Genomic DNA, 57671 nt, shown 5'->3' with positions numbered 1-57671 from the left:
CGGACCTCAACGACCGGGTGATCAACGCCTTGCGCCCCTCCCCGCTGGATCACTTCTCGGCCCAGGACATCCAGATTCCTGCGGGCACCGGTTATCACCCGAATGAGAACCCGACGCCGGAGGCGTTCAAGCCATTCGTGATCTACCAAGATGAATTGGTGACGGTGAGCGCCACGCTGGTGAAGCATCCGCCGATCGCGCCGGCCTTCGCTTTCCGCTTTGACACCGCCGAAGGCTCGGTCACCATCTCCGGAGACACCTCGCCTTGCCAGAACCTTGTCACCCTGGCCCGGGACACGGATCTGCTGCTGCATGAAGCCATCGATTTCGAGTGGGTACAGCGCACCTACGGCCCGATTGGAACGCTGGAATCCCAAGCCTCCATGGACCATCACCGACGGGCCCATACCTCGGCCGAACAAGCCATCGAGATCGCGGCCCAAGCCGGGGCACGCACCCTGGCCCTGCACCACCTGGTGCCGGGCACCACTCCGCTCTCCGTCTGGCATTCGCACGCCGGCAAGTTCTCCGGGACCTACCTGGTCCCCGACGACCTCGATAAAATATCCTTCTCCCGCATCCACAGTGAAATGGCGGCATCCCGATGAGCAATGCAGTGAAGCCACAAAACCAGCCGACAGGCGATGGCGAGCTCAAAGTTCCCTCGCTCAATTCCCCGCAGATGCGGCGCATCCTCGCCTCGAGCTTCATTGGAAGCGCGATCGAGTTCTACGACTTCATCCTCTACGCCACGGCCGCCTCGCTGGTCTTCAACAAGGTGTTCTTCATTGGGCTCACCCCAGGCGTGGCGCTCTTCGCCTCCTTCTCCACTCTCGCCGTCGGCTACCTGGCCCGCCCGCTGGGCGGAATCGTCTTCGGCCACTTCGGCGACAAGGTGGGCCGCAAGGGCGTGCTGATTACCTCGATGTTGATGATGGGCGGCGCCTCAACGCTGATCGGCCTGCTGCCTCCGGCCGCGCAAATCGGCATGATCGCGCCGATCGCGTTGATCACGCTGCGCATCGTCCAGGGCCTGGCCGTGGGCGGCGAATGGGGAGGCGCCATGCTGATGGCGCTGGAGCATGCTCCGAAGGAACGCCGCGGCTTCGCCGCGAGCTTCGCGAATATGGGCGGGCCGGCCGGCGCCGTGCTGGTGACCCTCGCCGTTTCCGCGGTCTCCATCCTGCCCGATGACCAGTTCCTGGCTTGGGGCTGGCGCATCCCGTTCCTGATCAGCATCGCGCTGGTAGGCATCGGCCTGATCATCCGGCTCAAGGTGGCCGAGTCCCCGCTCTTCCTCGCCTTGGAAGACAAAGCCGAAGAACGCAAGACCCCATTCCTGGAGGTCATCACCAAGTACCCCGGTTCGGTGATCCGCGGAACGCTGGTCGGCATGAGCTCCTACACGGTGCAGGGCCTGATGACCGTTTGGGCCGTCGCCTATGTGGTTGAAGAGGTTGGCATGGACCGCACGGCCGTGCTGAATGTGAAAGCCATCGGCGCTGCGTTGACCGTCGTCGGCATCTGGTTCGCCGCCCGCTACTCCGACAGGCTCGGGCGCCGCCCGGTCATGATGGTTGGCATAGCCGCCGGCGCGGTCATGGCCCTGCCGATCATGTGGATGCTGGAAATGGGCGAGCTGTGGCTCTTTGCCATCGCCCTGTTCATCGCCAACGGCATCATCCAGGCCACCATCTTCGGACCCTTCGGCGCGTTCACCGCCGAGCTGTTCCCCACCCGGATCCGCTACACCGGCGCCTCGCTGGTGTACCAGCTCTCCTCCACCGTGGGGGCAGGCTTCACCCCGATGATCGTCACCGGCTTGGTGCTGCTCGGTGGCGGAACGCTGTGGATCGCCGGTGCCGTCTGGGCGGGCGCATTCATTGTCGCCGGGCTCGCCATACGCGGAGTGAAAGAGGGCCGCGAGGCGGATCTCGAAGCAGAAAACCTGTAGTCCGCTGAACAGGATCCAGGGCTGGCCGGAGTCGCAAGGACTCTACCCAGCCCTGTTTTCTTTGTCGGCTCCAACTTCTTCACAGAAGTCGAGGAATGCGCGCAGCCGCAGGCTCGGACGGTCCGAGGCAGTATAGGCGACACAAATATCGCTCTCGCCGACCGGACCCTCAATTTCCAGGATTGCCAGCGGCAGTCCGTCATAGCTGAGATTGACCGGAGGCCGCTGCACCAGCACCGTGTAGCCCAACCCCCGGGCCACCAAACCGCGCACGGCCTCGAAGCTCTGCGAACTCCAACGCACCTTGGGATCCAGCCCGGACATCCGCAGATTCACCAGCTGGTTGTCGCGTACCGTCGGAATGTCCAGGGACACAAAATCGTCTCCCGCCAATTCCGACAGGGCCACACTGCCTCGCTTGGCCAGGCGGTGATTGCCTCCGACCAGGACATATGGCCGCCCCGACATGACGCGGCGCCACCCCACATGGGGCAGGAGATGCCGAGTGTGCGTGAGCACCGCATCCAGATGCCCTTGCAGCATCCGTTCCTGCAGCTCGGCGCCGTCTCCCTCGATGAGGGTCACCTGCAGGTCCGGGTGCACGTTGGTGAAGCGTTCGCAGATCACCGGAATCCAGAAGGCTGCCAGCGAGGAGTAGCAGCCGATGACCAGCGGCCCGGAAAGCTTGGTCTGGCGCTCCACGATCTGGTCCTGCACCTCTTCGGCATGGCGCACCAGCTGCTTGGCATCATGGAGGAAGTCCGTACCCACCGCGGTGAGGACCACGCCGCGCGCCCGGCGCCGCACCAGCAGCTGCGATCCAACCACCCGTTCAAGTTCATCCATCGCCTGCGACATGGCGGCCTGCGAAATGTGGCAGGCGCCAGCAGCCGCGGAGATGGACCCGGTTTCGGCGACGGCGACAAAATACTGTATTTGACGCAGGGTGTAGTTGATCACCCACACAGTCTAGCCAGCGGCATAAGACCCGCCGAAGCAGATTCCATAAAGCACGCTGCGCGCAGCCGTTCGAAACAACCTGCTCGGAGCCCCCTTGGAACGGACGCCTACGATGGAAATGCCCGTGATCTTCAGGCATGCCGGCCTATTGACGAGGGCATGGGTTGCCGCAACGCAGTACCTTCAGAAATACGCTGAGAGCCCTCTTCCGGAAGGGATCAGCACCGCGCCTCGAGATCCATCTGGTCTTCGGCAAGCATCGAGTTGTAGACGGTGACGTCCGCTACGGAATCAGGCAATCGCCGAGTCCGGGCGCTGCCTGTTATCGGAAGGCCGCCGCGGACCGCGAATCCCCAGAGCTTTATCTGCTGAGAGTTGTTGCCGGCGAGGTGAACCCAGGGGGTGCCGGAGAGCTGCTCGGTCATTGATGCGCTGCACGCTGCAGTCCCAGCACTCAAGATGAATGCTGGGCCTGCCTGGTCTTTGGATGCTACTTCGAGGCGCCGATGGCCCAAACACGCGGCAGTTCGGTGCCGTTGACCGCCAGATCGCCGATCAGCCGGGCCTTGAACACCCACGGATTGTGGTTTCCGGCGGTGCGGGCATTGCGCCAATGCCGGTCCAGGTTCTTCGAAACGCTGGTAGCCGAAGCGGCCAACGCGTCGAAGGCGTGGGTGATCGCGTTGAGCACCAGCGGGGTCAGCACCACCTGGGCCTGCGCGCTGGCCAGCTCGGCCGCGTCATTGGCCGCCTCGTCTTCCTCCAACGTCACTTCGCCCTCGTGCCGCGCCAACGCGGTTTCATAGGCTCCCTGCAGGGACTGCGACACGCGTTCCACGGTTCCGGCCGCCGCGAACGCAGTGGCGGATACCTCGCCGATGACCTGAAGCAGCTGCGGATCCTCGGCGGCCACGTTGGCGGCGCCATGGCTGAAGGTGCGCTTGCGGGCCTTCAGCTCGGCGGCGAAGTCACGTTCGGCGGCCTTGGCGGACCCGGCCAGCACAACCAGCAGCACCTGCTGGTAGAACGCGGTCTGGTATTTGAAGCGGGTGTCGAAGTCGATCAGGTCCTCTTCGGCGACGACCGCGTCGGTGAAGGTGGAGGTTCCGGTGCCGGTGGTGCGCTGTCCGAAGCCGTCCCAGTCATCGGCCAGCACCACGCCGGGCTGGTGCCGGTTGACCGCGGCGATCACGCGCTTGCCGGTATCGGTGCGCTCGGCGTAGGTATCCAGCCAGTCGGCGAAGATCGAGCCGGTGGAATAGTACTTGGTGCCGTTGACCAGGAACCCTCCCTCGCCATCCGGGGTGACCTTGGTGATCACCTCGCCCACCTTCACGGTGCCGATCTCGGTCCAGGAATTCCCCACCAACTCCCCGGCGGCAAAGCGGGCCAGCCACTTGTCGCGCCCCGGCCCCGGGGCGGCTACCAGGCGGTCTTCGACGAAAGCGAAGTGGGCGCGCAAGGCCTGGGCGATGCTGGAGTCCGCGGCGGCCAAGTCCACGAGCAATTCGAAGAGCTCGGCCAAGGTGGCCCCTGCCCCGCCGTGGGAGACCGGGACGCGCAATGCGCCGAAGCCGGCGGCGGCCAGCTCGGCCACCTGCTGGTGCGGCAGTTCTCCGCTGCGGTCGCGTTCGGCGGCGCCGGCGGCGATCTTTTCAAAGTGCGGGGCGAAGCGGGTTTTCAATTCAGCCAGGCGGTTGGCGGTGGCAAGTACGGTCATCAGTTCGGTCCAATCCGTGGGTGCGGTTGAGGTTTAGGTGTAGAGCGAGAGCGGCTGGGTTTCCCCGCGCAGGAAGTACGCGCCGACCTCGATTTTCTTGTAGTCCACCGGGTCGTGCAGCGAGTGGGTGCGCACATTGCGCCAGAACAGATCCAGGCCCACATCATTCTGCGTAGAGGAGGAACCGGTGACCTCGAAGATGCGGTTGGCGACCTCCACGCCGATCTCGGTGGAGACCACCTTGGCCTCGGCGATTTCCACCGCCAGCGCCGCGCGTTCAGGCTGGGTGACATTCCCCGCCTTGGCCAGCAGCGCATCGAATTTGCGGCCGAGCTTCTCGGCCAGGGCGGCCACCGCGGCGGTGCGCGCCTTCAGCTCGCCCACGGTGCGCTGGAAGACGACGTCCTGGGAGTAGGTCTCCGCCGCCGAGAGGAACCAGGCGTTCTTGCGGCCCAGCAGGATTTGCTTGCCGCGGGCCAACGCGCCCTCGGCGATGCCCAGGTAGAAGTTCGCGAAGGCCAGCTGGATCCCGGGGGTGAGCAGGGTGGAGACCGGCTCGTCGGTCACCGCCCCGAGCAGATCGGCGGCCTCGATGCGCACGTTGTGGTACTTCAGCGAGTTCGAGGCGCTCAAGCGCTGGCCCAGGTAGTCCCAGTCATCGACGATTTCCAGCCCTTCCCGGTTGCGCGGGAGGACGAAGGCCAACACTTCGCCGTGTCGCGGGCCTCCGGAGACCTCGGCGTTGACGACGATCACCTCGCCGACTCCGGAGCCGGTGGAGAAACGCTTGAAACCGTTCAGCCGGAAGCCATCGTCCTCCGCGGTGAGCGTCAGCTGCGGGTCCACCGGATTCACCGAATCGCCCCAGAGCCAGCCTCCGGCCACGGTCCGCTGCCACCACTCGGCCTGGGCTTCGGCCGGAGCGTAGAAGGCGATGCCGGACTGGTTGATGTAGTGGTAGGCCAGCAGCTGGGAGATGGACCCGTCGGCCGCGGCCAGGATGCGGATGGTTTCAAAAGCGGTGGCCCAGTGCGCTCCGGCTCCCCCGAATTCGGCCGGAACCAGCAGGTTCAGCAGCCCGGCCTCGCGCAGCAGCTGCACCTCGGCGAAGGGCTGCTCGTTTTTGCGGTCGCGCTCCAGCGCGTCCGCGGCCAGGGTGGCCGCGACCTGCTCGGCGATCTCGCGCCAGTGGGCGAGCTCGGCCTCGTCTGCGCTCCCGGTGTAGGGAACGCGGGGCAGTTGCGTGCTCAGTACGGTCATTTTCGTTCTCCCTTAGAGTCTTGCTCCGAAGGAAGCAGAAAGTTGCTTTCTGCTGATCCATCGAACCTGGCGTTAGCACTAGCTGCCGAATGCAGGCTTGCTGCGGCGTCGTCGAGCCAGGTCTCTCAGCCGCTCTGGATGGTTGGTACTTCGAGTGAAACACCGCGGCATGAGCGGATGGAAGGAGCACGTCATCCGACGGAATAGTCGGTCAGAAGTCGTCACAAAGCGAGATTTCCGGCGGACTTGGACCGCCCCGAAGGCGCTGGGACGCCGTCATACTTCTGGAGGTTACGTCATCGGCGATCGGAGAGCTTGATATCCGGATCCAGCATCAATCGACCGGGCACCTGTCAGGGGGATCTCGGTTTCTCAATTAGCCGACAGCGATAAGCGTCAGCGAATGCGGGGGTGGATCATGGATCCAGCGATCAGGCATCCCAGATGGCCGGATTGCCGGTCATTGTTCCCATGCCCGTAATCCTTGCCAGCAAGTCAATGGGGAAAGCTGGGCTGTGCTCGAAGTTGCAGCCTTGCCTATTGCGGCCATCCCGCCAGTTAAACCAATAACCGCGCCATCCACTGATGGCGCGGTTATTGGTTTATGCAGGCTTCTTGGATTTACTAGAGCAGGAATGCCCCGAGGATCCAGACGGTAGCAAATGCGGCGGTGCCCTGGATGGCGGTGGCCACGCTCAAGGTCTTGTAGGCCGTGATCACCGGGATGCGGCTGAGCTGGGAGACCACCCAGAAGTAGGAATCGTTGGCATGCGAGACGACCATCGCGCCGGCGCCAACTGCCAGGACACTGAGCACCATGCCCAGTTCGGAGTCCAGACCGAGGGATCCGAGCATCGGGGCGACCAGCGCCGAGGTGGTCACCATCGACACGGTGGATGAGCCCTGCGCCGACTTCAATGCCGCGGCGATCAGGAATGGCACAGCCAGTCCGAGACCCAAGCCGCTGAGCGAATCGGAGAGGATCGTGGTCAGCTCCGAGGCTGCCAGCACAGCACCAAAGGCTGCGCCGGCACCGGTAATCAGCAGGATGGGCGCCGCGGTGCGCACGGCTTCGTGCATCTGCTCGTTGAAGTCGGCAAGCTTCTTATTGCCGTTCAGCAGCAAGGTCGCGGCGAGCAAACCGAAGATCAGCGCGATCACCGGGGTGCCGATGAAGGACAGTGCTTCCAGTGCGGCGCCTTCGCCGAAGGGATGCGATGGAAGCTTGGCAATCGATGCCGCGCAGATCAAGACCAGCGGAACGAGGATCGGCAGGAAGGCCAAGCCAGGGCTTGGCAGCTTGCCGAAGCTTGCACGCAGCTGCTCGTAATCGAGCTCGGAGATGTCGTTCTCATCCTCGGATGGCAGCGGAGTCCACGTGGACTTGTTGAAGCGGCTGGCATAGAACAGCCCGGCCATGGCCGAGACCACTGCCACCGGCAGGCCGATGGCGATGATCAATCCGAGGTTGTCGGCGATGCCGATGGACTCGGCGGCTGCCAGCGGTCCTGGGGTCGGCGGGACCATGGTGTGGGTGGCATACAGGCCGGTCATCAAGGCAATGGAGGTGGCCAGCGTGGAAACACCGGTGCGCAGGGTGATGGCCTTGCGCAGGGAGTTGAGCACCACGTAGCCCGAGTCGCAGAAGACCGGTATGGAAACGATGTAGCCGATGAGCGACAGCGTCAGGTTGGGGAATCTGGTGCCCAGCACCTTGATCAGCGCATCGGCCATGGAGATCGCGGCCCCGGAACGCTCCAGGATGATGCCGATCATCGTGCCGAAGAGGATTACGAGGCCAATATTGCCCATGGTGCTGCCAAAGGCGGTGGTCACCGTGGAGGCGACCTCGGCGATGGGGATCTTGTAGGCGAAGGCCGCGAGGATGGCCGCGCCGATGAGGGCGAGGAAGGGGCTGATTTTCCAGCGTGCGGTGACCAGCACAATGGCCACCACGAGGATCAGCAGAACGAGGAGTTCATACACGGCGAGTTGGCTCCTTTGCCAATATCTGTGGCCCCCAGCCCGAACCTGCAATGGCGCAGGCGGTCGTTCTGGGTGCGAGTTCCGGCCCGTTGCTGCCGCCCGCTATTCCGCCAGGTCAAGCTGCTCAGGCTTTTCCTGCGAAGGTTGTTTCGGCCGGGAGGACCGGTTCAGCGGGCGCTCAACTTCGAGCATCTTGCCAATACTAGGGACTGCGGACTCAATCACCTATGGGCGCACGCCCATATTCTTATGCCGGAAATTCCTAGAATATGTGTTTCTGGTCTAGGGCGACCGCTGCGTAGATGGCATGCTGCAGCCGCACCGCCTGGCCGGTGTGGCGGATGTCCACCCCGGCGATCAGGGCTACGCGCTCCAGACGCTGCACTAGGGTATTGCGGTGTATGTGCAGTTCGGTTGCGGCCTGGGTCATCGATGCTGCGGCAGTGACGACCAGCAGCGTCTTCGCTTGCTCTTCGCTCAAGTCCCGGGCGGGCCGGGCAATATGGCTCAGGCTCTGCGCCGGTGTGCGCGCGATAGCGGTGGCGATTTCCGGGCTCCAGATCTCCCGGTTTCGTCGCTGGGGTATCAGCGCCGGGAGCGCCACGAGGGCACGGAGGGCTTCGGCTTCGGCCAGCAGGTGTCCGGCGCCTTCTGCCGGGGCGGAGGCAAGATAGCGCTCCGTTGCGCCTTGGTCTTCCTCGAAGGCCGGTTCGTTCGCCAGCCGGATCCGCCAGAACGCACCGGAGAGGTTGATCCAGGAAGTGCGCCGGCCCTCAACGGCCGGCACATCCAGCAATGGATCCTGCGCGCTGCGCGGGATCCATGCCTCCAGTTGCGTTGGTCCGCGCAAGCCGTGCGCTGCCAGGCTCCGGTCAATGGCTTCTGGCTCGGCCCATCCGGCCAGCAACGCGGAGATAATGTCCCGGGCTTCTGTTTCACGGCGGGTACTGCGCGAGTGCTCGCGTTCCTGGGTGAAGAGCAACTGCACGGTCAGTGCAATCAGATCGGCTAGCGGCTCGACCTCATGCGGGGCTCCGGTGACGCCGACGACCCCGCACAGCTGATTATCCAATGTGAGCGGAACGTTGACCCCGGGCTGGGTTCCGGCGCTGCCATCGGCCTGGCTGACGCGGATGATCTGGTTGCGGCGGATCGCCTCGGCGCTGCCCTCGTGATGCGTTCCGATGCGGGCCGCATCGGTGGAAGCAATGATCACCCCGTGGGAATTCATGATATTGACATGGCGGTTAATCGTCGGCGCGATGGTGTCGACGACCTTTTGCGCCAGTGCGCTGCCTAACCGGGGCTGCTCCTGTTCGCTCATGGTTTTATCCTAGCCGTCCGAGGCCTTGGGACCCTTTCCATACCCCAGCCGGACTGCTTGAAACCGCCAGATGGCATGTTCGCGTCCATGCCGGCTCCGGTATTCACGCGGAGATTGCCAGCCTGGATTTTCTTCGCAATCAGCAACGCCTCGGAGATGTCTCGGGTGAAAATGATCGAATTCAGTCCGTAGCCATTGCCGATGGCTTGGCGCAGTACGACCGCGCGGGAATCTTCATCACTGAATTTTGTGTCCGAGAGCTCCGGCCCAATGATCTCTTCTTTTGACACCGACATTTCGGCTTCACATTGTTCAGGACGGTTGGCGGAACGAAGAGCCCTCCGCGCTCACCGGTTCTCCGCAGGTAACCAGTTCGGCACCTTCTGCGAGGCCCGCGGCTATGTACCCGAGCACGCATACATTCAGCACGTCTCATTATCACCGGTGGCAGCTTCAGCATCCAGGTAGTCGATGAAGACCGCCGCTGGGCAAGGAAGCCCTCGCTTAGATCGAACCGGCGGGCACGTGCACCTCATCGGGTTGCCACAGGGCAAGCCACTAGGACTCAATGCCATGCTAGGCATGCCCATGCACCAACGCAGCCTGCACGGGATTTGAAAGGGCCCCTCGAACGCCCGCCAGGGCGCTCCGTACTAAGCGGAACTTCATCAACAAGGTCGGCTGAACTTAGATGATTTGACCGCGCAGGAGATTCCGCTGGAAAAGATCAATGAGGACTACTGGGCACAGGAGAGCGGAGCGATCGCCAGGGGCGTGATCCGCTTCGAAAGCGCAGCATTTCAGCGAACTAGCTCGCAAGCCGCTCGCGCGCCATTCTGCTGGATCGGGCACCGCTGGCGTCCGGCTCTTGGGCAAGCACGGAATTCCATAGTTCATCCAGCGAGAGTCCAAGGACCCCCGCGATGGCGGCAATAGTTGAGAATGCGGGGGTGGCCACTCGCCCGGACTCGATCTTGCGTAGCGTCTCCGGGGAAATTCCCGCGTCAAAGGCAATGTCAACCATGGTCCGCTCGGCTCTTGCCCGGCGCAAGAGGGCGCCGAGGCGCTCGCCGCGTTCGAGTTCTTCAAAAGTGAGGGGCAATCTAACCATAAAACCAATCATAGTACCGGTATAGTATGGACGGTATTGTTATTGGTTTTATGAAAGGCTTCGCATGATCGAGATCCTGAATTCCCACGAAGCTGCCCGGGCTAAGGTCACCGGAGCTCTCGTGGGGCAGATCCTGCAAACCCTGCGGGACCGCAGCGTGGTGGGCACCAACCTTTTGGACATCAACGCTTGGGCCCGCGAGATGATCCTCGGAGCAGGCGCAGAATCCTGCTATGTCGATTACGCACCAGCTTTTGGACGCGGACCATTCGGCCATTACATCTGCACCGCGGTCAACGATGCGGTGCTGCACGGATTACCCCACGACTACGCACTGGCCGACGGTGATTTACTGACCCTGGATCTTGCGATTTCCAAGGAAGGCATCGCCGCTGATGCTGCCATCAGCTTTATCGTGGGGCCGACCCAGGACACCGCAAGCACCCAGCTGATCCAAGCCACGGAACACGCGTTAGCTGCCGGAATTGATGCGGCCCGGCCAGGGGCCAAAATTGGCGATATTTCCTATGCCATCGGCACAGTCTTGCGCGAGGCCGGGTACTCGATCAATACCGAATACGGCGGCCACGGGATCGGCTCGACAATGCATCAGGAACCTCACATTTCGAACAACGGACGGCCCAACCGAGGCTATAAGCTGGTTCCCGGATTAATGCTCGCGCTGGAACCATGGGTTATGACAAACACCGCGAAGCTCATCACCGATCCCGATGGCTGGACCTTGCGAAGCGCAACGGGTTGCCGTACCGCGCATACCGAACACACGGTACTGATCACCGAGGGGGCGCCTCAAGTATTGACCCTGCCGCCCTCCTCCTAGGCCGGGCTTACTCGGCCTCGGCGCGCTCCTTGACGATTGCCTCGGCCACGCTGGCAACATCTGGCGCGAAAGCGTACAGCTTGCCTGCATCTTGGTGCACCCACCAACGTCCACAGAGCGCGGTGCTCTGCAATTCAGCGCCTGCCGGCCACCAGTCGGCTTCGAGGGTTCGGTAGGTCACGAAATCCTCTGGTGCCATGTCCTTGGTCCGCGAATCGGCGGCGTAGCCTTTTTCCAGTTCCTTGGCGCTGGGAACGCCGGTGTTAGCCAGCGGCTCGCATTTGCCGCTTGGAAGTTCACCTGAGTAGTCCATGGTGAAAATTCGCTCGTGCCCGGTGCTGCGTTGCTCCAGGCGGACGTCGGTTCCACCATTGGGAGCCCAGCTGGGAAGCAACCCGGAAGCTACGCCTTCTGCGGAAGTCTTTGCGGTTTTGGAGGCCGACTGCTCATATTTGTCTTCGGTTAGCTGACTGACGTCACATCCGGTCAGCAGCAAAGTGGTCGGAATGGCTAGTGCTATCAAGGGAACAAGGTTTTTCTTCATCACAACACAAGCCTATGAAAGCCTGTGGCGCCACGTCCTCAGCGGACGGGTGTAACTGTGCGTACTCCAAGTCCACCCCTGGCATGAGATCTCTGGACTCGGCGGTGGATAAGCCTCGGACCGAACCACGCCCCCAGTAGCGGAGGACCATGGAGGCCTGCCCCAGGCCGAGGAACCGAGTAGTCGTCGGTTCGCTCACTGCACGGCCCCCGCAAGTAGAGCCGCATCCTGAGTTCCCAGCGCATTGACGATCGGCGGCGTGCGCCACACCCATCCCCTGCATGCAGAGCTGCTGGATGCTGCAGGCACGTGGATCGCAGTTTCGGTGGATTTGTTTTCAACGCAACACTGCGCACCGACTACGGCCAAAGATCAAGGATGCCCTGGATCCTACAGCCATTCTCCCTCGGGCAAGCTAGGAATCTGGCCCGAACATTCCCGTCAGGAACGCGCTATTGTGCCGATGGCGCCGCATAAAGAATTGCGTCGAGTCGAGGCCAAGACTCCTCAGCCCGAGCCACTAACCCGTCTCTTCAATGCATAAATAAAAAATAATGTCCCGCCGAAGGCTTTGCCTTCGGCGGGACAAAATCAAAAAGTACTACATTGCGGGGCTTTAGCCGCCGAGCCCACCGAGAAGGCCGAGAATGATCTCCAAAAGAGTATCGACCAGATCCATGATTCCTCCAGAAAGTGCGATGTGAATAAAAGTCCACGTTATCAACGGGTGTTGATGTAAATAAAACTAACAGTGGACGAGTTTCCTGCGGTGAATATTCTCAATTATTACGAGTTTTATTCTTTGAATATCTAACTAACCTCAGGTAAACATCATAAATCAAATAAATTTCACCGTGTCAATAATACTTAAGTAGGAGCCCAAAAGACTCAGCTTCTCCCTAACCGATTCATGGAAGTGACTCTTGCGAACGTTCTAGTTAAGCCAGTTGATCCATTGGGTTAACAATAACTTTCATGTTCTTGCTCAGCCGATGGAACCTGGAATTCCAGTGAAGTTAAGTACCCAAACCTGCTCCGGCTACAGTTTCGTCATGAACGGGTGGCCTTCGGTGAAATGATCATCGCTCGACTCCATAAACTCGTTCTGATGCTGTGCATCTCGCTCGTCATTGACCATCGCTACGAGAACCTCTTCGTACGTCAAGAGCGCATCGTGCCGAGTTTTAAGTACATCATTCCCAGTTCTGTGCACAAAACTGGGAATGACTCCGCCCTCAGCTCAACCGCCATATTTCTCCGCTGGAGAACTACGCCCCGACGCCGGCCCGCAATCCCGCGAAAATTCCCACCTACGGAGATTCCGCTTTCACCAGCCTTTGATCCCCCGCCCAGGCCGGTTAAATGCTTCGATAACAGCGCATTCCCAGCTGCTGCGCCTGTTTATTCTCGACGTGGACGGCTAAGCCGTTGCGGCGACGCTCGTCTCTCTGGCCCAGAGATAGGCACCACTTAGGGGATGAGTTGATCCACGCGATAGCGGTCGAACAGCGCCACGAAAGCATCAAATGTTCGACGATACCCGGTAAAGCCAGCCACCCTGCTCTTCCCCATGTCGGCCACCACTTCTATGTTTCGCCCTAGGTCACCGTCGGTGTGCCACCACGAAGCCATGCGACCCAGCTTTTGTTCCGCCAACCCGTGCTTCAGCGCCAACTCGCTCCACTGCCTTTCCCGGCCGCTCATGGCCTGCTCGAGAGGCCGAGGCGCCTGTTGGTAGCCTTCCCATTCAACTCCAAAGTGCGCGGCGAGCTTCGGCCACATCCAGCGCCACCGAAAGACATCGCCATTGACGATATTAAAGGCCTCATTGGCAGCAGCAGGGGTCGTCGAAGCCCAGAGCATATGCTCTGCAAGCAGACCGGCGTCTGTCATGTCAGTCAGCCCGTTCCATTGCATTTCTGAGCCCGGGAAGACGAACGGTTCTCCCGTTTCCTTGCACAGCGTTGCTTGCGTGGCGAGCGTGAGCCCCATATTCATTGCGTTTCCCACAGCATGCCCAATGACGGTGTGCGCGCGGTGCACGGACCAGGTGAACCCCTGCTCGGCGGCCGCGGCGAACAACTCGTCTTCTTGCGCGTAGTAGAAGTTCCGAACGGGCAGCCGCGGTTCTTCTTCATGGAACGGAGTATCCGGCATCTCGCCGGCGGCGTAGGCTTCGAAAGGGCCAAGGTAGTGCTTTAGCCCCGTCATCAGAGCCACATGGGCAACCGGCTTGTCCCGCAGCGCGGCCAAGAGAACTCGCAACATGCCTGCGTTGACAGTGATGTTCTCTTCCTCAGAGTCCTGCCGCGACCAAGCGGTGAAGAAGACGTGCGTCGGATGTTCAGGAGCGAGAACGGCCGCCACTGATTCAGCCGAAGTCAGGTCCGCGGAAAGCCAGCGCACTCCGTCGCGATCAGCCCCCGGCCTGCGGGACAAGGCAATAACTGACCATCCTGCGGTGGCGAGGGTCTCCACAAGTGCAGATCCTGCGATGCCCGTCGCTCCAACCACGAGCGCTGTGCGTTGTTCACTCTGTACCGATTTGTCATTGATTGCCATACTGGTGCCAAGCTACGATGCAGGCTAGATATTCCCGGCTGTCCGCCCGGTCGCCTGCTCGGAGCAATTCAAAAGATTATTCATCCGCGCGCGCCCACCCTGAGCGACTCGCTTCTGAAGCTACGCCACTCCCCCAACTCGGCATCTCAGACTCGAAAGATTGGCCTCAAAAACAGCTGAATTTCACGGTTCCTGGCTCCATACACACCACGATTTCCGGGCCGACCCAGATTGTTCGCCCTAGACTTCCCCTCCTACGCAACCAGCTACGTCCTGAACTACGCGTTCAGGAAGCGGACGGTTCGTGCGGAGAACAGGGGAGCCTCGCCGCGCCGTTACACAACAGTTCACCAGCCCATCGCGCATCGCGATCCAGGGCCGAAGCAAGAATCTCTGCATGCTCCTGTTCAACATCGCGTTTCACGTCACGGGCGTCTGGTCCTGCGCAACGCCCATAGGGCTGGATCCGGACCGAGGCGTTTGTGTCGGGTCCGTCTGCAGCGGCACACCACGGCCACTCGCCCAATTTGGTGTGAAAATCTTGGTGTGAAGGATTCAACTCAGGTGTGTAATCATTCGGGTCTTCTGCCGAACTACGCGGGGAGCCATGCGGACAGTGGCAAATATTACGAGGAGCCGGTGCGCGTGATCATGAATGCCGGATTGCTCAGCGCCGATCCGGCAAGCGCCCGAATAGGCGCCTACTTTAATGCAGGTAAGTGCGCGCCACCTGATATGCGGTGCGCCGGATGAGCTCCAAAGCCTGCGATGAAAGCTCACCGAGATCGGCCGGGCCCTGTGCTATCGAATAGGCTGCGAGAATTCCCGACTCGGCGAGCAGCTCCTCGGCAAGGTCTACCGATCCGGCGATCACGATAATGTCTGCATCTCTGCGCGCAGCTTGCAGCACCCCGCTGACCACCTTGCCCTGCAGGGATTGCGAATCCAGGCGCCCCTCACCGGTAAAGACCAGCTGCGCGTCGGCAAGAATCTGGTGCGCGTTCAAAGCCTGCGCTACCAGTTCCCACCCGGGCACGAGCTCAACCTCGCAGTAAGATCCAAGGCAGAGCGCCAAGCCGCCGGCGGCTCCCATGCCGGGCTGCTCGCGCAGCTTTCGACCGGACGCGGTTTCCAAGGTGTCAGCGAGCCGAGCCAGTCCCGCATTCAGTGCTTCCACTTCCTGGGGCGAGGCGCCCTTTTGCGGTCCGAAAACCGCGGCGGCCCCGTTTTCTCCCAGCAACGGATTGGTGACATCGCAGGCGATCTGCCATTTGACTCGAGAAGCTCGCGAATCCAGACCGGAGATATCGATGCTCGCCAGGTCGTTCAGCGCACCACCGCCCGCAGCCAATTCTTTGCCCTGAGCATCGAGGAACTTCGCACCCAGAGCTGCGAGCAATCCAGCTCCGCCATCGGTGGTGGCCGAGCCACCAAGACAAAGAATGATTCGCTGCACTCCAAGCTCCAAGGCTTGAATGACAAGTGGGCCCAGCCCAAAAGTGGTGGCTTGAAGTGGTTGCCGCGGTACGTCACTGACCTGGGGCAATCCCGCGGCTTCCGCCGCCTCGATCACGGCGGTCGTTCCATCTGCAGACAACCCGAAACGCGAGTTGACGGTCCTGCCCAGCGCATCGGTTGTTTCAACGACCTTCGCTTCGGTTCCCCAAGCGTCGATCAACGCATCGAGGGTTCCCTCGCCGCCATCGGCAAAGGGAACGGCGGTGATCGATACCGTACGGGCCACAGAGGTAGCAGCCGCATTCACCCCTGCGGCGATCGCGTCCGCGACTTCGCTGGCCCGGGCGCTGCCTTTGAAGGAGTCCGGAACGATTGCCACATTTAGTGGTTGGGCCGCGGCTGGCGTGCGCTGTGTCATGGACTCAACATTAGGTGCTCTTGAATCCCGGGAATATAGGCAGGCATACATACTTTCGAGCACCAGCGAGCTGATCTATATGCATTACGCACCCTTGACGCGTAGCCGACTACTTACCGCCCTGCTGTTCGCGGTAGTCCTCGATTGACGCGTTGAACTTATGCAGAAGTTCTGCGAATTTGTTGACTTCTTCGGCCGGCCAATCCGAGGTAATGCGGTCGATTGCGCTGACCGAATGCTCGCGAACCTCCGTGAGCCGCTGCTGCCCCAGTTCGGTCAAGGCAAACTTTCGCGCAACACTGCCCGCCGGATCGAGGATTCGTTCGAGATAGCCGTCCCGCACAGCGGTGGTGGTTTGACGTTGCAGGGTCGAGGCGTCGAGGAGAAAAACCGTGCTCATTTCACCGATCGACATCGGCCCCTGGACTTCGATGCGGCTCATCAGCAGATAGACGCTGCGATCCAAGCCATCACCGCTTCGGCGCTGCGCGATGGTGTAGCGGCTGAGCAGCGTTTGCTCATACTCGATATCTGCTGTGCGGCGTTTCATGTACCTAATTCTCCACTTCTACTCATTCGATCATACCCGAACATGTATTATGAACATTTTATGTATCTTACACATTCATTCTGAGAGGCTCTCGTGTCCAAACCCACCTCTGCCGGGATTCCCGGCTCAGGTCTAGCCGTCGCCGTTCTCGCCTCCGCGGGCATCGCTTCGTCGATCACCCAGACCATGGTCACGCCGCTGATCCCACAGCTGCCCGGCATTTTTGATACCTCAGCCTCAAACACCGCGTGGATCATCACCGCCACGCTACTTGCAGCCGCGGTGGCAGTACCAATTTCCGGGCGCTTGGGCGACCTCTTTGGCAAACGGCGCATGCTGCTCATCCTGGCGCTGCCACTGATCCTCGGTTCCATCGTGTGCGCCATGGCCCCCACGGTGGAGGTCATGATCGTCGGCCGCGCACTGCAAGGCCTAGGCTCGGGCATTGTGCCACTGGGCATCGCCATGCTGCGTGACCTTGTCCCGAAGGAACGCCTGTCTTCGGCCATTGCCACGGTCAGCGCCACGCTGGGCGTCGGTGGCGCCATCGGCATGCCGATTTCCGCCGCCGTCATTGATTTCGCCAACTGGCGCGCCCTGTTCTACGGCAGCGCGGTAGTCACGCTGCTGGTAGTTGTCGCCATCTGGAAACTCATTCCTGCCCTGCCGGCCGGCGCCGCCGGACAGCGCTTCGACTGGCTGGGCGCCATTGGGCTGGGCATTGGCCTGATCTCGCTCATGCTTGCCGTCTCCAAGGGCTCCTCTTGGGGCTGGGCGGCACCGCTGACGCTGGGCCTGTTCGGAATGGCCGCCCTCACGCTGTTGCTCTGGGGCATTTGGGAAACACGGACCAAGGATCCGCTGGTTGACCTGCGCACCGCTGTTATTCCGCGCGTGCTGCTGACAAATATCGCCTCGATTTTCGTCGGCTTCGGAATGTACGCCAGCATGCTGGTCATGCCACAGATCCTGCAGCTGCCGTCGCAGACCGGCTATGGCTTGGGCCAGTCGATTCTCGCAGCCGGCCTCTGGATGGCTCCAGGCGGCCTGATGATGCTGGTGCTCTCCCCTGTCGGCGGGCGGCTTTCCGACGCACGAGGCCCGAAGTTCACGCTGGTACTTGGCGTTTCGGTCATCGCCGTCGGCTACTGCCTGACCCTGCTCGGCATGGGTAGCGCGTGGAGCCTGATGCTCACCAGCCTCGTCATCAACGGTGGTGTGGCTCTGGCCTACGGCGCCATGCCGGCGATCATCATGGGCGCAGTCCCCCGCAGCGAAACGGCTGCGGCCAATGGCTTTAACACGCTGATGCGTTCGCTGGGCACGACCACCGGCGCCGCGGTCATCGGCCTGGTGCTGGCCCAGATGACCACCGATTTCGGCGGAGCTTCACTACCGTCAGAATCCGGATTCCGCGCGGCGCTGATACTTGGAGCTGGCATTTCCGTGGTCGCGGCCATCTTGGCGGCCTGCATTCCCAGCGCCGCGAAGAAGAGGGCGATCGAAGTCGACGCGTCGCAGGAACTCAGCCTGAACAAGTAGTCACCCCGGCTCTTCGGAATTGCCGAGTTTATGCTCAGCTTTGACATAGAAACCCCGGGTAATGTCGTAGACACCTCCTTGAAGGTGCGAGTGATGATCGTAAGGCTCCCGTTGGATATTGCCCAACGGGAGCCTTTCACTTTAAAGTTTCTCGTCTTCCTTGCAAGTCCACGTTGCCAGTCGTGATACCTTGTTTGAGACCACACGGGTGCCCTCGCAGGGGCTGAGATCGGGCTAACGCCGTCCGCGACCGTTGAACCTGTCCGGGTAATGCCGGCGAAGGAAGTGAGTTTCCCACAGTGGAACAATTTGAACAGCACTCTGCCCACACCCTTGCCTACCGTGAGTCTGTGGGAATTTCGGTTCCTGTCACGCAGATCCAGCTGGCAGATGCCCCCAACGGCGAGCCGAACGAACCGCTGCAGGTGTACCGCACCAGCGGCCCGGGGAGCGACCCGACCACGGGGCTGAAACCATTTCGAGAGTCGTGGATTCGTGAGCGTGGAGATGTCGAGACCTATGCCGGGCGTGAGCGCAACTTGCACGATGATGGCAGATCCGCGGTCCGCCGCGGCACGGCGAGCGCCGAATGGGCCGGGCGCTCGGCACCACCGTTGCGTTCGGCACCCGGGACTCGGGTCACCCAGATGCACTACGCACGGCAAGGGGTCATCACCCCGGAAATGCGCTATGTGGCCCTGCGCGAAGAATGCGATGTCGAGCTGGTGCGCAGCGAGCTAGCGGCCGGCCGGGCAATCCTTCCGGTGAACATCAACCATCCGGAATCCGAACCGATGATCATCGGCAAGGCCTTCTTGGTAAAAATCAACGCGAACATCGGCAACTCGGCGGTGACCAGCTCGATCGCCGAGGAAGTCTCCAAACTCCAGTGGGCTACCAAATGGGGTGCCGACACGGTGATGGACCTTTCCACCGGCGACGATATCCACACCACCCGTGAATGGATCATCCGCAACTCGCCGGTTCCCATCGGCACCGTCCCGATCTACCAAGCACTAGAAAAGGTCAACGGCGAAGCGAACGAACTGACCTGGGAGATCTTCCGCGACACGGTCATCGAACAGTGCGAGCAGGGCGTGGACTACATGACCATTCATGCAGGTGTGCTGCTGCGCTACATCCCGCTGACCGCCAACCGGGTCACCGGAATGGTCTCCCGCGGCGGGTCGATTATGGCCGGTTGGTGCCTTGCGCATCATCAGGAGAATTTCCTTTACACCCACTTTGACGAACTCTGCGAGATTTTCTCTCGTTACGATGTCGCATTCTCCCTGGGCGACGGGCTGCGTCCAGGCTCCATTGCGGACGCGAATGATGCGGCCCAGTTCGCCGAGCTGGATACCTTGGCGGAGTTGACCAAGCGTGCCTGGAAATATGATGTTCAGGTGATGGTCGAAGGCCCCGGGCATATCCCTTTCCATCTGGTGCGCGAGAATGTGGAACGCCAGCAGGAGCTTTGCGACGGGGCGCCGTTTTACACGCTCGGCCCGCTGGTCACCGATATCGCTCCGGGATATGACCACATCACCAGCGCAATCGGCGCGACCGAAATCGCCCGCTATGGCACCGCGATGCTCTGCTACGTCACGCCCAAAGAGCACCTGGGCCTGCCCAACCGGGATGATGTGAAGACCGGGGTGATCACCTATAAGATTGCGGCGCACGCGGCGGATCTCGCCAAGGGCCACCCGGGCGCCACGGCGCGGGATGATGCGCTGAGCAAGGCGCGCTTCGAATTCCGCTGGAATGACCAGTTCTCCCTTTCACTGGACCCCGTTACGGCGCAGGAGTTCCACGACGAGACGTTGCCGGCGGAACCAGCGAAGACCGCGCACTTCTGCTCAATGTGTGGCCCGAAATTCTGCTCCATGCGGATCTCCCAAGACATTCGGGATGAATATGGATCCGCCGAGGCACAGGCTGCATTGGCCGGGATGGCTGAGAAAAGCCGGCAGTTCCTTGAAAGCGGTGGCAAGGTATATGTCGGGGAAGAGATACCTGTTGGACCCGGCACGCTCTAGAACCGGGAAACCCGAAGCGCAGCCAAAGTGCCTGCACAGAAAGCGCGCTTAGAGTTACAAGTACCTCATTGAAGGTGCGAGTGATGATCGTAAGGCTCCCGTTGGATTGTATCCAACGGGAGCTTTTCAATTTTGGCCGTTCAACCCACTGTGCGGCACGAGCCCGGCGGTTCCCACCCAAGGCCAGGACTCTGTCGACGAAATGATCGGCAAACTTTTCCGGTCGCTCCGGTGTCGATTGCCGAGCGGGCCGACAAGACCTTAGACTCAAAATTCCGCGCTTGCCCGAGAAGCTCCAATAGCCAACACCCAGATCATTTACTCGGTAGTTCTTTTTCTTTCGCCTCCAGATGGATCCTAGGTCCCGGCGCCAGGTAGTTCGACTGCAAGCTACCCGTTGCTTGAATACCGAGCCAAACCAAAGCTCCAGCATAGAGTCGTATCTTAGAGTGGAATTACCTCATTGAAGGTGCGAGTGATGATCGGGAGCATCCCGCCGGGCAACCGGCGGGATGCTCTTGTTAATCGGCAAGATAATCCTCGTCAGCGGGCCGATAGTTGATTGTCGGGTTATCTCGCGGAATTACTCAGCTCCAGCACAGAGTCGACTCTTAGTCTGGAGTTACCTCATTGAAGGTGCGAGTGATGATCGTTAGAATTCCCGCCGGCTTAGCCGGCGGGAATTCTTGGTTAAGCCGGGCGCCCTCGAGCGGCGAGGCATTTCGTAAGAAAACGGTGGTGGCAATTGGGCTCCGACCATGTCCCTCACGCCCACACCACGGTGCACTCGAGCTTCCCGGGTTGAAAATCCCACACCGATCGCCAATAGAAATAAAACGTTGTCCACAGAGGCAGCGTAGTTCGGGGCATCCATCGGGGCCCTAATCGAAGATTGCGTTTGGGGCTGCTCGCCTCGGACATGTAGTACGCATCATGCACGCGGCGCTGGCTGAGGCTTCGGCAAATGAGATAATTTTGTCAGGTCCCCTCCGCATTTTCGATTCGGGGATGTCTAACTGAATGGAGCCCTTATGGCGACCGTGGCCACCGACCTGTCCCCGCTAGAGCGCCAATCCGTATGGCGCACGCTGAAGTCTCCGAGGCTTCTGAAGACCGAGCTGCTCGCCGGGCTTGTGGTCTCCCTAGCTTTGATTCCGGAGGTAATCGCCTTCTCGATCATTGCCGGTGTGGATCCCCGAATCGGTATTTTCGCCTCGTTCACGATGTCGATCGTGATCGCTTTTACCGGTGGCCGTCCTGCAATGATCTCCGCGGCCGCCGGCGCGGTGGCCCTCGTGGTTGCTCCCCTGGTGCGAAGCCATGGGGTGGACCATCTGTTCGCCGCGGTCATTCTGGCCGGAATCTTTCAGGTCGTCCTCGCCCTGCTAGGTGTGGCGAAGCTGATGCGCTTCATCCCCAGACAGGTGATGCTCGGCTTCGTCAACGCCTTGGCCATTCTGATTTTTCTCTCACAGATGCCCGAGCTGACGGCAGTGCCGTGGGTCGTTTATCCGCTGGTGCTGCTCGGTCTCGGCATAGTCTATTTCTTCCCCAAGATCACCAAGGCGGTTCCCGCCCCGCTGGTCGCAATCGTGGTGCTGACCCTGATCACCGTGTTCGCCAAGGTCGCCGTGCCTACGGTGGGAGATAAGGGAGAGCTGCCCGATTCGCTGCCCTTCTTCATCATCCCGCAGGTTCCCTACACCGTGGAGACCTTGAAGGTGATCGCGCCCTATGCGTTGGCAGTCGCATTCGTTGGCCTACTGGAATCGCTGCTGACGGCCAAACTCGTAGATGACATCACCGACACCCCGTCGAGCAAGACCCGGGAATCCTGGGGTCAGGGGACCGCCAATATCGTGACCGGATTCTTTGGTGGAATCTGCGGCTGCGCCATGATCGGCCAAACCATGATCGGGGTGAAGGCCTCCGGCGGGCGTACCCGCATCTCCACCATGTTTGCCGGCGTGTTCATGCTCTTGCTTGCGGTACTCTTCGGCGACATCGTGGCGCAGATTCCGATGGCGGCGCTTGTCGCGATCATGATTTTCGTGTCGTTCACGACGTTCAATTGGCACAGCATCCGTCCGAGCACGCTGAAGATGATGCCCAAGAGCGAAACCGCGGTCATGGTTGTCACAGTGGTCTTCACCGTGGCCACCAACAACCTGGCCATCGGTGTGGGCTTGGGCGTGCTCACCGCAGTGGTGCTCTTCGCCAACCGGGTAGCGCATTTCGTGACGGTCAAACGCAGTGTCACCGGGGTGGAGGACGGCCAAGCGGCCATCTACACCGTCGACGGCGAATTGTTCTTCGCTTCCTCCAACGACCTATACACCCAGTTCGACTACGCCGGTGATCCGCAACGAATCATCATCGACATGTCCGCCTCCCATCTGTGGGACGCCTCCACGATCGCAGCGCTGGATTCGGTGACGGATAAATACGAGAAGTACGGTAAGCAGGTTCAGGTACTGGGCCTCAACGAGGCAAGCCTGAGAATGCGCGAACGCTTGGGCGGGAAACTCGGCGCCTAAGGCGCGCAGCGCCCGATTCAGTCGAGCCGACGATGCATGAAGACGCTGTGCGGGTCCTCGGCATAGGAACCGAACGGTTCGCAAACGGTGAACCCGGCCGAGGCATATAGTTGGCGTGCCGGAATGAAATGATCGTGTGTTCCCGTCTCCAAATAGAGATCGCTGATGCCGGTCGCACGGGCGTGCCCGATCAAACGTTCCAGCATCGCTCGGCCTAAACCCCTGCCGCGGTGCGCCGCTGCGGTGCGCATGCTTTTCAACTCGGCTCTCGACTTGTCCAGGTTCCGCAACGCCCCCAAGGCTGCGATCTGGCCTCCGAGATAGCCGGCAAATATCGTCATGTGGTTTTCCCCGAGCTGTGTGCTGTTCAGCGCGTGGCGGCTTTCCGGCGGCGCGGTCGGGCTCATCTCACGCAAATGCTCAGAGATCGATAATTCCACGGCCGGATCGGAGGCGCTAACGTGCCTGAAGATGATTTCCATATTCATAGCCTTGCAACATCCGATGACAGCCTGATTTCCCGGATGTGACCTGCCGAATAATAATCTGCGCGAAGACAAGTGAGCCAACAAGTTCTGTTGCTACCTATCGGGCCCGCTGACATTGTCGGTAGTTGTCAGTATTCTTTTCACTACTACACACTGGCGCACCATATGAACATGGGACCCTTCCGATGACCGATGTACCTCCGGATCGTGAACTAGACTCGATCGCACCGAACCCAGGGGTTCCACGCGACGGGCAACGATCCTTCATGCATATCCTCGTCAACACGGCGGTAGCAAACCTCACCACGAGCTACTTGTGGTTTGCGCTGACGTTCTGGGTCTACCTCGAAACCGAAAACGTGATGGCCACCGGAATCATCGGCGGTACCTTTATGCTGCTGATTGCGCTGTTCTCCATGGTGTTCGGAACCATCGTGGACAACCACAAGAAGAAGTCGGTGTTCGTATTCTCTGCAGTGTTCACCGCGCTCATGTTCACTTTGGCAGCGTTGATCTACCTGTGGCTGCCCACCGAATCCATTCTGAATATCGGCGGCTGGCAATTCTGGTTGTTCTGCGGAGTCATTCTCATCGGCGCCGTGGTGGAGCAGATGCGTGGCATCGCCTTGTCGACCACCGTAACCCTGCTGATTCCCGTGGAACGCCACGCCAACGCCAATGGGCTGGTCGGTACGGTTCAGGGCATCGCTTTCATCGTCACCAGCGTGTTCAGCGGGTTGTCCATTGGCCTGCTGGGCATGGGGTGGACGCTCACCCTGGCGTTGGTCCTGGTCGTGGTGACGCTCATACATTTGCTGACGGTTTCGCTGCCCGAAGAAGCACCCGAGGTGGAACCGGGGCATACCAAGCGGACCGACCTCAAACTCGGATTCACCACCGTTCTGGCCATCCCTGGCCTGTTCGCCCTGATCATATTCTCCATGTTCAACAACTTCATCGGCGGGGTCTACATGGCGCTGATGGATCCCTACGGGCTGACGATCATGAGCGTAGAAGCCTGGGGCATCGTCTTTGGCCTAGCTTCGACGGGGTTCATCATTGGCGGTCTGCTCATCGCCAAGTTCGGTCTGGGCAAGAACCCGATTCGAACCCTTTTGCTGGCCGTGGTGGTGATGGGCATGCTCGGTGCGCTCTTCACCATTCGAGAATGGACCTGGCTCTATATTCTGGGAATCTGGCTGTACATGATCCTGATCCCGGCGGTTGAAGCCTCCGAGCAGACCGTGATCCAGAAAGTCGTACCCTTCCGGCGCCAGGGGCGGGTCTTCGGGTTTGCGCAGATGATGGAGGCCGCGGCAGCACCCATCACCGCATTCATGATTGCCCCGGTGGCCCAGTACCTGATCATTCCATTCATGAAAACCGAAGAGGGCGATGCGAGCCTCGGCTGGCTTGTAGGCCAGGGTGATGCACGAGGTATCGCGCTCATCTTCCTCGGCGCGGGGCTAATCATGGTGGTTGCGGCCTTGCTGGCCATGGGCAGCAAGCAATACCGCAAGATCTCTTCCATATTCCAAGCGCCCGAACCGGCGACCACGTGAGCACCGCGAAGACGGCCAGCTGCTCCCCCGGCTAGGAAAATACACCGAGGGAGCAGGCTGTGTTTACGTGAAAAAGCTGGAGGATATCGACTTGGAGATCCTGCGTCAGCTCATCAAGATTGCTTTCGCCAGAGCGGAGGGTTCCCCCCGGACTAGCCGGCAAGCCTATTCCGATTCTTCGATCAGGCTTTCCGCTTCGCTCAGCCCGGCAGAAATGACCGGAAGCAGTCGCTCGTCAACGCCGTACTCTTCGCCCTTGACCTGAAGCAGCCCGAAAGCAGCTAGCGAAGCCAATGCCTCCCGAGCTTCGGGAAGGACCGCGTCGAAGTTCTTCGGTCCGCAATTGCGGCGTAGCCCTTCGAAGTCAGCCTCACGGCCGGTGACGGCGGTGACCAGCAGATTCCGCAGCACCAGGAAGAATGCTTCGTCGCGTTCGGTGAAGGCATCGTTAGGGATAAGGTGGCTTTGCACGCAGCCGACGCCCATCTCGAAGAGCAGCTGCGCGCTCTCGGATTCTTCGCCTTCGACAAAGTGCGCGAAGGCCTCTTCGTCGCGAACGATCTTGCCGCCGGAAGGGTCAACAACTGAGAGTATGGCCGCGTTCCAGACGTGGGCGAACACATCCGGGGCTGGCTCGTCGACCTTCACCGTCGCCGCGTCCACACCGACCGCGTTCATCACGCGAACCCGTGCCTCATTGTCGGCTTCGCTGAACGCGCTGATGTCCACGCCGTCTCCCAGAGCTTCGGAGAAGGCCTTGACCTTGGCGTACAGTTCAGTGCCGCGCAGCAGTGCGCACAGCTCCGCGTCTTCCTCGGCGAAACCCTTCAGCGCGTCGTCGAGCAGTTCACGTAGTTCGGTGAGGTTCTCTTCCCCGCCTTCCCAGGTTCCACGGGAGGTCAGGAAGGAGAAGTAGTCCAGCCAGGCGGTGAAGATTGGCTCGGCTTCGAGGCCCTCAGGCAGGTTCACCAAGAATTCGGCGAATACCTGTCCGAAGAGCTCTGGGTCGATATCTCGCAGATTGGAGCTGCGCGCCAGTTCGGCATATTCGGCGCCGACCGAGCGCACCACGCCCAGCTGGATCTCAGCGATCTGAGCGGCTTCCGCGGCGCCGAAGGCCGGCACGGTTTCGGTGACCCACGCGGCGTAGTCCTCGCGCATCGCATCTACCGAAATTTCTGCCTGGACTTTGAAGACGCTGCGGCCGCGCTGTGCTGCTTTTGCGGGGTTTCCTGCGCCCGAGTTCTTCTTGCCCTGCTTCTTTTTGCTGGCCATGAAATGTCCTTGGTTCTTGTGCGGATTCGTTTTGTTAAAGCCTACGGGCTGAGCCCGGCTTGCACTCATTCGCTCCGCATCCACCGGGGTGCGAATTATCTCGAACTTTGGCTCTCCACGAGTGAATTTCATCGATTGCGATCCCACTTTTTGCGCGTGAGGCAAATTCGGATGCCAGCATCGCGGAATCACCTTAGGCTGAAGGCATTACTTTCAATGATCGCTAAGCGGGGACTCAATGCACGAACACCACCACACCACAGCACCGGACGCGGTGGCCTTCTGGGAGAGCCACTACGGACAGTCCGAACGGATCTGGTCCGGGAACGTCAACAAAATGCTTGCCGAGATCGTGGCAGATCTTCCCGCGGGCAGGTCTCTGGACTTCGGTTGCGGAGAGGGTGCAGACACCATCTGGCTGGCGAACAAGGGATGGCAAGCAACCGGTGTCGATATTTCTGCGACCGCGGTTGAACGGGCACGCTCCGCGGCAAAGGAGCAGGGACTCAGCGAGAAAGACGCCAGCTTCATCGCGGAGGATCTCACCACCTGGGACAGCGAAGAGCGATTTGACCTGGTGACCCTGAGCTTTTTCCAAGCCCCCTTCGAAATTCCGCGGGCAGAAATCATGCAGAAGGCCGCCTCGCTCGTAGCCCCGGGCGGGCATTTGCTGGCGGTTTCGCACGCCGCGGCCCCCTCCTGGGCCTCCAACGAACAAATGGCTCAGCATCGATTCCCCACCCCGGATTCCGAGCTGGAATCGCTGAGCCTGGACTCGAATGCGTGGACAATCCTGCGAGCCGAAATTGTCGAACGCGAGGTCACCGATCCCGACGGCAAACCGGCGACCTTGGAAGATACTGTCGTATTTGTGCAGCGCGGCAACTAGGCACGGTCAACACACTCGCCGAAGGCAGCCGCCGAATTTGCGGCTGCCTTCGTTTGCGCCAGTTTTGTCTCACGGCGCATTAAAGTACAAGACCTAGCGAATGAAGAAGATCTTCGTTCACTAGGTCTTGGCACTATTCATGGGCTATGAACAGCGCTGATACGAGATGCCCACACGGATCTCATACCAAGTTTTTTGCCAGCCTGGGTTGGTAGCTCACCCAATCAACAGATTTTCGTACCAGCTCACGAACTTCCCCCGTGGTCCAGGGGCGCGATTCCATGGCACGCAATTGCACCAGCACATTGCCCAGGGCCGTGCATTCGACCGGTCCGGCGATGACCGGGATTCCCGCACGATCGGCGGTACGCTGGCAGAGCAAACTGCCTTGCGAACCACCACCCACAAGGTGAATCGTGTCAGGCACAAACCCGCCAAGTGCTGCGGCCCTAAACGCCTGGGTCGCGAAGCTCTCGGCGAGGGACTCGATCACGATTCGAATGATCTCAGCCCGGGATTCCGGCTTCTTGCCACCTGCTTCGATGACCGCGTCGCTGATCCGTTCGGGCATTGCCCCGGGAGCCAGGAAGCTATCGGCCTGCGGGTCGATGAGCGTGTCAGGGACCCCCAGCTGTTCGGCCTGCGCCAAGAGCTGCTCCAGCTTCACGCTGTCGCTGCCGTCGGCTTCGGCCTGCTCATTCCATTCTCGTATTGCCTCGCTGAGCAGAAAAGTTCCGGTCATATTCTTCAGGAATCTGACGGTTCCGTCGAGGCCCAGCTCGTTGGTGAAACCCGCTTCCTGCGCACGTGGCTCAAGCACCGGCGACTGGAGCTCAACCCCCACCAATCCCCAGGTGCCGCACGAAATATAGGCCGAATGCGCGCTCGTCAACGGGGTGGCCGCCACGGCGCTTGCCGTGTCGTGCGAGGCGACAGCGAGCACCTTGACCTCAGCGTGGGCACCGAACTCGCGAGCCAGCGATCCGCGCAAGGTTCCGACAACTTCACCCGGGCGAATCAAGGGAGCTAGCAAGTTAGCGACTTGCAAATGCTCGCTCAGTTCCGCGTCCCACGTCCCGGAATTCAGGTTCAACAGCCCGGTGGTGGAGACATTGGTCCACTCGCTGCGCGCCATTCCCGTCAACAAATAGTTGATGTAGTCCGGGACCAAGAGCAGCGTATCGGCTTGGGCCAGCCGGGATTCTTGCCGTTCGGCTTCCAGCTGATACACCGTATTAAAAGGCAGGAACTGCAAGCCGTTGCGGGCAAACAACTCCTTTCGGTCAAAGTTGGCTTCCAGCGCCGGGACGGCGAGCTCATTGCGCGGATCCCGGTAGTGGCGTATCTGCCCCAGACGTTGCCCATTTTTCAGCAGCGCATAGTCCACCGCCCACGAGTCCACGCCGATGGAAGCGATGTCGGGTTGCTGGGCGAAGGCCATCGCCAACCCGTGGCGAATTTCTTCCCACAGCTGGTCGATGTCCCAGGCCAGCGCTCCGGTGTCCGCCCCGTCTCCCAGCGTGGACAGCGCAACCGCGCCGTTGGCGAAGCGATGCACCAGGCTGAGTTCGACCTTGCCGTCCACCAGCTGGCCGAGCATCACTCGGCCGCTGGTGGCGCCCAGATCGATCGCCGCAACCGGCGCAGTGCCCAAATACGAACTCATCGCAGGAAGGCCGCCGCAACGCCCGAGTCGACCGGGATGTGCAGGCCGGTGGTGCGGGTCAGCTCCGGACCGGTGAGCACGTACACGGCATCCGCCACGTTCTCCGGGACCACTTCGCGTTTGAGGATGGTGCGGTTCGCGTAGAACTGGCCGAGGTCTTCCTCGTCTACCCCGTAGGTGGCGGCGCGGTTGGCGCCCCAGCCCGAGGCGAAGATGCCCGAGCCGCGCACCACTCCGTCGGGGTTGATCCCGTTCACGCGGACCCCGTGTTCGCCGAGTTCCACGGCCAGCAGGCGCACCTGATGGGCCTGGTCGGCCTTGGTGGCCGAGTAGGCGATGTTGTTCGGGCCGGCGAAGACGGAGTTCTTGGAGGAGATGTAAATGATGTCTCCGCCCATGCGCTGGTCGATCAGCACCCGGGCCGCCGCCTTGGACACCAGGAAGGAGCCCTTGGCCATCACGTCGTGCTGCAGGTCCCAGTCCGCTTCGGTGGTTTCCAGCAGCTTCTTGGACAGCGACAGTCCGGCGTTGTTCACCACCAGGTCGATACCGCCGAAGGCGAGCACCGCGGCGTCCATGGCCGCCTGGACGGCCGCGCCATCGGCCACATTTGCGGCGACTCCGACGGCCACATCGGCATTGCCCAATTCCGCGGCCGCGGCCTGCGCCTTGGCCAAATCCAGATCGGCAATGACCACGCAAGCACCTTCGGCGGCCAGCCGGGTAGCGATCGCCTTGCCGATGCCCGACGCGGCGCCGGTAACCAGGGCGATGCGCCCGGCATGGCTCTTCGGCTTAGGCATGCGAGCCAGCTTGGCTTCTTCCAGCGCCCAGTACTCGATGCGGAACTTCTCCGCGTCGGAGATCGGCGTGTAGGTTGACAGTGCTTCGGCGCCACGCATCACATTGATGGCGTTCAGGTAGAACTCACCGGCCACGCGGGCGGTCTGCTTATTTGCACCGTAGGAGAACATGCCAACACCGGGGATCAGCACGATCAGCGGGTCGGCGCCGCGGATGGCCGGGGAGCTTTCATCCTTGTGGGCGTCGTAGTAGGCCTGGTAGTCGGCACGGTATTCCACGTGTAATTCGGCCAATCGGGCCAGCTGCTCCTGAAGGGTAGCGGTGGCCGGAAGATCCAGCACCATTGGCTTGATCTTGGTGCGCAGGAAGTGATCCGGGCAGGAGGTGCCCAGTGCGGCAAGTTCGGCTAGTTTTTCGCTCGCCAGGAAATCAAGGACTCGCTCGTCGTCGGTGAAGTGGCCAATCATCGGCTTGTCTCTCGAGGCCAGACCGCGAAGGGTCGGTGCCAGGGCGGCGGCGCGCGCTAGGCGTTCGGTTTCCGGCAGTCCTTCGAAGCCGGGCAGCTGGGCCCCGAATGGCTGGGCCTTGCCGTGTTCGCTGATGTAGTCCGCGGCGGTGTCGATGATCCACAACGAGTTGGCTTCGCATTCCTCGGAGGTCTCGCCCCACGCGGTGATGCCGTGTCCGCCGAGGATGCAGCCGACGGCGTTCGGGTTTTCATCCTTGATTGCGGCGATATCCAGTCCCAGCTGGAAGCCCGGGCGGCGCCAGTCCACCCAGAGCACCTTGCCGCCGAAGATCTGCGCGGTCAGCTCCTTTCCATCCTTGGCGGTGGCGATGGCGATGCCGGAATCCGGGTGCAGGTGGTCTACATGGGGCGCGTCCACCAGGCCGTGCATGGCGGTATCGATAGAGGGTGCGGCTCCGCCCTTGCCGTGTAGGCAGTAGTCAAAAGCCGCCACCATCTCATCTTCGCGGTCCACACCCGGGTAGACGTTGGCCAACGAGCGCATCCGGTCCAGCCGCAGGGTCGACAGGCCCTTCTCGGTCAGGGTGCCCAGGTCTCCGCCCGATCCCTTGACCCAGAGCAGCTCAATCTGTTCTCCGGTGACCGGGTCGGGCTCGAAGCCCTTGGCCGAGGTGTTGCCGCCGGCATAGTTGGTGTTCTTCTTTTCCGCACCGAGGCGGTTTGAACGGCTGATGAGCTGTTCTGCGGTGCTGATGGTCATGGTTTCTCTCGACATGTCTGTGTTCAATCCTTGAGTCGTATTAGGCGTTGATCTTGGTGCCGTAGCGCTGGGCTTCGATTTCTTCGAGGGACTTGCCGCGGGTTTCCGGCGCCCAGATGGTGCCGATCAGCAGGGCAACTACCAGCAGGCCGATGATCAGCAGGCCGAGCTTTTCCAGCCCGATGCCGGAGAGCAGGACCGGGAAGACCAGGGACAGCAAGCCGACCAGGACCCGGGCGAGCATGAACAGCACGCCCTGTGCGCTGGCGCGGTATTTGGTGGCGAAGAGTTCCGCGGTCCATAGGCCGTAGAAGGCTTGGGCTCCCAAACCGGCGGAGATGCCCCAGGCGCAGGCGAAGAACAGCAGGGAGAAGGCTCCCGGAGGGGCGAAGATCAGCACCACCCAGGCGACAACGCCCAGGGCGGCTCCGCCAAAGTACAGCCAGCGGCGTGAGACCCGGTCCCCGTACTTCATGAAGCCGAAGTAGGTGGCGGCCGCGGTGAGCACCCAGACCAGAACCTGCAGCAGGTTCTGCTGCGTGGCCGACTCGACGCCGGCCGCCGCGTACACGCGTGGCTGGAAGATACCGGCCTGGCCGGCCACGGTATTCCATAGTCCGTACACCCCGAGCAGGAAGAACAGCGCCGACCAGTTCTTGCGTTCGGCCAGCAGCCCCTTGATGCCGGAGAAGAAGGAGATCTTGGCTCCGGAGGCGATTTCCTCCGCGCGCTGCTGCTTCCACCGGGTGGATTCGGGAAGCCCGCGGCGCACCCACCAGGTGATCGCGGCGACGATGAACAGGTGGAAGAAGATCAGCCGGGACCCATTCACCCCTAGCGGTGCCACCATGATGGCCAGGGCAAAGCCGACCGCCGGGCCGAAAGACCAGGCCAGCTGCGCGGTTCCCACGTGCGCTGCGCGCGACTCCTGCGGAGCCTCCTCGGCAATGTAGGTCCAGGAAGCCGGAACTCCGGCGCCCACGGCGATGCCCATGAGGATCACGCCGACAATCAGCAGCACGGTGCTGGCGGCGAAGGTAATCATCAGCGCACCGACCATGAACACGATCAGGTCGTAGGTGTAGATGAATTTGCGTCCTAGCCGGTCGCACAATGGGCCGCCGATCAGCGCACCCACCGCGGCGCCGAAGGCGTTGGCGGAGATCGCCGCGATGACCCCGACCATGCCGTCATCAAATCCGAAGGCACCCTGCCAGAGGGTCAGGCTGGTGGCCAGGGCAATAATTGCCCCGGCTTCGATGTAGTTGCTCATGGCCACCGCAATGGTGGCTTTCCAGCCGCTGATGCCGCGCTTTTTCGCCAGTGCCGTTGCCATCAGGCACCCCACCCTGCCTGCACGCCGCCGGCGCGTTCGGCTTCGATGCGGCTCTGGTAATCCGAGGCGCGGAAGGCTTCCATCGGGTCCGCAGGCAGGCCACGCGATTCACGCCAGTTTGCGAGTTCGCTGCGGATATCGGTGTAGAACGCGTTCATGAAAAGGTCGTTGGCGGCCAGCACATCGCCGGAGAGCTGCGCCTCGGTTAAGGCGACCCGGTCGATGAGCAGCGCGCGGGCGGTCATTTCCTGCACGTTCAGCACGCTGCGGATCTGGCCGAGGATCTTGTTTTCCACGTTGTGGCACTGATCGAGCATGAAGGTGATCGGGGTATCGATATCCAGTCCGCCGCCGCGGGCCACCTCGGCCATGATGCGGAAGAGCTGGTACGGGTCGGCGGAGCCGACGATCAGGTCGTCATCCGCGTAGAAGCGCGAGTTGAAGTCGAAGGAGCCGAGCTTGCCCAGGCGCAGCAGCTGCATCACGATGAACTCGATGTTGGTGCCCGGGGCGTGGTGCCCGGTATCCAGGCAGACCAACGCCCGCTCGCCGAGCGCGGCCACCTGGGCGTAGGAGGTGCCCCAGTCCGGAACATCGGTGTGATAGAAGGAGGGCTCGAAGAACTTGTACTCGAGCACCAGGCGCTGCTCGCCGCTCAGCCGGGCGTAGATTTCGGACAGCGAGTCCGAAAGCCGGTCCTGACGTCCGCGCATATCTGCCTGACCCGGGTAGTTCGAGCCCTCGGCCAGCCAGATTTTCAGGTCCTGGGAGCCGGCGGCGTCCATGACGTCTACGCACTCGATGTGGTGGTCGATGGCCTTCCGGCGGACCTTTGGATCTTCGTGGGTCAGCGCACCGAACTTGTATTCGTCGTCCTGGAAGGTGTTGGAGTTGATGGTTCCCAGTTCCACCCCGAGGTCGTTCGCGTGAGTGCGCAGCGAGCCGAAGTCCGCCACCTTATCCCACGGAATGTGCAGGGCCACGGCCGGAGCCAGTCCGGTCAGGCGGTTGACCTGCGCGGCGTCGGCGATCTTCTCATAGGCGTCGCGTGGGGTGCCCGGGGTGCCGAACACCTTAAAGCGGGTGCCGGAGTTGCCGTAGGCCCAGGAAGGGACTTCGATGGCCAATCGTTCAAGGGTGGTCAGGATCTCGGGGGTCAGCTTAGCGCCCATGGATCTCTCCTTCTGCGGTGGTGGAATTGGGTTGCCGGTGTCGCCGTTTAGAGCTGGGCCAGCTGGTCTTCGAGGTTGAATACCTCGCTCAGGCGCGGCGCGCCCTGATCGGGGCGTCCGTGGAGGGAGATGAAGAACTCGGACATCTGCGCCTCCCAGGCCGAGGTGCGTGGATCCGCATCCAGTGCGGCCTGGGCGGCTGCGTCGTCGGCGGTTTCGTAGTAGCCGATCAGCAGGCCATCGGCACGGAGAAAGAGCGAGTAGTTGCGGCGTCCCGCGTCGTTGATTGCCCGCAGCATCTCTGGCCAGACGGCGGCGTGGCGTTCGGCGTATTCGGCGAGCCGGTCCGGCTTGACCTGCAGCTGAAAACAAACCCTGTTCATGCGTTGCCCTCTTCGTTGAATGCTTGTGACGCTGAGTCGGTGATGATCGACCCTTAATGAATCGTTTCAATCACCGAACTTGACCGACTTTAGACCAGAACATGGCTCAAGTTCAAGCAGAATCCAGAAATCTGCCAAAATTAATTGAATCCATTCAATCCTGTACCGCATGGCAAGCCGAGCGGGCGCCGCGCGATATACTCGGGAGAAGACCATCGGGGCAAAGGCGGGAAACTACGTGTCGGTAAGCGTGAAGGAAGTCGCTCGCGCGGCAGGTGTTTCGGTCGGAACGGTCTCCAATGTACTCAACCGCCCAGAGGTCGTCGCACCGGCGACGGTTCGCAAGGTCACCGAGGCCATCGACAAGCTCGGATTCGTGCGCAATGACGCCGCCCGCCAGCTGCGGGCCGGGCACAGCCGCAGCTTCGGGCTGGTGATCCTCGATGCCCGAAATCCGTTCTTCATGGACGTCACCCAGGGAGCCCAGCACCGGGCCCTGGAAAACGGCTACACGGTGCTGATGGGCGCCAGCGATAGCTCGCTGACCACCGAACAGCAGCTGCTTGACCTTTTTGATCAGCAGCGCGTCGCCGGAGTGCTCATCTCCCCCATGCACAGCGACCTGAGCCGGCTTTGGCGCATCCGCGAATCCGGGACCCCGGTGGTCTTGGTGGACCGCGGAAGCGGAGACCGCAGCTTCTCTTCGGTCTCCGTCAACGACGTAGAGGGCGGCCGAATCGCCGTCCAGCACCTCGTCGAGCTGGGACGAAAGCGCATTGCCTTTGTCGGCGGTCCGCAAAGCATTGAACAGGTCCGGCATCGTCTGGAAGGCGCGCAATCGGTCATTGCCGGCACTTCGGATGCAGCCCTCGAATATCTGCCTACCAAGCAGCTGAGCGTCATCGAAGGCCGCGCCGCCGGAGAACGCATCTTGGCCATGACGCCCGGGCAACGCCCGGACGGTGTTTTTGCCGCCAACGATCTACTGGCTTTAGGCATCCTGCAGGCGTTCGTGATGTCCGGGAAGCTGAAGGTTCCAGAGGACATTGCGCTGGTCGGATACGACAATATAGCGTTCGCCGAGTCGGCCGTCGTCCCGATCACCACCGTGCGCCAGCCGGCCGAAGAAATCGGGCGCACCGCGGTCGATGTCCTGTTGCGCGAAGCCGAAGCCGGCGAAAATGCGGTCCGCGAGCAGTTTGTCTTCACCCCGAAGCTGGTCATCCGAGCCTCCACCATAGGCACCGCCAACGCTCCTGAGCCTTCCCCCAGATAATCCCGCAGGCACAGGATGGAGCTCGGCGAAGCGCCGGAGCATGCTACCGTTTCCCTGCAATCACGCCAGATGCAGTCATAGTTCACAAGGGACGTCCGATTTATGGCCAACCACCTCAGCTCCAGCAATATTTCCCTAGCTCAGATCGCGGCCGTGATCACCGTGGTGGACTACGGATCCTTCACCGCCGCGGCGGATATCCTCGGAATTTCCCAGCCTTCGCTGTCACGCAGGATTCGAGCGCTGGAGCAAACCCTGGGCATGCCGGTCTTCCGGGCCGCGGGACGGAATATGCTGCTCACCGAGGCCGGGCGGAGCATCATCCCGGCCGGGCGGCGAGCCCTGCGCGAGATCTCCTCGATCGATGCGCTGGCTTCTTCAACCCGGTCTCTGGATTCGGGCTCATTGCGCATCGCGGGACTGCCCTCGCTCATTGCCGGAGTCCTTCCGGAATATCTCGGCCCGTTCCACCGCAATCATCCCGGGATCCAAATCGAAATCGTCAGCGTCGAGGATCACGAACAGCTGATCGACTCGGTACGCCTGGGACGCGCAGATCTCGCATTCGGCGTGGACGAGCGCATCCCCGCCGACCTTCAGGCGCGCTTCGTGCGCAAGCAGAGGTTCACGGCGGTTCTTTCCACCGATTTGGCCCACGCGGTGCGCACCGCGTTGGACGCCGAACTGCTCGGCGGGCTCACGCTGGTCACCTTGCCGCAGGGGACCTCCACCAGGCTGATCACCGATGAGGTCTACCGAAACCTCGGCGTCACCGCGCCACGCATCATCACCACCACGCAGCGCGACGCCCTGGTCCAGCTGAGCATCGCCGTTGGCGGCATCACCATGGTTCCCCAGGTGCTGGCCAGCACCGCCGAAGTCTTCGGCGGACTGCAGGTTCCGCTAGCCGCCGATGCCGGACGGCCCATCGGAGCAATCTTCCGGAAGGACTCGTTCAAGAACCCCGCCCTGGAGGAGTTCCTGGATCACCTGTGAGACGCAGATCTCGCGGAATCTGCGCTCCCGCGGAAAGTCCGGGTGGCGGGCAGATACATAGGGAAAATGCATGGGTCCGCACACTTTGGCTATTGGTGCGATCCATCTCTTGCATGGTCGGCTGGTGTAGATATTCCCGCCTGACTTTCGCAGGAGACCTGAGCTATGACCCATCAGCGGCCCGCAACGCCCACCAGGAAAAATTCTTCGCGACGCAAGCGCAATTTTCGCATCATCGCCGCGGCGCTGGTCCTGGCACTGGTCGTCGGTGTCGGAGCGGCCTGGTTCCGGCTTCAGGGAAATATCTCCACCGCCGCGATGCGCGCCACGGAGCAGCGGGTACCCGATTCCAGCCGGGGCATGAACATCCTCCTGCTGGGGTCGGACAGCCGGACCTTTAGCTCAACGGAATTCGGCAAGGACAACGGATCGGCGCGCAGCGATTCCATGGTGCTCGTTCATCTGGCCGCCGGCAATGAGCGCATCGACGCGGTGCAGATCCCGCGCGATACATTGCTCGAGATTCCCGCCTGCGCGGATACCGGCCACGGGCATTACACAGGCGGCCACGGGATGATCAATTCGGCACTGAACTACGGTCCCGCCTGCTCGGTAGCCGCCGTTGAATCCCTGACCGGCGTGGATCTCGACCACTTCATCGAAGTCAATTTCGAGGGCTTCATTTCCATCGTTGACGCGCTCGACGGCATCGACGTGTGCCTGGCCGATCAGATGCAGGACCCCAAGGCGAACCTGGATCTCCCGGCGGGCAATCAAATAGTCAAGGGAGAAGACACACTGGCCTTGGCCCGCACCCGGCATGCCGTCGGGGACGGCAGCGATATCGCCCGCCTGGGCCATCAGCAGATGGTGATGTCGGCCGTCGTCCAACGGGCCACGAGCCGTGAAACGCTCACCCGGCCGGACCGGCTTTATTCCTTCCTGGATGCGGTCACCTCATCGATGACCGTTGATCCGGGACTCAGCTCCCTGGCTCAGCTTGCCTCGCTGGCCACCCGAATCCAAGCGGTGCCCACCGGGGAAATCACCTTTATGACCATGCCTTGGCAGCCGGCCCCGCAGAACCGCAACCGTGTTGTCCCCGCCCCCGAGGCGTCCACGATCTTCGAGCGGTTGAGCGCAGACACCCCGGTAAATCTAGGCGATGAAGAGAGCTCGAAAGCTGAAGCGGCACCAGCGGCCAGCTCGCGCGAGACTGCCGTGCAAATCACCAACGGCGCGCGAGTGAATCAGCTGGCATCGCAGTTCGCCGCCAAAGCAACCGCGCAGGGCTTCTCAGTCTCCGAAATTGATACCGCCGAAGCTCCCCAGGCGGCAACGCGGCTGCTGGCCGCCGACACCCAGGAAGCGCGGCAGACGGCCAAGGCCTTGGCCAAGGAACTTGACCTGGATCTTCGTCCCGTCAAGGCGCCAATAGAAGGCGTCCAGCTGCTCCTCGGCCAGGACTATCTTGAGATCGAGGGCGCCGAAAAGGCTCCGGTCAAAACGACCAACCGCAAGGCTAGCCAAAGCTTGTGCGGCTGAGCGACCTTTGGCTAGAACTCCTGGTCTAGTGCTTCGTTGATCTGCTGCATGCTGAAGGCGGCCGGATCGATCTCATCGAGGCCCATATCTCCGAGCCATTCCATGACTTCCCCGTGCTCTGGATGGGCGGGGTCGCCGATGGCGGCGACTTTTTCCGACCAGCCCCAGGTGCCGCCGCTGTCTTCGAGCGGTGCCATGCGGCGGCCTCCGGTGCAGCGCGGCAGCGCCCCGGCCTCGGAATCGAGCACCTTTTCCACCTCGATGCGGATCTCCCAGCCATCACCGAAATCATAGGCGTAGTCCAGCCGGTCCTTTTCGGCTTTGAGCAGTTCGGAAATCAGGACACCTGATTCGTCTTCGTCATACTCCATATGCTCGATATCGGGCCCGTAGCTGGTCCCGCCATATCCGCCCGAGCGGAACTCGTGCAGATGCCCGTCGTACCAGTCGAAGCTTGCCTGGATGATGTCGTGCAGGTCACCCAGGTGCAGATCCAAGGGCACCAGCACCCGGCGCCAGATCGGCGGCTTGGCCTCTTTCAGGCCCAGCTTCAGCTGCAGCACCTTGCCCGCATAGGGTTCGGCACGCTTTTCCCGCTTGGGCTCTTCCGAATCGAAGCCGAAGAGCGCGTCCAGCTCATCGTCTTGCAGATCTTCCTCATCGAGCTCATCATCGTCCAGGTCGGTGAGGGTCGCCGCGACGAGGCGCGGGAGGGTGTAGCGCTCGCCTTCCTCGACCAAGCCGAGGATCCGCAATTCGCCCAGCCGCTGGTGGGCCTGTGCCCAGGCCGCCGGCGACCATTGCTCATCTCGCGGCGCGGCCACCAGATGCGCGGATCCTTCGATGGCTTCAAGCAGCCAGAGGTTGGACAGCCCCCAGGCTTCCAGGGTTTCTTCATCGGCGTCCTCGGGCGCTTCGAGGAAGAGATCGAGGAATGCCTGCAGGAAGGCATAGTTCGCGGAGAACGCCTGCTGTCCCTCGGACTTGTGGAATTCCTCGGCGGCGGGTCCGGCTGTCGGCGACGCGTGCGCTTCGAGGGTGATGATGCCGGCCATCGCGAGCGAAGCGATGGCCTGGGAAACCACCAGCTCGGTTTGCGCCTCGTCCAGCCCCTTGGGAAGTTCGCTCTCCAAGGTCTTGGCAGCGGAAGCCAGATATTGTTCTCCCGGGCCGGCGCCCCATTCGGCGGCGCCCTTCCCGATGCACCAGCGGGCCAGGCCATGCCCCAATTCCACGATGGGAAGCTGGCGCAGTTCGGCGAGCGCCTGCTCCTCCAACGCACCAGGATTCCCGGGCGAGGAAAGAGCTTCTGCGCTAAACGGATCCGCGGTCTCCAGATTGCCGCGCAACCAACTCAGCTCGGCGGGGTCTTGGGTCCAGCGGCCGGTATCCTCGATAAAATCAAGGTAGTCTGCCCAGGCCATGTAGAGCACCATGCGCAGTTCCCCGGAGAGATCTTCCGGCTCTTCGGCTTCCTCGAATTCGATCATGGAGTTCAACACCCCGAACAGCTTGGGTGCGTTGAACTCGGTGACGGATTCAAGTCCTACGACTTCGGCGTACATCCCCAACGTTTCGCGCACGGCCGCCAAGGCGAGCAACGCGGTTTCCGAATCCTGCCGCCGCTGGCCGTACCAGCGCACGAATTCAGGCGACAGCGCATCCAGCCCGCGGTCGACCTTCACTCGACCTATGGACACCACCGGAGCCTGAACGCGTCCGGGGTGTCCCTGCTTTACTTGCTTTTTCTTCTTCTTGGCCACCGGGTCTCCCTCACACGCTTGAATATCTTTGTTTCAAGGCTACGTGGGATAGGCCCTTCCGGCTCGGAAATAGGGCATTCTTCGGCTAGCTGTCCTACGACAGCCCCACGGCGTTCCCGTTGCCATCGACGTCCATCTGCATGGCGGACGGAACCTTGGGAAGGCCCGGCATGGTCATGATCGTCCCGGTGATGGCCACGATGAAGCCCGCGCCCGTCTTGGGGATCAGGTCGTGGACCTGCAAGGTGAATCCCTCCGGAGCGCCTAGGAGCTTGGGGTCATCGGAGAAAGAATATTGGGTCTTGGCCATGCACACCGGCAGGTCGTCCCAGCCGTTGGCGTGGATCTGCTCGAGCATCCGCCGCGCGCCGGCGGAGTATTCGACGCCCTCTCCCCCGTAGATCTCGCGCACCACGGTCAGGATCTTTTCCTCGATGGGCAGCTCCAGTTCGTACAGCGGAGCAAAATTGTTTGGCGCTTCGATGGCCCGCAAGACCGCGGCGGCCAGGTCGCCGGCCCCCTGGCCGCCTTGGCTCCAGACGTCGGCAATCGCGCATTCAACGCCCTGCGCTTCGGCCCAGCCGGTGACCACCGCCAGTTCGGCCTCGGTATCCGCGGTGAACCGGTTGATCCCGATCACCGGCTGGATGCCGAACTTCCTGATGTTCGAGGCATGCCGGGCGAGGTTCGATAAACCATTGCGTACGGCCGCGACATCCTCCTTGCCCAACTCTCCCTTGGGTACTCCCCCATGCATTTTCAGCGCGCGAATGGTGGCGACGATAACCACCGTGTCGGGGTCGCATCCGGCATAGCGGGCCTTGATGTCCATGAACTTCTCGGCACCGAGATCGGTACCGAAGCCTGCCTCGGTCACCACGACGTCCGCCAGCGCGCGTGCGGTGTTGGTGGCGATGGCCGAGTTGCAGCCGTGCGCAATGTTGGCGAACGGCCCGCCGTGGATGAAGGCGGGTGTGCCGCCCATGGACTGGACCAGGTTGGGCTTGATCGCGTCCTTGAGCAGCATCGCCATGGCTCCCGCGGCGCCCAGGTCATCAACGGTGACCGGCGCCTTGCCGTAGGTGTATCCGATGGTCATGCGGCCAAGCCGGGCGCGCAGGTCCTCTAGCCCGGTGGCCAGGCAGAAGACCGCCATGACCTCGGAGGCGACGGTGATCTCAAAACCGGTTTCCCGCGGGACTCCCTCGGCTGGTCCGCCAAGGCCGATGACCACGTGGCGCAGTGCGCGGTCGTTCATGTCCAGAACGCGCTTGAATGTGATGCGCCGCGGATCGATGCCCAAGGCATTGCCCTGGTGCAGGTGATTGTCGAGCAGCGCCATCAACAGGTTGTTGGCGCTGGTGATGGCGTGGAAATCCCCGGTGAAATGCATATTGATCTCATCCATGGGGAGCACCTGCGAGTATCCGCCACCGGTGGCCCCGCCCTTCATGCCGAAGTTCGGGCCCATGGACGGTTCGCGCAAGGCGATCATGGTTTTGGCCCCGGTGGCCGCCAGCGCATCGCCCAAACCCACCACCATGGTGGATTTCCCCTCCCCTGCGGGCGTCGGGGAAATTCCGCTGACCAGAACGATCTTTCCGGGGCGGACGCCGCGAGCAGTCAAAAGCGACGGGTCGACCTTGGCCTTGTACCTGCCATAGGACTCAACTGCGGCTTCAGGGATCCCCGCCGACTCGGCGATCTCGGAAATTGGCCTGAGCGCCGCCCGCGAGGCAATCCCAAGATTGCTCATGTCGGTTTCTGGCGTTGCTGTCATCGCATGCCCCCTAATCTGGCGTCCCGTATTCCGGGAGATGAGGAAGACCGAGGTTTTTGGTATTCCTTGATTCCTTTCAAGCTACCACTGCGGCAATAGCGGGCGCTGGCACGGCTTGGCCGAACCCGCATTCGCCGCGGGAGCGCCTCAACCACACAACCTATTGATATTCGATAGGTTTTTGTTGATAATCACTCTATGAACAAATTGCTAATGGTCCTGCTTCGAGTATGCCTTACGCTGATTTTTCTCGGCGGACTACTGTGGCAAGCGTGGGTCGTGCCGACCCTTGCGGCGCAGAATGCGACGCTCTTTCCCGAGGTCGCATTCCTAGCCACCCCCTATACGGTAGTTGTCATAGTCGCAATTGCCTGCCTGCAGGTCTCATTGGCTGCTACCTGGAAGTTGCTGAGCATGGTGGAACGTCGGACCATCTTCACCCAGCGGGCCTTCGGCTGGGTCAACGCCATCATTGCGTCAATCGCCGTGGCCACATTTCTGGCCCTATCTCTTGGTGTTCACCTATTAGGAATTATTGGCGTGGGCGGACCTGGTGTTGCACTGGCGATTGCTGCCCTCACGACCTGCGGAAGCGCGTTCGCCCTCCTGATGCTGGTTATGAAGGGACTCCTGCGCCGGGCGACCAACCTTGAAGGCGGGGCGGCAGAGCTCGTTTAGTACCCATCATCGCTGAAAGGCGAACGGCGGAACCATAAATATTCGCGGGCCCTCCCGTTCGTTTCTCAACCCCATCCGAGCGCACTGGATTAGTTAGCTGGGAGCTTGCTCCAAAACGCTCGCGTACCGGCGATTCTGGTGCTACATTGGCCGAGTAAGGATCGCTCAGCCCTTAGTCCTTGGCCATTATTGGCAGGCAAGTGGCTGGTGGCGGAAGTTCGAGTAAAGGGAGAAGATATGAACGAAAACGTCCCAACGAATTCCACCGATATTTCGGATAAGACGCTGGAGGATCACATTTCGGATCCTGCGCTTTCCGACGAAGCGGGACATGACTGGACCGACGAAGGCGGGGCGACCCCCGATGGTCCGGCAACAGAAGTCAGTCCCGAAGAAACCCAGCGATAACCTACCTACAAGCGCATTTGCTCCCCAGCAGTGGCCAAGCCATTGCTGGGGAGTCTTACTTTTACCGGTCGATCTTGGCCCTAGAACCCAATCTCGACCGATTCCTTGATCGCCCCGGCGCCACGGAACCCAGGCTCAACTGCATCGTAACAAGCACTCAAAACTTCGCGTTGGGCGCGCGAGGAAGCCCGATCACCCCGGCCAGCGCCATCTGCTCGAGTTCGCCCGCATCTAGCGTCTGACCGATGCCGCAGCGGCGATTGGATCCGGCACCTCAAATTTGTCGCTCAGCCATTACGTCTCCTCGGAGCCGTGTGCCCAAGGCCCATGCCTCAAGACAAACCAGGCATTCGGCCTACAGCGGGAAAATTGCCGAGAAGACGTGTAAAGGTTTTTTGCATATCAGATAAACGTGTAAAAAATACGTACATTTTTTTACACGTTTCCTGATGGCTTAGATAGACTGTCCCTATGTGGAAAGCAGAACTACCGTTCAACGATCTAGCAGCTCCTCCCGCAAGTGAGCTTGAAACCCGGCCGGTACTCAAAGCGACAACTAAGGCCCGGGCTTCACTGGCCGCCATGAATCAAGCCGTCCTTCGTATACCTAATCCCGGGGTGCTCATAAGCTCACTGCCGTTGCTCGAAGCACAAGCGAGTTCCGAGATTGAAAATATCGTAACGACTACCGACGACCTATTTCGTTTAGCAGCGGATTCAGAAGTTCATGCATCCTCCGATACCAAAGAAACTCTGCGTTACCGCGAGGCACTCTTCACAGGACTCCAAAGCATCGAAAGCCGTCCGTTGACAACACGGACCGCGCTTGAAGTTTGCACAAATATCAAGGGCCGCGACATGGACGTTCGCGCTCTTCCGGGCACCTACATTGGAAATCCTGTGACTGGCAAAGCCCGGTACACACCACCCGAAGGCCCGGATCGGATCAAAGAAAAATTGGCCGAGTGGGAACGCTTCATTCACGAAAACCCAGACATTGATCCATTGGTCATTATGAGCGCCGCTCATTATCAATTCGAAGCGATCCATCCCTTCTCAGATGGAAACGGCCGCACCGGGCGTATTTTGAACATCCTCCTACTCGTTGAAGTCGAGCTGCTAAGGGAGCCAGTTCTCTACTTATCGCGATACATCATTCGCCACAAAGAGGAGTACTACACTAGGCTCCTAGCCGTCACCAAGGACAATGACTGGGAGGGCTGGCTGCTATACATGCTTAAGGGTATTCAAGTGACAGCCGACGAGACTCTGCAGCTAATTGACAGCATCCAAGAGTTGCAACTAGTCATGCGCGACGAGCTGCGAACTGAATCCTCAGCAGGACCGAACGCGGAACTGCTTGATCTTTTATTCGAAAAGCCTTATTGCCGAATCAATGACGTAGTCAGCCGCTGTGGAATCTCGCGCCCGACTGCGACAAAATGGCTGAATGAATTCAGCTCCAATCGGCGACTAACGCAGATCAAAATAGGCCGTGAGTGGCTATTTATCAATCACCGCTTCATCGAGCTACTGGCAGGCTAGAACCCAAGAAGACATGTAAAGGTTTTTTACATGTCGGGTAAACGTGTGAAAAATGCGCCCAATTTTTTACACGTTTACCTGAGGGACTCAATGTGTCCGGTCAGCAGCTAGCGGGCATACTCAAACATTTCGTTGACGCGCTGCTTGTCGAAAAGCGAAGCGTCGAACTGCTCACCGTCGCGCAAGAAGAGCCATTCTCGGTATTCCGCCCGATCCGGATGCTCCGGGTCCTTCAGCGCTTCGATCACCATGGCCCACCCCAACGGACCTCCCGAGTCCTCCCGCGGAGCCATCCTGCGTCCGCCAATACACCGCGGCAACAGAGCAGCGTCGACCGGTGGCAGTCCTTCTAGTTCGATACGGACTTCCCAGTAATCACCGAAGTCATAGACGTAGTCGAGCCTTCCCCGCCCGTGACTTAAAAGTTCGTCGAGGCATACCGTGCGCTCATCAACATCGGATTTGACCTCTGCATCGGCGGCCCCGTAGCTCACCCCATTAACACCGTTGAGCTCAAATTGGTGCGGATGCGCGTCGTACCAACCGAAGCTGTACTGAATCACCTGATGCAATTGGTCCAGCCGCATCGAACCTGGAACCAAAACCCGGCGCCAGATCGGCGGACAGGTTCGCCTGATCCAGAACTTCAATTGCAATACCGAAGCGTGTGAACTCATCAGCCCCTACTCCTGAAACTTCGACTTCTTATACTCAACTCCAGCTGCAGCGATAAGCTCCATGCACTGAAACTTCTGACGGGTGCGGCGATACTCGTTCGATATAGATCGGTTTTCCGAGTCATTTTCAAACCACCCATTGGTAGGGTGACAGCATGATCAACACCGCCCGATTGCACTCAGATCTCTCCCGACTCAACCGTGAAACCTCGATGATGATGGCCACGATTGAAACCCTGTCCGCCGATGAACTGGCCGCCGATTCCCTCTGCGAGGGATGGAGCCGTGCGCATGTCATCGCCCACCTAGCATCCAACGGCCGCACCCTGGTCAAGCTCATCGATTGGGCCATTACCGGCGAACCGCAGCAGCTTTATGCGTCCACCGAGGCGCGCAACGCAGAAATCGCCGAGCTTGCCGCCTTGCCCCGCGAAGAACTGCTCGCCGGTTTCCGCGACGCGGCGGCGTTCTTCGCCGAGCAGTCCGAGCGCCTCACCGGCGAGCTGGCGGTCGAAGAGGTGGATCTGCACGGCAAGATCATCCCGGCGACCTCCATCGTGGCGCTTCGGATCGCGGAGATCGTCATCCACCACCACGACCTGGACACCGCCTGGACCATCGAGGAGGCGGACCCGGATTCCCAGGAAAATGCCGTGGAGGCCGCGGTACGCACCATGCGCGTGAAGAATGCCCCGGGCATGACGCTGGTGACCGAAGAAGGCGACGAATGGGTTATCGGCGACGGGGCGCTGAAGGTCCGCTCGGACCGCGAAGGCCTCATCGAATGGCTCGCCCGCGGCCAGGCGCGGCACATCGAGGCAGATGGACCGATCCCGGCCCTGCCTGCTTGGTAGCAAGCCCCACCCTGGCTGCGGAACTCAACGAGTTCCGCAGCCAGCGCCCTTTAATGGCCTACAACGCGACCTGGCGGTTCTGATCCTTGTACAGCAGGTAGCGGAAGTTGCTCGGCCCGCCGGCGTAGCAGGCCTGCGGGCAGAAGGCGCGCAGTGACATGTAGTCTCCGGCCTCGACCTCGACCCAGCCGCCGTTCAAGCGGTAGACCCCCTTGCCTTCCAGGACATAGAGGCCATGTTCCATAACGTGGGTTTCGGCGAAGGGAATCGAGGCCCCGGGTTCGAAGGTCACGATATTCACCCCGAAGTCGAAGGCGATGTCATTCGGGTCGAGCATCCTGGTGGTGCGCCATTTGCCGTCGGTGCCCGGCATCTCGCCCGGTTCCACGTCGCGTTCGTTGCCCACTACCGGCCCCGGCGCCGCCACGCCGGCCGCCGGCTCGTAGCGCTTGCGGATCCAGTGGAAATTCGCCACCTCGGCGCCGTCGTTGCGCGCGGACCAGTTGGCTCCGGCCGGCAGGTAGGCGTAGCCGCCATCGGTGAGCACATGCTCTTGGCCCTCGATCACCAGGGTCAATTCACCGCCCAGCACGAAGATGAATCCCGATACCTCGGCCTGCGGTTCCGGCTTGGCCGCTCCTCCGCCGGGAGAGACTTCGAGGATGGACTGGGCGAAGGTGGTGGCGCCCCCGGCCACCGGACGGTTGAGCACCCAGGCGCGGGTGCTGGACCATTCGGGGAACACGCTGGTGACGATATCGCGCAGCACCCCCTTGGGGATGACGGTGTAGGCCTCGGTGACGATCGCGCGATCGGTCAACAGGTCTGTTTGCGGCGGGTGGCCGCCGAAGTTGGTGTAGTACGCGGCTTTTTGCGCGGCTGCTGCGGTCATGATGTTCCTCCTAGGCATGTGAACGGTTCAGCGCGATCGCTTCGAGTTCGGCGGTTGAGATTTGGGCTAGTTCCTGGACTTCTTCTGCGCTCACCGCACCGCAGCTCACGCCGCGGTGGATATAGCGGGCCAGGGCTCGCGCGGTGGCCGGTTCGTCCATGATGGCCGAGTCGATCCGGTGGACGTAGTTGCGCAGCCGCGTCGCCGCGGCCTGCAAACCTTCGCGGAAGAAGGCGAAGGTTGCCAGGTAGCGGGTGGGCAGCTGATTCGCGTGCATATCCCAGCCCTGGTAGATCCCGCGTTCCAGGTGGCGGCGCACCAGTCGGGCATGCAGAGCCCAGGCCGCCGCAATATTCTCCGGGTCTCCGGCCGGAATGATGTTGGTGGAGCCGTCCGATAGCTCCACCCCGGTGCCCGCGACCGCCACCTGCATGACGTCCTTGGCGAAGTCGGCGACCGGGTGCTCCATCGATTGGTAGGCGGCTGCGACGCCAAGGGAGGCCGAGTAGTCGTAGGTGCCGTAGTGCAGGGAGGAAATTCTGCCTTGGCCGGCGTGGATCAGCTGCGCCACCGGGTGGCTTCCGTCGGCCGCGATGATCACCTGCGGCGTCTCTACCTGCACCTCGAAGCGGATCTCTCCGGCTTCGAGCCCATGATTCTGCTCCAGCTTCTCGGCGAGGAATACCATCGCCTCGACCTGAGCTACGGTGCTGACCTTGGGCAGGGTCAGCCGCAGCCCGTCGGGCAGCGGACCGTTTTCAAGCAGCCGGGAGATGAAAAGATCCAGGGTGCGGATGCCGCGGGCCCGGGTCGGGGCCTCGAAGCATTTGAAGCGGATGCCCAGGCAGGCCGGAGCCTGCCCGGCGGCTACGGCGGCGGATACCGAGTCGGCGGCGGCTAGTGCGTGCGCGTCCTCCTCGGCATCCGGCCGGTTGCCGTAGCCATCCTCGAAATCGAGGCGCAGATCTTCGATGGGTTCAACCTCTAGCTTGGCCGCCGCCAAGGCACCGAGCCGCTCGGGCTCGGCGAGTCCCAGCGTGGCCGCCAGCTCGCCGAGTCCCGCGGCACCGCCGGCGACCGCGAGGGCTGCGGCGCCCCACTGCGCGGCAAGTTCGCCGGTGAACCGGTCCCCGGGAACGTACACGGTGTGCACCGGCTGGCGCGCTCCGCTCTCCCCCGGGTAGCCGTGAGCGAGGAGCTTGTCGGTGTCGGCCAGCCGTGCTTCCACGGCCGCTAGGGTTGACTCATCGAAGAGATTGCTCATGCTTTGGTCACGAATTCCTTATCCAATAGTTCGTACGCTGGGGTGGTCAAGAAGTCGGCGAAGTCCTCATCCTTGCCGCTGGTCAGCGTGGCGATCAGCTCGGCTGCCGGCTGGTAGTAGGCGGCGAACTGTTCCGCGTTGCCGACTTCGGAGCGCAGCCGCTCAACCTCTTCGGCCAGGATCGTGGAGACCAGCTGCGTGGTGATGGTGCTGCCGGTGTCGGCGGCCACGACCTCGTTGCGGATCTGCTGCCAGATCTGCGAGCGGGAGATCTCCGCGGTCGCGGCATCTTCCATCAGGTTGTGGATGGCTACCGCGCCGTTGCCCGAAAGCCAGACGGCCACGTAGTTCACCGCGACGTACAGGTTGGCGCGCACCCCGGCCTCGGTGACCTCGCCCGGGGCGCTGGCCACGTCGAGCAGCTGCGCGGCGGTGACCTCGACCTCTGGACGCTGGCGGTCGATCTGGTTTGGCTTATCTCCCAAGGCGGCGTCGAAGATTTCCCGGCAGATTTCCACGAGGTCCGGGTGGGCAACCCAGGAGCCGTCGAAGCCGTCGGTGGCTTCGCGGCTCTTGTCTTCGCGGACCTTGGCGAAGGCCGCGGCGGTGACCTCTGGTTCTCGGCGGTTCGGGATGAAGGCGGCCATGCCTCCCATCGCGAAGGCGCCGCGCTTGTGGCAGGTCTTGACCAGCAGCTCGGTGTAGGCGCGCATCATCGGTGCGGTCATGGCCACGGCCGAGCGGTCCGGCATGATGAACGCGTCGCCCGCCTCGCGGAAGGTCTTGATGATGGAGAACAGGTAATCCCAGCGTCCGGCATTCAGACCCGAGACGTGGTCGCGCAGTTCGTAGAGGAACTCTTCCATCTGGAAGGCCGCCGGAATCGTTTCGATGAGCATCGTGGCGCGCACGGTGCCGTACTCGATGCCCAGCTCCGCCTGCGCGAAGGTGAACACCTCGTTCCACAGGCGCACCTCCAGGTAGTGCTCCATCTTCGGCAGGTAGTAGAACGGCCCCTGGCCCGATTCGGCGAGCACCTTGGCATTGTGGAAGAAGTGCAGGCCGAAGTCGACCAGCGCGCCGATGGCGGGCTTGCCGTTGATCAGCACGTTGTTCTCCGGCAGGTGCCAGCCGCGGGGGCGGACCACAACAACCGCGCGTGGCGCGTCGGTGCGCAGCGCGTAGGTCTTGCCTTCCGGCGAGGTGAAGGACAGATCCCCGCGGGCCGCCGCGTTCAGGTTGGCGATCGCGTCGATGACATTGGACCAGCTCGGGGTCGAGGCATCCTCCAGGTCCGCAAGCCAGACCTTGGCGCCTGAGTTCAGCGCGTTGATGGCCATTTTGGCCGGGCTTGCCGGGCCGGTGATCTCCACGCGGCGGTCGCGCAGCGCTGCGGGGGCCTCGGCGACCTTCCAGTCACCGGTGCGCACCGCCTCGGTCTGCGGGTCGAAGTCGATGGCGCGCGCCTCGGAGAACTGCTGGCGGCGCGCACCGCGTGCTTCCAGCAGCTCGTCGCGCGTGCCGGCGAACTTTTCGTGCAGCTTTTCAATGAAAGCCAGCGCCTCAGCGCTGAGAATCGCTTGTGCGCCGCTTACCTCTGGGATTCGTGTAATTGAGATGGTCATGGTGCTCCTTAACCTGTCAGTGTCGTGTTCCAGCGACAATATTTACGTGTGGGTCTACTGCTTTCCGGCCGCTTGGACCACCGCGGCGGCCACGTTCCCGGCGACCAGCGGGTCAAAGACCGAAGGGACAATAAACCCGGGGTTCAGCTCTTCCGGTGCAACCCGGGCGGCGATCGCATCTGCCGCGGCTAAGAGCATGGCGTCGGTGATCTCGGCAACGCCGGCGTCCAGCAGTCCGCGGAAGAATCCGGGGAAGGCCAGCACGTTGTTGATCTGGTTCGGGAAGTCGCTGCGCCCGGTGGCGACCACCATTGCGTGGCGGCCTGCGACCGCGGGGTCCACTTCCGGATCCGGGTTGGCCATGGCGAAGACGATCGCGCGTTCGTTCATCGCGGCGATGTCGTTTTCGTCCAGAACGTTTGGCGCCGAAACGCCGATGAAGACATCGGCGTTGACCACGGCTTCCTTCAGCGTTCCGGTGAAGTTCTCGGGGTTGGTGTTTTCGGCCAGCCAGGTCCGGTGCGCATCGGTGTAGCGTTCGCTGCGGTTGATCGCTCCGTTGCGTCCGCAGGCGACGATATTGCGTGCGCCACGGGCCTTGAGCAGCGCGATGATGGCATTGCCGGCGGCGCCGACGCCGGAAACCACAATGCGCAGGTTCGCGAGCTCCTTGTCCACTACCTTCAGCGCATTGACCAGGGCGGCCAGCGTCACGATGGCGGTTCCGTGCTGATCGTCGTGGAAGACCGGAATGTCCAGCTCCTCGCGTAGGCGGGCTTCGATCTCGAAGCAGCGCGGGGCGGCAATGTCTTCGAGGTTGACCCCGCCGTAGACCGGGGCCAAGGCCTTGACGATGCTGACGATCTCGTCGGTGTCCTGGGTGTCGAGGCAGACCGGCCAGGCATCCACGTCGGCGAACTGCTTGAACAGCGCTGCCTTGCCTTCCATCACCGGCAGCGCGGCGGCCGGACCGATATTGCCCAGCCCGAGCACGGCCGACCCGTCGGTGACCACGGCGATGGTATTGCGCTTGATCGTGAGGTTGCGGGCATCTGCCGGATTCTCCGCGATTGCCATGCAGACGCGGGCAACACCAGGGGTATAGGCCCGGGAGAGGTCATCGCGGTTGCGCAGCGCCACCTTGGGCGTCACCGAAAGCTTTCCGCCGAGGTGCATCAAGAAGGTGCGGTCCGAAACGTTGCGGACATTCACCCCGTCGAGATTGTTCAGGGCATCGCGTACCGTATCGCCGTGGGCGACGTCGGCGGTGTTGCAGGAAACGTCGACCACCATGTGGGTATGGTGCGATTCGGTGACATCCAAGGCCGTGATGTGGGCACCAGCTGAACCTACCGCCGCGGCCAGTTCGCTGGTCGCGGTTATCGATGCTGGGGTCTCTACGCGAAGCGTCAACGAATATCCCGGGCTTGGTGCTGCCATCAGATCCTCCTGTAAATGTTTTCCGTATAGTGGATACTATTATCCTCAAAATGAAAATGCAAGAGGGTTTTGTGTGCTGAAGCACGATTTTTTTGCCATTAATTTTCGGATCGTGGAAGAAAATGGAGTTTTCGGGGTATTCTGGGGGCTAGGATTTCGCATCGTAGAACTAAAACGTAAGCTACTTCCAAAATCAGTACCCTAGAAGGAGCAGCAGATGACGCAGACCGCCAGCAAGTCCACTACCGGTGGAGTTCAGTCCGTTGAACGAGCCTTTGAACTTCTGGAAGTCATCGCCCGGGCCGGAGGCGAAGCGGCGCTCAGCGAGCTGGCCGCAGACACTCCCCTGCCGCTGCCCACCATTCATCGCCTGCTGCGCACCCTGGTTGGCGTTGGCTACGTCCGCCAGCTGCCCAACCGCCGCTACTCGCTGGGCCCACGATTGATCCGCCTGGGCGAGGTGGCCAATCGCCAGCTTGGCGCCTTGGCCTCCCCGGTGCTCAAGGAACTGGTAGGCAAGCTGGGCGAATCAGCCAACATCGCGGTACTGGACGGCGACATGGTCACCTATATTGCCCAGGCGCAGTCCCCGCACTCAATGCGGATGATCACCGAGGTGGGCCGGCGCGCCATGCTCCACAATTCGGGAGTCGGCAAGGCGGTGCTTTCGGTACTAGACGACGAACGCGTGCAGCGCCTGGTCGCCCAGGCAGGCATGCCGCCGAAGACCGCCAACACTATCACCACCCTGGGCAAGCTGTTCACCGATGTTGAAGCCACCCGTGAGCGCGGGTACGCCATCGATGAAGAAGAGCAAGAGCTCGGCGTGCGCTGCATCGCCGTTCCGGTTCCCGGGGCGCCGACCCCGATGGCCATCTCGGTCTCCGGGCCGGTCACCCGCGTGGACGAAGTATTTATCAGATCGGCCGTGCCGGAGTTGCAGGAAGCCGCCCGAGAGCTGGGCCGGCAGTTGGTCGCCGTGGCGGAATAATCCGCACTCACCGTCGCCCGCGCAAAATCCCCTTCCGGGCTGGGGCAGCATTGCCCGCATGGTGGCTAGCGAGGCAAGCCCCGCCTGCCTTCAACATGGGCCTGCACCTTGAATGCTCTTTTGACATCGTCAGCGCACAAAGCGAGCCCCTCGGTGCAGATACTGGCGATTCGCTTCCGCAGATTTTGAGCAATATTGCCCGGCGTCAACGAGCCATAGGTTTAATGGGCATCGGACCGGCTAGCGGATTGTGCTGCGAGGTACTTTCCAGCCCAGAAATGAACTTGAGCAATGATGCTTCGATGCTCAGCCGGGCTGCTTCATAAATCACCCGCGGCCGTTGGTCCCAGGAGCTGCCCTGCCCGAGCCCCTCAACCTCTACCGGCGTTCATGCCAGCGATCTAGAATCGGGCATGTCGACCAAAGAATCGAGAGGAGCCGCCGCGTGGCCAATTCCCGATCACCCAGGAATCCCTTAGCTCGATCATGCGTCACCGGCGCCTCAACCGGCGTGGAACCGTCGATGCTTGGCGTAGCCCTTTCATTCCTCAACGATCAATTCGCCGAGCTCCGTGCCCAAGAGCCACGGGCACGTTCTGGAGATCCCGAGGCAATCCACGGCATGCGGACCGCAACGCGGCGTCTGCGCTCGGTCCTAGAAATCTACGGAAACTTTCTCGAAACGGACTCCTGCCAATTCCTGAGTCGGGAATTGAAATGGCTTTCCGGGGTCCTGGGCCACGCCCGGGATGCTGAAGTCATCCTCGATCGGCTTCGCACCCGCATCAACGATCTGCCAGCCGAATGGCAAACCACGAAAATTTCCGAAGCACTCGAACATGGGTTCCACACGGAATACACCACCGGATACGAGCGGACACGCAGGCGGCTGGGTTCCAAACGCTACCGCCGGCTCCTGAAGAATCTCGAACAATTTCGAGATGATCCCCCGGCTTCCGGCCCGGTTGACCGGCCAACCCGGGCCAAGATCGCCACCTTGGTCAACATTCAAGCCCGGCTTGCGGATCGCTCATTCCGGGCCACGCTGCGAAGCAAACCCGGACGCGGGCGCGAGGAAGCGTTGCACCGGCTGCGCAAGGACACTAAACGACTGCTGCACGCCACTGAAGCGACAGCGGCGATCCACCCCAAACATGCGCTCGCGTTGGGCCGCAGGGTCCGCAAGCTGCAACGCATCCTCGGCAACCATCAGGACAGCGTGATGACCCGCGCATATCTTGAGAAAGCCATTAAGGATCCCGCTCTTCCAGCGGAAACCCGGCAGGCCTGCGAACGCATAATCAGCGTGGAACGACGCATCGCGGAAGCAGCGGTGAAGCAATACCTCCAGGTCCGGAGAAATTCCCCGGACCTGCGCTTACGTCGCTGAATTTCTGGCTTCAGGGCCCATCTGAAATTTCGCCCAAACGTCATTGAAATTCCAGAAAAGCGCACCCGGACCATCTTCCTCAGGCCTTAAATGGCGCTCCACCCGGTGTCCGAGGCAAGCACCACACCGTTGATGTTGGTGCTGTCGTCGCTGAGCAGGAAGGTAATCGAGGCTGCCAGCTGAGCCGCGGTTGCCATCCCGGGAATGATGCTCATCAGCGGCGCAATCATCTGCTGGGCATACGCTGAATCCATTGGCGCTTCGATGTTGGTCTGCACCGCACCGGGGGCGACTGCGTTGAAGCGGATTCCCTTCTTCCCGTACATGACGGCCGAGTTTTTGGTCATGCCAACCACCGCATGCTTCGAGGCGGTGTAGGCAACGCCGGCTGCCGCGCCGCGCAGCCCAGCTTCAGAGGCGACGTTCACCACCGTGCCGTTTTCGGCCGCTAGCATTGGCGGCATTACGGACCGGGTCAGCTTCAGGATCGAGTTCACATTCACGTTGAACACGCGCTCCCAGGTGGCGTCTTCGATTTCATGGATGGGCTCAAACTTGTCCATAATTCCAGCGACGTTAGCCAGGGCATCGATTTTGCCTTCGCCAGCGGCAACGATCTGGTCAATGACGTGCTGGTCGGTGATGTCGCCGGCTACTACAACGATGCTCAGCTGCGGATTTTCCGCGACCAATTCGCCCAGACGCTCGCCACTGATATCGGCAGCGATCACCTTGCCGCCTTCCTTTGCCACGCGCAGGGCGGTCGCCTTGCCGATGCCCGAGCCTGCACCGGTGACAATGACGGTTTTGCCGTCAAAACGTGCCGGGGTGATTTTTTCCTGCCAAAGGTTTTCGGTGCTCATACCTGCTCCTCTTGAGTGTTTTTGAATAATAACTTCATGTTATGACACAGGGTGTCATAACTCAATGCGTCATACTTGAGATATGCCGGACACTCAGGATCTCTCCCCCATACGCCTCTCCGGACGCCCGCAGAGCATCAATCCGGATTTGGTTGCCCGCACCGCCTTAGAGCTCTTTGCCAAACACGGTTACGGCGAGGTCTCCATGGCGCAAATTGCCGAAGTGGCCGGAATCGGACGCAAAAGCCTCTACCGCTACTTCGCATCCAAGGCGGATCTGGTGTGGGGAGGACTGCTCGAAGCCGCTGAAATTTCAGAACAGGCATTGGATGCCGCACAAGGCTCTGACATGCGGCTGCTGGACGCCATGCATGAGGCAATCCAAGCCGCCCTGCGATCTCTACCGGATCTGGAAGTCACCCGCGGCCGACTGCGTCTGATCGCAGAACAACCCGAACTGTTGGCCCAGGCGCCCCTGCGGATGGCCCCGCAAAACGGGCAAATGCTGCAGCATCTAGTGGACGGCGGACTCAGCGTAGATGAGGCCCACTACCTTTCGGTGGCCTTTGGCAGCGTCACCTTCTCTGCGTGGATCCGCTGGGCGCAATCCAACGAACTCAGCCCCGCTCAGTTCCTCACGAACGCCATGAAAGTTCTTCGCCTGCCGTAGCCCCACTGCGGAAGCTATTTCGCGCCGGCCCACTGATCATCGATCATGGCGGCAAAGTCGAATGCTTCATCTAGGATTTCGCGCAAGCTTTCTTCGGGCGCGCTAACCCAGCGAACTAACGCGTGGTCATAGAGCGCCATGGCCAGCAGCGCAGAGGTTTCCGCCCGACGAACGTTGGCGCAAAATGACGATAATGCCTGCGCCAGGGAAGCCTGCTGCTCACGTCTAAATTCTTGCCAGCTGGCGCGCAACGCGGGACTCCCCCACACCAGCTGAATTCGTCCCCGTAGGGCTTCTGGGTCTTGTTCTGCGGCCACGACCGTCGATTCAAAGCTTCGGCGCAAAAGTTCCAGCAGGCTTTCTCCAGGATGAGAGGCCATGGACGCCAACGCTTCAGAAAAATGCACATTCAGCGAACCTAGGGCGGTGATCACCGCATCTTCCTTCGAGGAGAAATACCTGAAGAAGGTAGCCCGGGAAATGCCCACTGATTGAGCGGCTTGCTGTGCAGTAACGTTCTCCAGTCCTTGCTCGGCGAACAGGGTATAGATCTGTTCTGCCAACTCGACCTTCATCTTCTCGCGCACTCGTTCACGCACCGCAGGGACCATGGCAAAAACTTTACTCTGAGATGATCGACCTCTTTTGAGACTCAGTCTCTTTGCCCATATCAGGGACAATTTATTCTCGGCGTGTCGCATAGAGGCAAGTTAACGAATCTCAACAATCAACCCGTTTTGACGTCATACTTAGGACCTCTTAGTTAGGCTCGATAATAGATAACAATGCAGACATGAGGGATTCGCATGGCACAGGACATCAAGGTAGGCACCATCGAGCTCGGGCAAGGGCTGCAGATAACCGGTCAAGGGTTCGGGAGCATGTCACTTAGCGGACCCTATGGCTCGGCCGAGGATGACGAATCTCTGCGCACCCTAAATCACGTCATCGATAGCGGAGTTACTTTCCTCGACACCGCCAACATTTACGGCGAAGGACATAATGAGTCCCTGCTGTCCCGGGTGCTCAAGACGCGCAGCGATGAAGTTACGCTGGCCACCAAGGCTGGCATTGTTCGCCCAAAAAACCCGGGCGATCCACGAGCCAATGGCGATCCGGCCTTCATCAAGGAATGTCTCGATGCGAGCCTGCAACGACTCGGTGTCGACGAAGTGGACCTGTACTACTACCACAGGGTTGATAGCCGCGTGCCGATCGAGGAGACCGTCGGAGCCTACGCTGAACTGGTTCAAGCCGGCAAGATCAAACACATCGGATTATCCGAGGTAACCTCCAACGAGCTTCGTCGGGCACATCAAATCCACCCGATCACCGCAATTCAGATGGAGTACTCGATCTTCAGCCGGGATATTGAGCGCTGGCTGCTTCCGACGGCATGCGAGCTCGGGGTCGGTTTGGTTCCCTATGCCTCGCTGGGCCGCGGCTACTTCACCGGACAGGTGGACTCGCTGGAGCAGTTGGAGTCCGGCGATATCCGGCATAATTTCCCACGCTTCGAACCAACGAGCATGAAGCGGAATCTGCGGCTGCGAAAGGTCATCGAGGCCGTGGCCGAACGTGAAGGATTCTCCACGGCGCAGGTGGCGCTGAGCTGGGTCTACGAGCAGGCTGACCGCCACAGCGTGGCCGTTTCACCAATTCCGGGCACCCGCTTCCGTGCCCATTTTGATGACAACTTGGAGGCGCTGAACATTCGGCTCTCCGAACTATCAATGAACGAGTTGGATGCCTTGGCTGCTCAAGTCGACGGCGAACGTCAACGAGACATCTATTCTGTTTCCAAGGGCCGCGAAGAACAGCAGATGGCGAACTTATAGTGCTGAGCCCCGCGGGTTAAACCCGGAGCATTCATCCGCACTGGCTGTTCAACCGCTCAGCTCTGCCACCCGTTGCCGCTTATCACCGCTACTGCGTAGAGTTTCGAGCGTAGGGTATTTCCAGTATTTGGCGAGGAAGGACTAGCCCACCATGAGAATCGCATTGGCTCAGGTATTGAGCACCGCAGATCCGCAGCGAAACTTGGTGACCATCCGTGATCATGCGCGGCAAGCGAAAGCAGCCGGCGCAACATTGGTGGTCTTTCCCGAAGCCATGCAGGTGTCCTTTGGCCACCCGCTAGCCGACTTTGCCCAGCGTTTAGACGGGCCGTGGGCTACGTTAGTCCGCCAGCAGGCCCGCGACATCGGCATCACCATCGCCGTGGGCATGTTCACCCCGGGCCAAGAAGGCCGGGTGCGGAACACCTTATTGGTCGCAGGCAATGGTGTCGATACGCACTACGACAAGATCCACCTCTACGACGCCTTCGGTTTTTCCGAGTCGGATACCGTGACCGCCGGAAACACTCCGGTGCAGTTTGACCACCAAGGCACCATTGTCGGACTGGCCACCTGCTATGACCTGCGATTCCCCCAATTGTTCGTCCACCATGCCCGGGCGGGAGCCAAGGTTAATATCGTCGCCGCCTCCTGGGGCCAGGGCGAGGGCAAGGCCGAACAGTGGACCACTCTGGCTCAGGCCAGAGCCCTGGATTCCACGACTTTTGTGGTGGCCGTTGACCAGGCCGACCCTGCCAGCATTGGCCGGCAGGTTACGGGCGCCGCACCATTGGGAGTCGGGCATTCCGTGGTGGTGGACCCCTTGGGCCGGATCATTGCCCAGGCGGGCACAGAACCGCAGCTGCTGGTAGTTGACCTTGATCTGGATCAGGTCGCGCACGCTCGAAAGCAACTGCCCGTACTCGCCAACGCTGTGGACTTGTAGGCCGGCGGCCGGGCTTCCTCCTGGCATGAACCAGAAGGATCGGGCCTGCCAGACAAGACTTACTCGGCAAGATCCAGCATCGGCGCTTTTCGCTTGAATCCACCGGTTACATAGGCGAGATATCCCAGCCCCAAAACGATCCAAGCCAGACCGAACGTCAAGGACAATGCGCTGAGGCTGGTCCACAACCAAATAGTCAGCGCCACGCCAATGAGCGGCAGCACCAGATAATTAATGGTGGCTGCCAATCCGCGGTGCCGGTGGGCCAGGAAGGAATATTTGATGACCGAGAGGTTTACGGCCGAAAACGCCACCAGCGCTCCGAAGCTAACCCAGATCTTTCATCAGTTATCCAACGGCTGCCGAAATCCTCTACCAATGGATTCCCGGTGGCCGTTCCTGATTCAGTCCGCGCCAAAGGGCGCCTGAACCACCGACGCTGAATGCCAGGCTCCACGCACCCGGACCAAAATAGCCTTTCAAAACCAAAGAAACAAGGAAACACCACTGCCAATTCAAGCAGCCAGCTCACCGCGCCGCCACCGCTGAAACAACACGCCAACACCCTCGTTCAGTTGGCATAACAGTTGTGCTTCTGGTGCTCTTGCCGAGATCAA

49 protein-coding genes, 1 pseudogene and 2 riboswitches (1 of these 52 running past the window's edge) are annotated in these 57671 nt (G+C 61.2%); of the genes and pseudogenes, 20 read left to right on the top strand and 30 right to left on the bottom strand.

What is annotated here, in order from left to right; genetic code table 11:
* Positions 1-608, top strand: partial view of an MBL fold metallo-hydrolase gene (locus tag ACT3TP_RS14445; protein ID WP_096257504.1) — the 3' portion only. It extends 439 nt beyond the left edge of the window; the window shows 608 of its 1047 coding nt (coding positions 440-1047); its start codon lies beyond the left edge, outside the window; it ends in the stop codon at positions 606-608.
* Positions 605-1954: an MFS transporter gene (locus ACT3TP_RS14440; RefSeq protein ID WP_444620869.1), complete on the top strand. Its 1350-nt coding sequence runs from the start codon at positions 605-607 to the stop codon at positions 1952-1954. The genes ACT3TP_RS14445 and ACT3TP_RS14440 overlap by 4 nt, the downstream gene beginning before the upstream one ends.
* Positions 1955-1996: 42 nt before the next feature.
* Here the strand turns inward: ACT3TP_RS14440 and ACT3TP_RS14435 are convergent, their stop codons facing one another.
* The 8 genes and pseudogenes from ACT3TP_RS14435 to ACT3TP_RS14400 form a co-directional block, all read right to left on the bottom strand.
* A complete protein-coding gene (locus ACT3TP_RS14435; RefSeq protein ID WP_096257500.1) occupies positions 1997-2914 on the bottom strand; it encodes a LysR substrate-binding domain-containing protein in 918 nt (305 codons plus the stop codon).
* A gap of 218 nt (positions 2915-3132) precedes the next feature.
* Positions 3133-3339, bottom strand: a complete 207-nt coding sequence (locus tag ACT3TP_RS14430) for a hypothetical protein (protein ID WP_096257498.1) — start codon at positions 3337-3339, stop codon at positions 3133-3135.
* A gap of 65 nt (positions 3340-3404) precedes the next feature.
* Positions 3405-4634, bottom strand: coding sequence for an acyl-CoA dehydrogenase family protein (locus ACT3TP_RS14425; protein ID WP_096257496.1), 1230 nt, complete (start codon positions 4632-4634; stop codon positions 3405-3407).
* Between the two features lie 33 nt (positions 4635-4667).
* Positions 4668-5894, bottom strand: a complete 1227-nt coding sequence (locus tag ACT3TP_RS14420) for an acyl-CoA dehydrogenase family protein (RefSeq protein ID WP_096257495.1) — start codon at positions 5892-5894, stop codon at positions 4668-4670.
* Between the two features lie 54 nt (positions 5895-5948).
* A riboswitch (SAM riboswitch) is annotated at positions 5949-6039 on the bottom strand.
* A gap of 479 nt (positions 6040-6518) precedes the next feature.
* Positions 6519-7880: a GntP family permease gene (locus ACT3TP_RS14415; RefSeq protein WP_444617714.1), complete on the bottom strand. Its 1362-nt coding sequence runs from the start codon at positions 7878-7880 to the stop codon at positions 6519-6521.
* Between the two features lie 262 nt (positions 7881-8142).
* Positions 8143-9204 (bottom strand): CdaR family transcriptional regulator, encoded by a 1062-nt coding sequence (locus ACT3TP_RS14410; protein WP_096257491.1) that lies wholly within the window; start codon positions 9202-9204, stop codon positions 8143-8145.
* Positions 9201-9503, bottom strand: a pseudogene (locus ACT3TP_RS14405) (aldehyde dehydrogenase family protein); the annotation flags it as partial. The pseudogene ACT3TP_RS14405 and the gene ACT3TP_RS14410, both read right to left, overlap by 4 nt.
* Positions 9504-10012: 509 nt before the next feature.
* On the bottom strand, positions 10013-10315 hold the full coding sequence (locus ACT3TP_RS14400) for a helix-turn-helix domain-containing protein (RefSeq protein WP_096257488.1): 303 nt from the start codon (positions 10313-10315) through the stop codon (positions 10013-10015).
* 64 nt (positions 10316-10379) lie between these two features.
* On the opposite strand from ACT3TP_RS14400, the gene map reads away from it, so the two are divergent.
* Positions 10380-11156 carry a type I methionyl aminopeptidase gene (gene map, locus ACT3TP_RS14395; protein ID WP_096257486.1) on the top strand — a complete coding sequence of 259 codons (777 nt, stop codon included), beginning with the start codon at positions 10380-10382 and terminating at the stop codon, positions 11154-11156.
* 7 nt (positions 11157-11163) lie between these two features.
* On the opposite strand, the gene ACT3TP_RS14390 is transcribed toward map, so the two are convergent.
* The 5 genes from ACT3TP_RS14390 to ACT3TP_RS14370 all read right to left on the bottom strand — a co-directional run bounded on the left by ACT3TP_RS14390 (position 11164) and on the right by ACT3TP_RS14370 (position 16688).
* Positions 11164-11700, bottom strand: coding sequence for a hypothetical protein (locus ACT3TP_RS14390; RefSeq protein ID WP_096257484.1), 537 nt, complete (start codon positions 11698-11700; stop codon positions 11164-11166).
* A 1039-nt stretch (positions 11701-12739) separates the two neighbouring features.
* The gene (locus tag ACT3TP_RS14385; RefSeq protein WP_255248283.1) at positions 12740-12865 is read right to left on the bottom strand and encodes a hypothetical protein; all 126 of its coding nucleotides are present in this window, start codon (positions 12863-12865) and stop codon (positions 12740-12742) included.
* Positions 12866-13170: 305 nt separating this feature from the next.
* Positions 13171-14262 (bottom strand): SDR family oxidoreductase, encoded by a 1092-nt coding sequence (locus ACT3TP_RS14380; RefSeq protein WP_096282675.1) that lies wholly within the window; start codon positions 14260-14262, stop codon positions 13171-13173.
* A 706-nt stretch (positions 14263-14968) separates the two neighbouring features.
* A complete protein-coding gene (locus tag ACT3TP_RS14375; protein WP_096257480.1) occupies positions 14969-16138 on the bottom strand; it encodes a glycerate kinase in 1170 nt (389 codons plus the stop codon).
* Between the two features lie 109 nt (positions 16139-16247).
* Complete coding sequence (locus tag ACT3TP_RS14370) at positions 16248-16688, bottom strand: MarR family winged helix-turn-helix transcriptional regulator (protein WP_096257478.1); 441 nt, start codon at positions 16686-16688, stop codon at positions 16248-16250.
* 93 nt (positions 16689-16781) lie between these two features.
* On the opposite strand from ACT3TP_RS14370, the gene ACT3TP_RS14365 reads away from it, so the two are divergent.
* From ACT3TP_RS14365 to ACT3TP_RS14355, 3 genes are all read left to right on the top strand, one after another.
* Positions 16782-18230: an MFS transporter gene (locus ACT3TP_RS14365; RefSeq protein WP_444620868.1), complete on the top strand. Its 1449-nt coding sequence runs from the start codon at positions 16782-16784 to the stop codon at positions 18228-18230.
* Positions 18231-18424: 194 nt separating this feature from the next.
* Positions 18425-18532: riboswitch (TPP riboswitch) on the top strand.
* On the top strand, positions 18530-20272 hold the full coding sequence (thiC, locus tag ACT3TP_RS14360; protein WP_096257475.1) for a phosphomethylpyrimidine synthase ThiC: 1743 nt from the start codon (positions 18530-18532) through the stop codon (positions 20270-20272). (Overlaps the previous riboswitch by 3 nt.)
* Positions 20273-21303: 1031 nt before the next feature.
* The gene (locus ACT3TP_RS14355) at positions 21304-22809 is read left to right on the top strand and encodes a SulP family inorganic anion transporter (RefSeq protein ID WP_444620867.1); all 1506 of its coding nucleotides are present in this window, start codon (positions 21304-21306) and stop codon (positions 22807-22809) included.
* Positions 22810-22826: 17 nt separating this feature from the next.
* Here the strand turns inward: ACT3TP_RS14355 and ACT3TP_RS14350 are convergent, their stop codons facing one another.
* Positions 22827-23291, bottom strand: coding sequence for a GNAT family N-acetyltransferase (locus tag ACT3TP_RS14350; protein WP_240520576.1), 465 nt, complete (start codon positions 23289-23291; stop codon positions 22827-22829).
* Positions 23292-23482: 191 nt separating this feature from the next.
* Here ACT3TP_RS14350 and ACT3TP_RS14345 point away from each other — a divergent pair, with 191 nt between their 5' ends.
* Complete coding sequence (locus ACT3TP_RS14345) at positions 23483-24859, top strand: MFS transporter (protein ID WP_096257469.1); 1377 nt, start codon at positions 23483-23485, stop codon at positions 24857-24859.
* 165 nt (positions 24860-25024) lie between these two features.
* On the opposite strand, the gene ACT3TP_RS14340 is transcribed toward ACT3TP_RS14345, so the two are convergent.
* Entirely contained in the window at positions 25025-26134 is a 1110-nt protein-coding gene (locus ACT3TP_RS14340) for a hypothetical protein (protein WP_096282686.1), read from the bottom strand.
* Positions 26135-26372: 238 nt separating this feature from the next.
* On the opposite strand from ACT3TP_RS14340, the gene ACT3TP_RS14335 reads away from it, so the two are divergent.
* Positions 26373-27023 (top strand): class I SAM-dependent methyltransferase, encoded by a 651-nt coding sequence (locus tag ACT3TP_RS14335; RefSeq protein ID WP_105649978.1) that lies wholly within the window; start codon positions 26373-26375, stop codon positions 27021-27023.
* 181 nt (positions 27024-27204) lie between these two features.
* On the opposite strand, the gene ACT3TP_RS14330 is transcribed toward ACT3TP_RS14335, so the two are convergent.
* The 5 genes from ACT3TP_RS14330 to ACT3TP_RS14310 are packed head-to-tail and all read right to left on the bottom strand — an operon-like array spanning position 27205 to position 33613.
* Positions 27205-28689, bottom strand: a complete 1485-nt coding sequence (locus ACT3TP_RS14330; protein ID WP_105649979.1) for a rhamnulokinase — start codon at positions 28687-28689, stop codon at positions 27205-27207.
* Positions 28686-30722, bottom strand: coding sequence for a bifunctional aldolase/short-chain dehydrogenase (locus tag ACT3TP_RS14325; protein WP_444620873.1), 2037 nt, complete (start codon positions 30720-30722; stop codon positions 28686-28688). Before ACT3TP_RS14325 ends, ACT3TP_RS14330 begins: the two co-directional genes overlap by 4 nt.
* Positions 30723-30762: 40 nt before the next feature.
* Complete coding sequence (locus tag ACT3TP_RS14320; RefSeq protein WP_444620866.1) at positions 30763-32058, bottom strand: MFS transporter; 1296 nt, start codon at positions 32056-32058, stop codon at positions 30763-30765.
* Complete coding sequence (gene rhaI, locus ACT3TP_RS14315) at positions 32058-33230, bottom strand: L-rhamnose isomerase (RefSeq protein ID WP_444620865.1); 1173 nt, start codon at positions 33228-33230, stop codon at positions 32058-32060. The genes ACT3TP_RS14320 and rhaI overlap by 1 nt, the downstream gene beginning before the upstream one ends.
* Positions 33231-33277: 47 nt before the next feature.
* A complete protein-coding gene (locus ACT3TP_RS14310; protein ID WP_096257458.1) occupies positions 33278-33613 on the bottom strand; it encodes an L-rhamnose mutarotase in 336 nt (111 codons plus the stop codon).
* 169 nt (positions 33614-33782) lie between these two features.
* Here ACT3TP_RS14310 and ACT3TP_RS14305 point away from each other — a divergent pair, with 169 nt between their 5' ends.
* From ACT3TP_RS14305 to ACT3TP_RS14295, 3 genes are all read left to right on the top strand, one after another.
* Positions 33783-34889: a LacI family DNA-binding transcriptional regulator gene (locus tag ACT3TP_RS14305; protein WP_343251934.1), complete on the top strand. Its 1107-nt coding sequence runs from the start codon at positions 33783-33785 to the stop codon at positions 34887-34889.
* A gap of 102 nt (positions 34890-34991) precedes the next feature.
* Positions 34992-35885 (top strand): LysR family transcriptional regulator, encoded by an 894-nt coding sequence (locus tag ACT3TP_RS14300; RefSeq protein WP_096257456.1) that lies wholly within the window; start codon positions 34992-34994, stop codon positions 35883-35885.
* Positions 35886-36050: 165 nt separating this feature from the next.
* Positions 36051-37430, top strand: coding sequence for an LCP family protein (locus ACT3TP_RS14295; protein WP_444620864.1), 1380 nt, complete (start codon positions 36051-36053; stop codon positions 37428-37430).
* Between the two features lie 11 nt (positions 37431-37441).
* On the opposite strand, the gene ACT3TP_RS14290 is transcribed toward ACT3TP_RS14295, so the two are convergent.
* Entirely contained in the window at positions 37442-39193 is a 1752-nt protein-coding gene (locus ACT3TP_RS14290) for a plasmid pRiA4b ORF-3 family protein (protein ID WP_096257453.1), read from the bottom strand.
* A gap of 94 nt (positions 39194-39287) precedes the next feature.
* Positions 39288-40973 (bottom strand): formate--tetrahydrofolate ligase, encoded by a 1686-nt coding sequence (locus ACT3TP_RS14285; RefSeq protein ID WP_096257451.1) that lies wholly within the window; start codon positions 40971-40973, stop codon positions 39288-39290.
* A gap of 198 nt (positions 40974-41171) precedes the next feature.
* Between ACT3TP_RS14285 and ACT3TP_RS14280 the strand changes: the two genes are divergently transcribed.
* The 3 genes from ACT3TP_RS14280 to ACT3TP_RS14270 all read left to right on the top strand — a co-directional run bounded on the left by ACT3TP_RS14280 (position 41172) and on the right by ACT3TP_RS14270 (position 43604).
* Positions 41172-41651, top strand: coding sequence for a DUF2975 domain-containing protein (locus tag ACT3TP_RS14280; protein ID WP_096257449.1), 480 nt, complete (start codon positions 41172-41174; stop codon positions 41649-41651).
* A gap of 237 nt (positions 41652-41888) precedes the next feature.
* Positions 41889-42059: a hypothetical protein gene (locus tag ACT3TP_RS14275; protein WP_170947924.1), complete on the top strand. Its 171-nt coding sequence runs from the start codon at positions 41889-41891 to the stop codon at positions 42057-42059.
* Positions 42060-42530: 471 nt separating this feature from the next.
* Complete coding sequence (locus ACT3TP_RS14270; protein ID WP_096257445.1) at positions 42531-43604, top strand: Fic family protein; 1074 nt, start codon at positions 42531-42533, stop codon at positions 43602-43604.
* A gap of 107 nt (positions 43605-43711) precedes the next feature.
* Here the strand turns inward: ACT3TP_RS14270 and ACT3TP_RS14265 are convergent, their stop codons facing one another.
* The gene (locus tag ACT3TP_RS14265; protein WP_096257443.1) at positions 43712-44281 is read right to left on the bottom strand and encodes a plasmid pRiA4b ORF-3 family protein; all 570 of its coding nucleotides are present in this window, start codon (positions 44279-44281) and stop codon (positions 43712-43714) included.
* A gap of 155 nt (positions 44282-44436) precedes the next feature.
* Between ACT3TP_RS14265 and ACT3TP_RS14260 the strand changes: the two genes are divergently transcribed.
* Positions 44437-45135, top strand: coding sequence for a maleylpyruvate isomerase family mycothiol-dependent enzyme (locus tag ACT3TP_RS14260; protein ID WP_096255253.1), 699 nt, complete (start codon positions 44437-44439; stop codon positions 45133-45135).
* A 58-nt stretch (positions 45136-45193) separates the two neighbouring features.
* Here ACT3TP_RS14260 and ACT3TP_RS14255 read toward each other — a convergent pair whose 3' ends face one another.
* Genes ACT3TP_RS14255 through ACT3TP_RS14240 form a run of 4 tightly spaced genes read right to left on the bottom strand, consistent with a single transcriptional unit; the run spans position 45194 to position 50356 of the window.
* Positions 45194-46027, bottom strand: coding sequence for a bifunctional allantoicase/(S)-ureidoglycine aminohydrolase (locus tag ACT3TP_RS14255; RefSeq protein WP_444620863.1), 834 nt, complete (start codon positions 46025-46027; stop codon positions 45194-45196).
* Between the two features lie 10 nt (positions 46028-46037).
* Positions 46038-47291 (bottom strand): DUF6986 family protein, encoded by a 1254-nt coding sequence (locus ACT3TP_RS14250; RefSeq protein WP_096255250.1) that lies wholly within the window; start codon positions 47289-47291, stop codon positions 46038-46040.
* Positions 47288-48916: a malate synthase A gene (aceB, locus tag ACT3TP_RS14245; protein WP_096255248.1), complete on the bottom strand. Its 1629-nt coding sequence runs from the start codon at positions 48914-48916 to the stop codon at positions 47288-47290. Before aceB ends, ACT3TP_RS14250 begins: the two co-directional genes overlap by 4 nt.
* A gap of 54 nt (positions 48917-48970) precedes the next feature.
* Entirely contained in the window at positions 48971-50356 is a 1386-nt protein-coding gene (locus ACT3TP_RS14240; RefSeq protein WP_096255246.1) for an NAD-dependent malic enzyme, read from the bottom strand.
* A 217-nt stretch (positions 50357-50573) separates the two neighbouring features.
* Between ACT3TP_RS14240 and ACT3TP_RS14235 the strand changes: the two genes are divergently transcribed.
* Positions 50574-51347, top strand: coding sequence for an IclR family transcriptional regulator (locus ACT3TP_RS14235; RefSeq protein ID WP_096255245.1), 774 nt, complete (start codon positions 50574-50576; stop codon positions 51345-51347).
* Between the two features lie 523 nt (positions 51348-51870).
* Positions 51871-52737 carry a CHAD domain-containing protein gene (locus ACT3TP_RS14230; protein WP_096255243.1) on the top strand — a complete coding sequence of 289 codons (867 nt, stop codon included), beginning with the start codon at positions 51871-51873 and terminating at the stop codon, positions 52735-52737.
* 86 nt (positions 52738-52823) lie between these two features.
* Here the strand turns inward: ACT3TP_RS14230 and ACT3TP_RS14225 are convergent, their stop codons facing one another.
* A complete protein-coding gene (locus ACT3TP_RS14225) occupies positions 52824-53600 on the bottom strand; it encodes an SDR family NAD(P)-dependent oxidoreductase (protein WP_096255242.1) in 777 nt (258 codons plus the stop codon).
* 82 nt (positions 53601-53682) lie between these two features.
* Here ACT3TP_RS14225 and ACT3TP_RS14220 point away from each other — a divergent pair, with 82 nt between their 5' ends.
* Positions 53683-54270: a TetR family transcriptional regulator gene (locus ACT3TP_RS14220; protein WP_096255240.1), complete on the top strand. Its 588-nt coding sequence runs from the start codon at positions 53683-53685 to the stop codon at positions 54268-54270.
* A 14-nt stretch (positions 54271-54284) separates the two neighbouring features.
* Here ACT3TP_RS14220 and ACT3TP_RS14215 read toward each other — a convergent pair whose 3' ends face one another.
* Positions 54285-54971 (bottom strand): TetR family transcriptional regulator, encoded by a 687-nt coding sequence (locus ACT3TP_RS14215; RefSeq protein ID WP_096255239.1) that lies wholly within the window; start codon positions 54969-54971, stop codon positions 54285-54287.
* 105 nt (positions 54972-55076) lie between these two features.
* Between ACT3TP_RS14215 and ACT3TP_RS14210 the strand changes: the two genes are divergently transcribed.
* Both ACT3TP_RS14210 and ACT3TP_RS14205 read left to right on the top strand, forming a co-directional pair.
* Complete coding sequence (locus tag ACT3TP_RS14210) at positions 55077-56108, top strand: aldo/keto reductase (RefSeq protein ID WP_096255237.1); 1032 nt, start codon at positions 55077-55079, stop codon at positions 56106-56108.
* A gap of 151 nt (positions 56109-56259) precedes the next feature.
* On the top strand, positions 56260-57054 hold the full coding sequence (locus ACT3TP_RS14205; RefSeq protein ID WP_096255235.1) for a carbon-nitrogen hydrolase family protein: 795 nt from the start codon (positions 56260-56262) through the stop codon (positions 57052-57054).
* A gap of 59 nt (positions 57055-57113) precedes the next feature.
* On the opposite strand, the gene ACT3TP_RS14200 is transcribed toward ACT3TP_RS14205, so the two are convergent.
* On the bottom strand, positions 57114-57368 hold the full coding sequence (locus ACT3TP_RS14200) for a hypothetical protein (protein ID WP_444620862.1): 255 nt from the start codon (positions 57366-57368) through the stop codon (positions 57114-57116).
* Positions 57369-57671: the final 303 nt, after the last annotated feature.

Source organism: Glutamicibacter sp. AOP38-B1-38, assembly GCF_052377485.1.
Classification (GTDB): domain Bacteria; phylum Actinomycetota; class Actinomycetes; order Actinomycetales; family Micrococcaceae; genus Glutamicibacter.
The sequence above is the reverse complement of the archived record's forward strand: the minus strand, read 5'-3'. Positions and strand labels throughout refer to the sequence as shown.

Excerpts from the sequence above, each read along its gene's own strand:
- ACT3TP_RS14320 (WP_444620866.1), bottom strand. The coding sequence starts at position 32,058 with ATGGCAACGGCACTGGCGAAAAAGCGCGGCATCAGCGGCTGGAAAGCC.
- ACT3TP_RS14400 (WP_096257488.1), bottom strand. The coding sequence starts at position 10,315 with ATGGTTAGATTGCCCCTCACTTTTGAAGAACTCGAACGCGGCGAGCGC.
- ACT3TP_RS14380 (WP_096282675.1), bottom strand. The coding sequence starts at position 14,262 with ATGGCAATCAATGACAAATCGGTACAGAGTGAACAACGCACAGCGCTC.
- ACT3TP_RS14310 (WP_096257458.1), bottom strand. The coding sequence starts at position 33,613 with ATGAACAGGGTTTGTTTTCAGCTGCAGGTCAAGCCGGACCGGCTCGCC.
- ACT3TP_RS14225 (WP_096255242.1), bottom strand. The coding sequence starts at position 53,600 with ATGAGCACCGAAAACCTTTGGCAGGAAAAAATCACCCCGGCACGTTTT.
- ACT3TP_RS14375 (WP_096257480.1), bottom strand. The coding sequence starts at position 16,138 with ATGACACAGCGCACGCCAGCCGCGGCCCAACCACTAAATGTGGCAATC.
- ACT3TP_RS14215 (WP_096255239.1), bottom strand. The coding sequence starts at position 54,971 with ATGCGACACGCCGAGAATAAATTGTCCCTGATATGGGCAAAGAGACTG.
- ACT3TP_RS14390 (WP_096257484.1), bottom strand. The coding sequence starts at position 11,700 with ATGAAGAAAAACCTTGTTCCCTTGATAGCACTAGCCATTCCGACCACT.
- ACT3TP_RS14410 (WP_096257491.1), bottom strand. The coding sequence starts at position 9,204 with ATGAGCGAACAGGAGCAGCCCCGGTTAGGCAGCGCACTGGCGCAAAAG.
- ACT3TP_RS14425 (WP_096257496.1), bottom strand. The coding sequence starts at position 4,634 with ATGACCGTACTTGCCACCGCCAACCGCCTGGCTGAATTGAAAACCCGC.
- ACT3TP_RS14260 (WP_096255253.1), top strand. The coding sequence starts at position 44,437 with ATGATCAACACCGCCCGATTGCACTCAGATCTCTCCCGACTCAACCGT.
- ACT3TP_RS14285 (WP_096257451.1), bottom strand. The coding sequence starts at position 40,973 with ATGACAGCAACGCCAGAAACCGACATGAGCAATCTTGGGATTGCCTCG.
- ACT3TP_RS14420 (WP_096257495.1), bottom strand. The coding sequence starts at position 5,894 with ATGACCGTACTGAGCACGCAACTGCCCCGCGTTCCCTACACCGGGAGC.
- ACT3TP_RS14280 (WP_096257449.1), top strand. The coding sequence starts at position 41,172 with ATGAACAAATTGCTAATGGTCCTGCTTCGAGTATGCCTTACGCTGATT.
- map (WP_096257486.1), top strand. The coding sequence starts at position 10,380 with ATGATCGAGATCCTGAATTCCCACGAAGCTGCCCGGGCTAAGGTCACC.
- ACT3TP_RS14440 (WP_444620869.1), top strand. The coding sequence starts at position 605 with ATGAGCAATGCAGTGAAGCCACAAAACCAGCCGACAGGCGATGGCGAG.
- ACT3TP_RS14330 (WP_105649979.1), bottom strand. The coding sequence starts at position 28,689 with ATGAGTTCGTATTTGGGCACTGCGCCGGTTGCGGCGATCGATCTGGGC.
- ACT3TP_RS14205 (WP_096255235.1), top strand. The coding sequence starts at position 56,260 with ATGAGAATCGCATTGGCTCAGGTATTGAGCACCGCAGATCCGCAGCGA.
- ACT3TP_RS14300 (WP_096257456.1), top strand. The coding sequence starts at position 34,992 with ATGGCCAACCACCTCAGCTCCAGCAATATTTCCCTAGCTCAGATCGCG.
- ACT3TP_RS14270 (WP_096257445.1), top strand. The coding sequence starts at position 42,531 with ATGTGGAAAGCAGAACTACCGTTCAACGATCTAGCAGCTCCTCCCGCA.
- rhaI (WP_444620865.1), bottom strand. The coding sequence starts at position 33,230 with ATGGGCGCTAAGCTGACCCCCGAGATCCTGACCACCCTTGAACGATTG.
- ACT3TP_RS14250 (WP_096255250.1), bottom strand. The coding sequence starts at position 47,291 with ATGAGCAATCTCTTCGATGAGTCAACCCTAGCGGCCGTGGAAGCACGG.
- ACT3TP_RS14230 (WP_096255243.1), top strand. The coding sequence starts at position 51,871 with ATGCTTGGCGTAGCCCTTTCATTCCTCAACGATCAATTCGCCGAGCTC.
- ACT3TP_RS14295 (WP_444620864.1), top strand. The coding sequence starts at position 36,051 with ATGACCCATCAGCGGCCCGCAACGCCCACCAGGAAAAATTCTTCGCGA.
- ACT3TP_RS14305 (WP_343251934.1), top strand. The coding sequence starts at position 33,783 with ATGGCAAGCCGAGCGGGCGCCGCGCGATATACTCGGGAGAAGACCATC.
- ACT3TP_RS14325 (WP_444620873.1), bottom strand. The coding sequence starts at position 30,722 with ATGACCATCAGCACCGCAGAACAGCTCATCAGCCGTTCAAACCGCCTC.
- ACT3TP_RS14340 (WP_096282686.1), bottom strand. The coding sequence starts at position 26,134 with ATGGCCAGCAAAAAGAAGCAGGGCAAGAAGAACTCGGGCGCAGGAAAC.
- ACT3TP_RS14220 (WP_096255240.1), top strand. The coding sequence starts at position 53,683 with ATGCCGGACACTCAGGATCTCTCCCCCATACGCCTCTCCGGACGCCCG.
- ACT3TP_RS14350 (WP_240520576.1), bottom strand. The coding sequence starts at position 23,291 with ATGGAAATCATCTTCAGGCACGTTAGCGCCTCCGATCCGGCCGTGGAA.
- ACT3TP_RS14345 (WP_096257469.1), top strand. The coding sequence starts at position 23,483 with ATGACCGATGTACCTCCGGATCGTGAACTAGACTCGATCGCACCGAAC.
- ACT3TP_RS14430 (WP_096257498.1), bottom strand. The coding sequence starts at position 3,339 with ATGACCGAGCAGCTCTCCGGCACCCCCTGGGTTCACCTCGCCGGCAAC.
- ACT3TP_RS14275 (WP_170947924.1), top strand. The coding sequence starts at position 41,889 with ATGAACGAAAACGTCCCAACGAATTCCACCGATATTTCGGATAAGACG.
- ACT3TP_RS14240 (WP_096255246.1), bottom strand. The coding sequence starts at position 50,356 with ATGGCAGCACCAAGCCCGGGATATTCGTTGACGCTTCGCGTAGAGACC.
- ACT3TP_RS14210 (WP_096255237.1), top strand. The coding sequence starts at position 55,077 with ATGGCACAGGACATCAAGGTAGGCACCATCGAGCTCGGGCAAGGGCTG.
- ACT3TP_RS14235 (WP_096255245.1), top strand. The coding sequence starts at position 50,574 with ATGACGCAGACCGCCAGCAAGTCCACTACCGGTGGAGTTCAGTCCGTT.
- aceB (WP_096255248.1), bottom strand. The coding sequence starts at position 48,916 with ATGACCATCTCAATTACACGAATCCCAGAGGTAAGCGGCGCACAAGCG.
- ACT3TP_RS14335 (WP_105649978.1), top strand. The coding sequence starts at position 26,373 with ATGCACGAACACCACCACACCACAGCACCGGACGCGGTGGCCTTCTGG.
- ACT3TP_RS14355 (WP_444620867.1), top strand. The coding sequence starts at position 21,304 with ATGGCGACCGTGGCCACCGACCTGTCCCCGCTAGAGCGCCAATCCGTA.
- ACT3TP_RS14265 (WP_096257443.1), bottom strand. The coding sequence starts at position 44,281 with ATGAGTTCACACGCTTCGGTATTGCAATTGAAGTTCTGGATCAGGCGA.
- ACT3TP_RS14255 (WP_444620863.1), bottom strand. The coding sequence starts at position 46,027 with ATGACCGCAGCAGCCGCGCAAAAAGCCGCGTACTACACCAACTTCGGC.
- ACT3TP_RS14370 (WP_096257478.1), bottom strand. The coding sequence starts at position 16,688 with ATGAAACGCCGCACAGCAGATATCGAGTATGAGCAAACGCTGCTCAGC.